Raw genomic sequence first — 56541 nt, 5'->3', positions numbered from 1 at the left:
GCCCAGCCGCGGCACCCGCACCGCACCCGACCGCACCACCAACTGCTCCTCGCCCCGAACCAGCAGCCCGGGAAGAACACCATCAACGCCGTCCAAGTCATCGGTGTCCACCAACACCAGACGCCCAGGGTTCTCCGACTGCGCGGACCGCACCAGACCCCATACCGCCGCCCCCGCCAAATCCCTCACACCAACGCCGTCACCCACGTCGACAGCGCCCCGGGTCACCACCACCAACCGCTCACCCGCACGGTCCTCATCCACCAACCACCCCTGCACCCGCTCCAAGACCTCAAGCACACGCCCGTACGCCTCACTCACCACATCCACACCATGGGAGACCACCCGCATCACCTCTGTCCGCGGCGTGGCCTCACCCCCCGCCACGACGGCCCCGGGCGCGTCCACCCACTCGACCCGGAACAGCGCCTCCCGCGCCGCCCCACCCGCCGCTTTCAGCTGATCCGCATCAACCGGACGCAACACCAGCGACTCGACCGACGCCACCACACGCCCGGACTCATCGCCCACCAGCACCGACACCGCATCCGACCCGGCACCCGCCGACGCCAGCCGTACCCGCAGCGATGTCGCACCCACCGCCTCCAGGGCGAACCCGCGCCACGAGAACGGCAGCCGACTGCCCGAACCACCCGTCAGGCTCTCGCTCACACCCATCGCGTGCAACGCCGCGTCGAACAGCGCCGGGTGCAAACCGAACTGACCCGCCCGGTCCCGCTCCCCGTCCGGGAGCTCGACCTCCGCGAACACCTCCCCGTCACGCCGCCACGCACGCTTCAGCCCCTGGAAGACCGGCCCGTACTCCAACCCGTACTCCGCGGCCCGCACATACTCACCCGACACATCGACCGGCTCGGCCCCCGCCGGAGGCCACACACCGAAGTCGAACTGTGTGCCGGAGGCGGGCGCGGCCGACCCGACCACACCATGGGCATGCCGCACCCATGCGGCGCCCTCGCCCTCCGCTTCCTCCCGCGAGAACACACTCACCTCACGGAAGCCGGAAGCATCCGCCTCCCCCACCTCGACCTGAAGGTGTACGCCACCCTTCTCGGGCACGATCAGCGGTGCTTCCAGGACCAGTTCCTCGACGCGACCGGCCCCGACCTGGTCGCCGGCCCTTACCACCAACTCGACGAAGGCCGTTCCCGGCAGCAACATCACCCCGTGTACGGCGTGATCCGCCAGCCACCCGTGCGTGGCCAACGACAGCCGCCCGCTCAGCAGCACCCCGCCGCCACTCGCCAACGACACCACCGCACCCAGCAACGGATGCCCCAGCGAGCCCAACCCCACCGAACCCACATCGCCCACGCCCGCGGGAGCGTCGAGCCAGAAGCGCTCGTGCTGGAAGGCGTAGGTCGGCAGTTCCACGCGGCGGGCGCCGTGTCCTTCGAACACCTTCCGCCAGTCAACCCTCGCTCCGCTGACATGCAGTTCGGCGGCGGAGGTCAGGAACCGCTCCGGACCACCCTCATCACGCCGCAGAGTCCCCAGGACCACCGCCCGCGCCTCAGCGGCCTCCACCGTCTGCTGCACCGGCAGGGTCAGCACCGGATGCGGGCTCACCTCGATGAACACGGTGTGGCCCTCATCGAGCAGCGTGCGAGTCGTGGACTCCAACTCGACCGTCTGCCGCAGATTCCGGTACCAGTACTCCGCGTCCAGCCCAGCGGTGTCCACCAGCTCACCGGAGACCGTCGAGTAGAACGGCACCTGCGAGGAACGCGGCGCGATATCCGCCAGGACCTTCAGCAGCTCCTCGCGGATCCCCTCCACATGCGCCGAGTGCGAGGCATAGTCCACCGGAACCCGGCGGACCCGCACCTCCTCACCCTCAAACTCCGCGACCATCTCATCCAGCGCGCCCGGATCACCGGACACCACAACCGACCCCGGGCCATTCACCGCCGCAACCGAGATCGCGCCACCCCACCGGGCGAGACGCTCCTTGACCTGGTCGACCGGCAGCCCGACCGACACCATGCCACCACGACCGGCCAGACCCACAGCGATCGCCTGCGACCGCAACGCCACCACCTTCGCGGCATCCTCCAGCGACAGCGCACCCGCCACACACGCCGCAGCAATCTCACCCTGGCTATGACCCATCACCGCATCCGGCTCCACACCCACCGAACGCCACAACTTCGCCAGCGACACCATCACCGCGAACAGCACCGGCTGAACCACATCCACCCGGTCGAAACCAGGAGCGCCCCCGGCACCGCGCAGCACATCCGTCAGCGACCAGTCCACATGAGCCGACAGCGCCGCCTCACACTCACCGATCGCCACCGCGAACACCGGCGAGGACTCCAGCAGCCCCACCGCCATACCCGCCCACTGCGCACCCTGACCCGGGAACACAAACACCGAACGACCAGGTGTTTCGGCGTCCTTTCCCCAGACCACACCGGGGAGCTTCGCGCCCTCGGCCACCGCCTCCAGGCGCTCGAGGAGCTCCTCACGGCTGGTCCCGGTCACCACCGCGCGCTGCTCGAAGGCAAACCTGGTCGTCGCCAGCGAGAGCGCCACATCGGCGGGGCCCAGCTCCGGGCGCTCGGCCACGAACTCCCGCAGCCGCCCGGCCTGAACCCGCAACGCGGTGTCGGTCTTGCCCGACACCACCCACGCCACCGGACCCGCGACGCCACCGTCAGCAGGCTCCTCGGCAGCCTCCGCCTCGGTCTCGACCTCCGGGGCCTGCTCCAGGATCACATGCGCGTTGGTCCCGCTCACGCCGAACGAGGACACACCTACCCTGCGCGGCTCCCCGGTCTCCGGCCACGGCCTCGCCTCGGTCAACAGCTCGACCTGGCCCTCGGACCAGTCCACATGGCTCGACGGAGCGTCGACATGCAGCGTCTTCGGCAGGACGCCGTGCCGCATCGCCATCACCATCTTGATGACGCCGGCCACACCGGCGGCGGCCTGCGTATGACCGAGGTTCGACTTCAGCGAGCCCAGCCACAACGGCCGGCCCTCGGGCCGGTCCTGTCCATACGTCGCCAGCAGCGCCTGCGCCTCGATCGGGTCGCCCAGCGTCGTACCCGTACCGTGCGCCTCGACCACGTCGATCTGGCTGGGTGTCAGCTCGCAGTTTTCCAGGGCCTGTCGGATCACGCGGCGCTGTGACGGGCCGTTGGGGGCCGTCAGCCCGTTGCTCGCGCCGTCCTGGTTCACGGCGGAGCCGCGTACCACCGCGAGTATCTGGTGCCCGTTGCGCCGCGCGTCGGACAGCCGCTCCACCAGCAGCACACCGATGCCCTCGGACCATGTGGTGCCGTCGGCTCCGTCGGCGAACGCCTTGCACCGGCCGTCGGCGGCCAGTCCGCGCTGCCGGCTGAAGGTGACGAAGCCCTTGGGGCTCACCATGACCGTCGCACCGCCGACCAGCGCCATGGAGCACTCGCCCTGACGCAGCGCCTGCGCCGCCAGGTGCAGGGCGACCAGCGCCGATGAGCAGGCGGTGTCCACGGTCAGCGCGGGACCTTCGAAGCCGAAGGTGTAGGAGACACGGCCCGAGGCGATGCTGGTGGTGGCGCCGTTGTGGAGGTACGGCTCGATCTCGTCCGGTATCTGCGCGGCCTCGGATGCGTAAGTGGTATGCATGGCACCGGTGAAGACGCCCGTCTGGCTGCCACGCAGTGACGCGGGGTCGATGCCCGCCCGTTCGAACACCTCCCAGGAGGTCTCCAGCAGCAGCCGCTGCTGGGGGTCCATGGCGAGGGCCTCGCGGGGTGAGATGCCGAAAAACGCGGAGTCGAATTGGTCCGCGTCGTGGAGGAAGCCGCCTTCGCGTACGTAACTGGTGCCCGGACGCTCCGGGTCCGGATCGTAGATCCCTTCCACGTCCCAGCCGCGGTTTGTCGGGAAGGGCGAGATCGCATCCGCTCCATCGGCGACCAGACGCCACAGTGCCTCGGGGGAATTCACTCCACCCGGAAATCGGCAGGCCATACCGATGATGGCAAGGGGCTCGGTTGCCGAACTGATCAGCTGGCGGTTCTGACGCTTGAGCCGCTCGATTTCCTTGAACGACTTGCGCAGCGCTTCAACGGCTTTGTTCTGGTTGGATGCAGCAGGCATCGGAAACTCCACACTTAACGCGTCGTTCGCTGGAGAGCGCAACGGCCCTGAGATTTTTCAAAACACGCCTTGCCAGACGGACACCGGCCACACTAGCCCCGCACCCGTAAGGGAAACCCTAGAAACCCGCGCAAGCTCGGTTAACGCTCCCGGGCATGTTCGCGGGATTTGATTTCACCAATGTTTCACCGGCCGTGTGTCGCGTGCCACCGTGCGTTCTCCGCCGCTGTTCGCGCTCCGGTTCGACCCGCCGTTTTCACGCGCCAGGGTCTTCTTCGATGCGGATCGCACCGGTTGGGCAACGGGATACGACCTCGCGCAGGGTGTCCAGCCGTCCGGTGCCGGGCTGTGCTTCGAGCAGAACGACGGTGCCGTCCTCGTCGCTCTGGTCGAACAGGTCAGGCGCGATCAGCGCGCACTGGCCCGCCGCACAGCACACCTCACGGTCGGCGGTGATCCTCATCGGGTCTCAGTCCTACCTTGTTGTTCGGGATGATGAGCCGGCCACTCGCAAAGTGGCCGGCTCAGGAATCCGGGCTCGTTCAGTCGTCCCAGGTGACGGGAAGCGACCTGGGGCCGTAGTGCACGAAGTCATCACGCATGGGGATCTCATCGGCCGGCACCGTCAGCCGCAGCGTGGGGAACCTGTCGAACAGGGCCTCGTAGCCGACGCGCAGGATCGTGCGGGCGAGGTGCTGACCGAGACACTGGTGCACACCGTGGCCGAGCGCCAGGTGCCCGTGGTCCGTACGGCCGATGTCGAGCTGGTCAGGGTTGTTGTAGCGCTCGGGGTCCCGGTTGACGGCGGGGAGGGCGACGGTGACCACTTCGCCCTTCTTGATGGCCTGGCCGGCGAACTCGACATCTTCGAGCGCCCACCGGCTGGCCCCGAGGTGGGAGATGGTGAGGAAGCGGAGGAGCTCCTCGACGGCACCCGCCATGAGCTCCGGGTCCTCACGGAGCTTGGCCAGCTGATCGGGGTGCTCGAGCAGGGTGAAGACGCCCATGGCCAGCATGTTGCCCGTGGTGTCGAAAGCCCCGGTGATCAGCGTGGCGGCCATGCCCATGAGCTCCTGCTCGTTGAGCTGCCCGCCGCGGATCAGGTCACCGAGGAGGTCGTCCCGGGGATCGTCCATCCTGGTCGGCACGAAGCGGGAGAGGAATCCACTCATCCCGGACACGGCGGCGAGCGCCTCGGGGACGGTGCAGGAGAGGCGTCCGAGTGTCTCCACGTGCCGCTGGAGGGTCTTCCGCTCCGATTCGGGGACGCCGATCATCTCGCACATCACCCGGGAGGGAACGGATTCGGTGAATACCTCGACCAGATCGGCACCCGGCCCGGCCTTTTCCAGATCGTCGAGTTGTTCGTGCACGATTCGCTCGATCATGGGGGCGAGCTGACGCGTACGACGGACCGTGAAAAAGCCGGTGACCAGCTTGCGATACTGGCTGTGGATCGGGTCGTCCGTCTTCGCGAAGGCGCCGGGGTCGGCCGGGCGGCCGTCGTACTGCAGTTCCGTCGGGACGGGAGAGATTATCCCTTCCTGGCGCGCGCTGAAGCTTTTATGGGTGAGGAGTTCCTTCGCTTCGGCGTGACGCGTGATGAGCCACCCGGGCGACCCATCGGGGTAACTCATGCGCGTTATCCGCTCCTGCTCGCGCAGGGGGGTGTAGCCGTCCGGAGGATCGAAGGGGCAGCTCCGCTGGGTGGGCATTGACACAGTGGGGTGCGGGGCGTCGACCAAGACTCCTCCATCGATTTCACATCCATGTATCGAGGTCGTCGGCGGCTACACCGGCTGGCTCGATGTCGATGCTAGCTTCGCCGTCGACCCGACAGCGCGCCGAAAGGCCCCCGCAGACAACGTCTGCAAATTTCCTTAGACAAAGGCGGAAGTTGTTGACCCCGTCCGGGTCGGTGAACTCACCGCGCCGGCCGCCACGTCTGAGCGTGCGGCCCGACCACCCTCTACCCCTCTTCCCCGGGTGTGCTCGGTCCAACCCCAACCGCCCCGGGTCGAATGTCGGCCATCCCGCCTAAGGCGATTGTCTTAATAAGACGACCGCCTTACGGTGATCACAGGTCCCCGACACCGGAGGAGTCCCCCCATGACGGAAGCCATCCCCGACTACCCTTTTGAGCAGCCGAATGTGCTGGAGCCCCCGCGGGAGTGGGCCGAGACGCGGGCCACGTGCCCCGTGGCACACGTACGGATGCCCAGTGGGGACGTGGTCGGCCTGCTGACCGGGTACGAGGAGGTCCGTGGGCTGCTGACCGACCCGCGATTCAGCCGCAATCTGGACCGCAAGGGCGCCGCCCGCATGTCGACCACCGAGGACGGCGGGATGTTCAGCCGGCCCTCCCAGGGTGACGCGGACATCAAGGAGGGTCCGGGGCACCGGAGGTGGCGGCGGCTGCTCAGCCGCGCGTTCACGGTGAAGAAGATGGAAGGGTGGCGCCCGCGTATCCAGGAGATGGCGGATGAGTTGGTGGACGCCATGGTGGCCAAGGGGTCACCCGCGGATCTCCGCGCGGCGGTGGCACTCCCCCTTCCCGTGCGGGTCATCTGCGCCCTGCTGGGCGCGCCGAGCGAGGACCAGGACAAGTTCGCGCGCTGGTCGGAAACGCTGCTGACGTTGACGCGTTATACCCAGGCCGAAGTGGACGAGGCGCAGGCGGAGTTCCGCGCCTACGCGTCGGACCTCGTGGCGCGCAAGCGGGCGCGGCCGGGTGATGACCTGCTCAGTGAGCTGACCCAGATCTCCGACAGCGAGGACGGCCGGCTCAGCCACGACGAACTCATCGCCACGGCGGTCGGTCTCCTGCTCGCAGGGCACGAGACCACCTCGAACATGATCCTCAAGATGACGGCGATGCTGCTGTCGGAACGGGAGCGCTACGAAACCCTGCTCGCCGATCCCGGGCTGGTGCCGGGAGTGGTGGAGGAGGCCCTGCGGCTGGACGCCCTCGGCGGGGTGGGCATCCCCCGGTTCATCACCGAGGACACGGAGGTCAACGGGGTGCCGGTCGGCGCCGGGAGCACCTTGTTCGTCAATCTGCACGCGGCCAACCGGGACGAGCGCAAGTTCCCCGACCCCGACCGGTTCGATCCGCGCCGGGAGAACAGCGCCCAGCACGTCGCCTTCGGTGCCGGACCGCATTTCTGCGTCGGTCAGACGCTGGCCCGGGTGGAGCTCCAGGTGTGCCTGGCCACCTTCGTCAGGTGCCTGCCCGGGCTGCGGCTGCGGGACGCCCCGCACGACCTCCGGGTGCGCGAGGGGGTCTCGGCGGGCGGGTTCGAGGATCTGTGGGTCACCTGGTGACGGCCGACAGCGCGCTGAGCGAGGGCGCCGTGCGTACGGCCGGGGCATGCCTGACCGGTGCCGTTAGCCTGACGGCATGACTCCTCCGGGCCCGGTTGCCCCGCCCTCTCCGCGCTCCGCGCTCGCGCGGGACAAGCTGATGCGCACCGCCGAACGGCTCTACGCCGAGCGCGGATTCGCGAACGTCTCGGTCCGGCAGATCAGCGAGGCGGCCGGCCAGCGCAACAACTCAGCGGTGCAGTACCACTTCGAGAGCCGGGACGGGCTCATCGAGACGATTCTGTCGAGCCACACCCGCCTCGTCGAGAAACACCGCATCGTGAGGGTGGAGGCGCTGCGCGAGCGGGAGACCGTGTCCCTGGAGGAGCACTACAGCTGCCTGATCCTGCCGAACGTCGAGAACCACATCGAAGCGGGCACTCCCACGTGGTGTGCCCGCTTTCTCGCGCAGGCGCTCGTCGAGCCCGCGCTGCGCGACTACGTCCTTCAGGACCATCTGGACACTCCGTCGCTGCGCCTGCTGGACGAGATAGGTGCCATCCGCCGGGACGGCATCCGCCCCGAACTCCTCGCCCGGCACGGCACCATGGTGCGCCAGCTCTCCGTGCACGCCTTCGCCGAGCTGGAGTACGACCTGGCGAACGGGCGCATCGACCCCGCCACGGCGGAGGAATCCTGGCGGGTGCTCGGCCAGGATCTGATCAAGGCGCTGTGCGGACTCACCACCGGCCTGCTCGGCCCCCGGTGACGGCGGGGCTTTCCCCCAGGCCCTTGGAGACGCCGTGAAAACACGGGGGTGACGGCCTCGTCACGCCCGTGCTGCCACCCTTCGTGCGGGAGTGTCAGCGGGACGCCACGTTCCTGTCGGCACCGACATGCGTGGGAGGTTCCGTCCGATGCCACCGCCGAAGGCTCTCGCGCAGCGGCCCCGGGTGTCGAAGACGGTGCCTGTGCCCACACAGGATCGGCCGGAAGTACACGGCCCCGCACGGCCCCAGTTCCCTCCGTCCAACGCGGCGGTGACGGCCGCCTTGTCCGGTGGACGCGGACCGGCGGCGCTGCCACCATCCTCCGCCCGGTTGCCGCCTGCCGGGCAGGACATGGTCGGCAATGGCGCGGTCGCGGCGGCTCGCCGTACCGAGCCCGGCCCTCGGCAGCCGCCCACAGCCGAACCGGCGCCACCGGTGGAGGTGGCGGAGGCGACTCCCGCGGCCGCCGTCTCAGGCGCCGCGCCGGAGACGAAGGCACGGCCCGGCCCGGGCGCGGATCCGAAGTTCGCGACGCTGAAGAAGGACGTACGGCGCAAGAAGCGCTCGGTCGCGAGCTCGCACCCACCCCCGAGGACGGAGGCCGGGGCCGCGCAGGAGGCCGCCCGGCCGCCCAAGGACGACGAAGAGGCACAGGGCAAGACCGCCAACGCCGAGAAGATGAACGAGGCCAAGCCGAAGGACTTCGACAAGGACGCGTTCATCAGGGCGGTCGAGAAGGCGATCGCCGAGAAGGCACCGAAGAACCTCGACGAGGCCGACAAGTTCGCTGACTCCGGCAAGGCCGATGAGGTCCGCGCGGAGGTGCACGGCAAGGTCGGCGACGGCAAGGCGGACTCGGCTGAACAGATCGCCACCACGACCGCCGCGCCACCGGACACCTCGGCGGCCGTGCCCAAGAAGGTCGTACCGCTGACGCCGGACCGGCCTCCCGGGGCCCCGGGCACGCCGAATCCGGCGCACGCCGTACCGGACAAGCTGCCACCGTCGGCCACCGATATGTCCGCGGGCCCCGCCAAGCTCAAGCAACGGATGGCGGGCGCGCAGGTCACCGAGGCACAGTTGCAGAAGTCCAACGAGCCCACGTTCAAGAAGGCGCTGGACGAGAAGAAGGCCGCCGAGCGCCACTCCGAGGCGGCTCCCGGCCGGATGCGGGGGCACGAGAAGAAGGAGCTGAACGCGGCCACCGCGACGGCGCGGCGGCTGGGCGCGGCGGCCATGGGCTCGATGGGCGCCCAGCGGGCGCGGACCGGGCAGCAGGTCGGTGCCGGCAAGTCCGGTGCCAAGGGGCGGGACGAAGAGAAGCGGGCGCAGGTCACGACGCTTCTGCAAGGGGTCTTCGACACGATGAAGAAGGACGTCGAGGCGATCCTCGACGGCCTCGACAAGCTGGTCGACGACCAGTTCGGCAGGGGTGAGAAGGCAGCGCGGGACGCGTTCACCGCCGAGCACCAGCGGAAGATGGACGAGTACAAGGACCGCCGGTACTCGGGTGTGACGGGCAAACTGCGCTGGGTGCGGGACAAGTTCGCCGGGCTGCCCGCCGAAGCCGACAAGATCTTCGAGGAGGCCCGCGACAATTACGTCCGCCGGATGCGGCAGGTGATCTCGGACGTCGCCGACACCATCGGCGCGGAGCTGAACCGGGCCAAGCACCGTATCGCGCAGGGCCGGGCCGAGTTGCAGACCGCGGTCCGCAAACTCCCGGCCGACCTGCGGGCCATCGGGCAGCAGGCGGCCGCCGAATTCGCCGACAAGTTCGACGAACTCACCCAGTCCGTGGACGACAAGGGCACCCAGCTCGTCGACACGCTGGCTACCAAGTACACCGACGCGCTCAAGTCCGTCGACGACGAGATCGACGCGGAGAAGGAGAAGAACAAGGGCCTGGTGGCCAAGGCCGTGGACGCGGTCAAGTCCGTGATCAACACCATCCTGGAGCTGAAGCGGCTGCTGCTGTCGGTCCTCGCCAAGGCCGCGTCGGCGGTCATGCTGATCCTCAAGGACCCGATCGGCTTCCTGCGCAACCTGGTCTCGGCCGTCGGAGCCGGCCTGCGGCAGTTCCTGCGGAACATCGGCCGCCATCTGCAGCAGGGCATCCTGTCCTGGCTGCTCGGCAAGACGGCCGAGGCGGGCATCGAACTGCCGTCGAAGTTCGACACCCAGGGCGTCCTGAAGATGCTCGGCTCCCTGCTCGGGCTGACCTGGCAGTCCATCCGCGCCCGGATCGTCCGCAAGGTCCCGAAGATGGAACCGGCGGTCTCGGCGGCCGAGACCGCGGTGCCGCTGGTCGCGGAGGTCCGCAAGCGAGGCGTCGCCGGGATGTGGCACGACCTCAAGGCGCGCGTGGGCGATCTGCGCAAGGACCTGCTGGACAAGGTCATCGCCTATGTCACGCCGACGATCGTCGTCGCCGGGATCATGTGGGTGATCTCGCTGCTCAACCCCGCGTCCGCGTTCGTCCGCGCGGTGAAGCTGATCATCGACATCGTGCGGTTCATCGTCACCCAGGCCCGCCAGATCTTCGAGTTCGTGAACGCCGTGCTCGACGCGGTCATCGCGATCGCCAGAGGCGGCAGCGGCGGCGTCCCGAGCCTGATCGAACAGGCCCTGGCCCGCTCGATCCCGGTCCTGCTGGGCGTGCTCGCGGCGATCCTGGGCGTGGGCGGGATCGCCTCCCGCGTCAAGGGGATCGTCCAGGCGATGTCCAAGCCGGTGGGGCGGGCGGTGGACTGGGTGATCGACAAGATCGTGGGCCTGGTGAAGAAGCTGTGGGCCAAGATCAAGTCGAGGTTCGACAAGAAGAAGCCCAAACCGGGACCGAAGCGCCGGCCGGACCGGAAGCGGCCGGGCAGCCCGCGCCGGCGGAAGCGTCCGGACCAGCGGCGCCGTCCCGACCGGCGGCGGCCGAAGCGCAGGGGCGACCCGAAGAAGAGTCGGCCGGACAAGCGATCCGAGAAGGACATGCTGCGGGCTCTGGACGCCGCCGTACGCGAAGCGACGGGCCTGCTCAATGCGGAAGGCGCCACGGAGGAGTCGATCCGCGAAGGGCTCCCGGCCATCAAGAGGCGCCACCGCCTCACCCGGATCGACCTGAAGAAGAAGGGTTCCGACACCTACGCCGTGTTGGTGGCCATCAACCCCTCGAAGAGCACCTCGTACAAGGAGCTCTTCCCGTACCGGATCGACCGGGCGCAGGGGAAGTTCCCCATCAAGCGCCACCCGCACGCGGTCGTGCAGCTCCAGCCGATCGACCAGCCCATCGAGGGGAACGACCGCTGGCTCGGCTTCGTCGTCAACATGGCCGCCATCCCCGCCGAGATCACGAAGAACCCCACGGTCGCGATCCGCTACCTGGACAAGGCGTGGCAGGGCACGGGGGCCCTGCACGCCCAGGACATGGCGGCGGCGCGGACCGCCGTCGTCATCGGCATCAACTCCTTCGAGCGGCTCAACCCGCAGGAGGGCGACGCCATCGCGGGCGCCATCAACAGCGTCGGCCGCAAGCCCGAACTCCTGATGGCGGTGTTCGGCTTCGTCTGGACCCCCAGGTGGGTCAAGGGCAAGCGCAATCGCAAGGTCGGCATCGAGGAGGTACGCGCGGCCTACCAGCAGCTCGAAGGCTCCAACAAGCGGCGGGCCGAGGCCAACGAGAAGGGTCTGCGCGACAAGGGCGCGCTCCCCTACGGCATCTTCCGCGACGAGGTGATCCGCTCCGAGTACACCAAGTCGGCGGTGAACATCCTCAAGGACGTGAACCAGCAGGTCCACATCGTGAGCCAGGACGCCGATACCGGCGTCGCCGCCATCAGCGGCGTGGGGGTCCTCAGAGCGTACGAGAAGGTGCTCACCGAGATGGGGGCTCATCCGCTGCTCACGATCGGCGGCTATCACTTCGACGACTTCGACTGGGGCAGAAAGGCCGACCGCCGCGCGAAGCAGCTGACGCGGCTGGCCAACGAACTGGACCGGGCCATTCGGGTCGGCATCGCCAAGAAGTATCCGCAGATGCTCTACCCGACGGAGCCGAACCTGCTCATCAAGGCGTGGGACGGTCAGGAGGGCCGCGTCAGCGGGATCTTCCAGGACGCCCGGGGCCTCGCCCTGCTGGAGGTCCAGGGCCTGCTCTTCGGCGCACGCGGCGCCGAGGGCCGGGCGATGCGCAACGCGCTCATGAAGGCATTCGGCACCGACTTCTCCGTGGCGTACGCGCCCGACGCGAGCACCGGCACGAGCCCGCTCCCCGGCGACGAGGCCCGGGGCCTCACCGTCACCCCGCTTGCCGTCCGCCGGGCCGCCCAGGGCAGGATGCGCGTGCGCGGCGGCGAGGAGACGCTGCGCACCGCGCACCGGATGTACGCGCTCATCATCCAGTCGCAGTCGAACGCCAGCGCCCGTACCCTGGCCAGGGAGTTCACCCGCGCCACCCCGGGACTGGACGAGACGGCCCAGCGCCTGATGCAGAACAAGATTTTCTCCTATGTCGAGGACACCGCCATGCTCATGGCCGACAACCCGAGCCTGACCGGCAGAAGCCCCGCCGTCAGAGCGCTCAAGAAGCGGCTCGACGCCGATGTCGAGGCCCTGAACAGGCTCCAGGCGGTGAGCGAGGACCCCGCGGTCAAGCAGGCCGTCGACACGGCGCATGAGACGACCCAGGAGATCATCTCGGCGATGACCGCTCCCCAGCTCGCCAAGGTCTGGAAGAACATCAGCCTGGCCTTGGACGCCGTCACGAAGAAGCCGTCCGAAGGCAGGGGCCGCCGAGGAGACCGGCGATGACCTCGGACGCCGTCGACCGGCTGCGCGCCGAAGCGGCACGCGACGACTACGCGTCGATGGCCCGCCTGGCGCGAGCGCTGTACGGGACGGGGCTCGGCCCGCGCGAGGTGCTGCGCGAGTGCTACGGCGTCGCGTTCCCCGAAGAGGTCTTCGTCATCGCGGAAGGGGGGCTGTGGCGGCTGCATCTGCTGGCGCTCTTCACCAACCAGCCCTGGCAGCTGGCCGTACCGCCCGACCGGGGCGGCGGCCCGGCGGCCGAGCCCGACGGCCTGATCGGCACCGAACTGCGGCTCCTGGCCGGGGACCTCGACCTGATGCCGCTCGTCCGCGTGCCCGCCGCCGATCCCGGCAGGGAGGACCGGATCGTCTGCTACCGGCTCAGCGAGCTGCGGGCCGGCCGCTCAACGGTCTTCCGCCTCTTCGAGTCCTCCGCCGCCGAGTCCGCCCTGGCCTGCGGTACCTCCCTGCTGGAGATCCTGCACGCCGAGCACACCGCGTCCGTCCGCCGGTTGGAGAAGGAACTCCGCTCCCCGTCGAACTGGGGCGCCGGTTCGGTGGACGACGACGAGGTGGACCGGGCGTACGCCTCCCTGGAGCGCGTCGAGGAGTTGCAGCGGCAGGTCACCGAGCGCCTCGCCGAGGGTCAGGGGGACGCGGGGGGCTGAGCGGCCTTCGGCTTCAGTACCACCACCGTGCCCGCCACCGGGGGCACGACAGGACTCGTCCGGGCCGCCGCGCCCGCCACCGCCGCGTTGCCCAGCTGGTCCTGCCCAGCGAGCAGACGTTCGACGACGGTCGGCGGTTTCGCCGCGGGCGGGGCGGGGGCCGCGGCCGGGACCTGGTGGGTGGCCACTGCCGTCTCCTGGGGGCGGGCCGGTGGGACCGGGGCCACCAGGCGGTGGAGGGAGAGCGGGGGTTCGGTGGGCAGCATCGGCTTCACCCCGGGGTTCCGTCGTCGAGCAGATGGGCGTGCGGGCCCAGTTCGGCCGGGCGGAGCAGGCGGGCCTCGCGTTGGAACTGGCGTGCCACACCACGTACGACATGGCGCATGGCAATCGTATCGCCGCTTCCGTCCGCCGCCGCCAGTGCCGCCGTGCGGGCCGCCGCGGCGATGGCGGCGCCCGTCATGTCCAGGCGAGCCAGGGCCTCCAGGTCCACGTCGGGCGCGAGCGGGGCCTCCTCGGGGAAGGCGAGGCGCCACAGTCTGCGGCGTTCGGCGGCGGCCGGGCGGGGGAAGTGGACGACGAAGTGGAAGCGCCGGGTGAAGGCCGGGTCGATGTTGTCCTTCAGGTTGCTGGTCAGGATGACCAGGCCGTCGCTGGCCTCCAGGCGTTGCAGCAGATAGCCGACTTCCAGATTGGCGTAGCGGTCGGTGCCGTGCTTCACCTCGCCGCGCTTGCCGAACAGGGCGTCGGCCTCGTCGAAGAGCAGTACGGCGTGGCTCTCCTCGGCCTGCCGGAACGCGATCTCCATGTTCTTCTCCGTCTCCCCCACCCATTTGGAGACGACCTGGGCGAGATCCACCTTGAGCAGTTCCAGGCCGAGCATGCCGGTGACGATCTCGGCGGACATGGTCTTGCCGGTTCCGGGCTCCCCGGTGAAGAGCGCCTTGACCCCGCCGTGCCCCGAGCGGCGGGCGAACCCCCAGCTCTCGGCGATCCGGGGCCAGGCGCGGAAGGCCGACGCGATCTCCAGGATCTGGCGGAACTGGACATCGGGCAGGACCAGGTCGCCGACGGTGCGCCGGGGCGTGAGCGCGTGGACGGCGCTGCCGCTGCGGCCGCGGGTGACGGTGGCGATGGCGGGCTCGACATGGTCGGCGACCGGCTCCGGGTGTCCGTTGCCGGCCAGGCGTGCCCCGGCGTCCGCGACCGAGGCGACGGCGCGCAGTTCGCCGCCGCTCATCCGGTAGCGGACGGCGAGGTCTTCGAGGAGGGTTCCGTTAAGGTCCGGGAGCGCTGCCGACCACATCGCCCGGCGTTCGGTATACCCCGGTACGGGCACGGTGAGTTCGGCGTACCCGCGCGCGGCGAGCAGGCCCGCCGGGCGCCAGGGCTTCAGACCGGTCAGGCACACCGGCACGCGCGAGCGCAGCAGCGCGGCGGACACCGCGTCGGCGGCGGGCCGGTGCGCCTCGCCGTGCAGGTCGTCGGTGGGGATCCACAGCACGGCGCCCAGCACGGCGGCCGTCCGCAGATCGGCCTCGGGGTCGGCGGTCAGGGTACGCAGCGGCGCCCCGGCGGCCCGGGCCAGCGCCTGTACGGCGTCGAGCTGGCCGTCGGGCGGGCAGCCCCACAGCCCGGCCAGGTCGAGGTCGCCGGAGCCCAGCGCCCGGCCCAGCCGGATGAGCCGGTCCGAGGAGAGGTACGGGGACAGCACGCGGGGCTCCGGCGGTGCGACCTCGCCGGGGTCGTGGCCGAGCAGTCCCACGTCGCCGCCCCAGCCCAGCAGGAAGTCCAGCACCCCGGGGCCGGGGACCAGTTCCTGGGCGAGTTCGACGGCGGCCTCGCCGTGCGCGCGCAGCAGCCCGTACCGGCGCAGCGGCCCGGCCGGGCCGAGGGAGCGGCGCAGGGCGAGGCGGGCCGCGGCGGTGTCCGCGCCCACGGCCACCAGCAGTTCCACGCTCGGCAGCCGCCGGTTCAGGTTGTCCACGACGTAGGCGTAGATCCGCTCATAGCCGCGGTCCAGTTCGGGCGCGGCGGCCAGGAGCAGGGCGTCCTGCTCGGCCCGGGTCAGGCCGAACCGGGTGGCGAGGGCGTCCAGCGGCAGGGTCGTGCCCTCGGCGGACGCGCGCCGCCTCAGGTCCCGTTCGGCTTCCGGCTCCGGCTGCCGGGGGGCGTACGGCTCGGCCATGGCGTCGGTAAAGGCGTGCACTTCGCCGAGCAGCACGTCGACCTGTTCGTCGGTCACGCAGTACGGGGTGAGGTCGGGCCTGGTGAGCCGGGCGGCGAGCCCAGCCTGGCGCTCGACGGCGGCCCTGAGCACCCGGTGCAGGCCCGCCAGCCGGATCCGCAGATGCTCCAGCGCTGGTTCACCCATGGGCCTCACCCGGCCGAGAAGGTCAGGGTCCGGCCTCCCAGCCAGGCCACGTCGGGCACATCGGCGAGCAGCCCGCCGCGCAGGAGGTCCGCGTGGCGCCGTCCCATCGGGACGCGCACCCGGACGGCCGCGGCCTCGAACCGCACCGTGGCCTCCAGATCGGCGAAGCGGTCCAGGGCCAGGAGCGGATCCGGTGCCTCGCGCTCGCGCCAGAGCGTCCAGGCGATCGTGGACAGGCCGAGCGCGGCGGCCAGGGTGACGGTGCGCTCCAGACCGCCGTCCTGGGCGAGCGGCACCGACCGGCGCTCGGTGACCAGGGCGGTCACCAGGTCCGCGCACCGCCGGGCGTGGGCGGGCAGTTCCGCGGCGAGGCGCATGTCCGGTGCGGCGCCCGGCGCGCTCCACAGCGGCGTGCGCCAGGGCAGCCGCGCCACCGGGTCGCCGCGCAGCGGCCGTACGCCGGTGAGGAACGGCACGCCCGCGGAGACGAGGTCGCGCAGGGTGCCCGGGGGCAGGGGCCCGTCGCAGAGCAGCACGGGCGGCCGCCCGCAGGACCGCCAGTGCGGCAGCAGCCCGGCGGCCTCCGCGACCCAGGCGATTGGGAACATGCCGTGGGCGTCGATCAGCAGCAGCCCATCGTCGGCCTCCGTGAGCAGCAGCGGGTCGGCGGGGTCGTGGCCGCGGCATACGGACAGCGCCAGGACGCCGTCGAGGACCGGGAGCGCGGGGCGCGCCTGGCGGGCGAAGGCAGTCAGCCGCTCTTCGTCGAGGGGTGGGGAGAGACCGGCGAAGGCGGCCGCGGCCTCGCTGTCCCGTTCAGCACGCCGCCAGCCCCGTGCGGTGGCGCCCAGCACCTTGTACGCCAGGGCCGCCGCGAACAGCGGTGCGTCCTGCACCAGTTCGACGCCGGACAGGGCGGGCCCGATCGCGTCGAGGTACCCGATGCGGGCCAGTGGCCCGGCGAGCAGGAAGGGCAGGGCGGACCAGACCTGCACCTCGCCGGTGGTGCGCACCCCGGCGGCGGTGCTCGACCCGGCGGAGGTACCACTCACCGCGCCGGTGCCGCCCGCCGCGCCGGACGCCTCCTCGGCGCCCGGGTCGTACGGTCCGGCCGGGGGCCGGGCCGGCCGTACCGCCTCCTCGCGGTCCGCCGGCGCCAGGAAGTCGGCGAGCAGCCGCGGGAGGTCCGCCGCGTCGGCGCCCGCGACCGCCGCGCGCAGCCGCTCGGGCAGCGGCTCGGCGGGCCCGGGGCGGGCGGCCTCGCCGTGCGGGCCGGCGGGCGGAGGGTCTGCCGCGACAGCGCGCCCGACGAGTTCGGCGAGCAGCCGTGCGGCCGCCGTGTCGTCGACGCCGAGCAGGGCGAGCAGATACGCCCGTACCGACGCGTCCGGCAACAGGGCGAGCAGCGCGTCCAGTTCGCCGCGCTCGGCGAGTTCGGCGAAGAGCGCGGCGGGACTCGGGGCGGTCCACGGATCCGGCGCCACCGCGAAGGATTCCTCGAAGGACACGGCGTCGGCGGCGGGCGCCTCGACGGGGACCTCCACCATCGGCACCGGCGCGAAGTGGACCTCGACGGGCCGCCCGCCGCCCGCCGGCCGGCCGGACCAGCCGTGACGGCCCGGCCGGACGGTGACGGTCAGCGGTTCGGTGATCTCCACGTCCGGCCCGTCGGCCGCCAGCCGCTCGGCGAAGTGGTCCGCCAGCAACTCCGGCAGGGCCTCGACCACCTGGCGGACCAGGCCGCGCGGCTCGGGCCCCCAGCTCCACCCACCGCGCCGGACCACCGTCACGGTGCACCGGTGCACCGTGATCTCGCCGGGCTCACCGTCGTCGCCGACCTCGCCGGTCCCGCCGACGGCCGGCGCGGTGGGCGCGCTCACGTCACCTTCACCTTCCCCAGGTGGCCCGCCCAGCCGGTGGCGAGCACCAGCACACCGTGCACGCTGCCCGCCACGAGGGTCACCGGCAGTTTCACCTGGGTCTGCTGGGCGGGGATCTCCCCGGCCAGCACATGGGTGTCCTGCTCGTCGGAGACCAGGGCGACCACGGGGGTGGAGCGGGCCACGGCGACCTTCACGGTGACGGTGAGCCCGTCCGTAGCGAGCGCGATGCCCTCGGTCCACGACGCGAGCCGCACCAGCGCCGGTTTGGGTTTGCCCTCGGGCGTCACCTCGACCCCGAAGGCCAACGGCTCGGCGAGGGCGGCCGGTTCGTCGTCCACGGCCGCCACGGCGAGGTCCCGGGCGCTCAGCGGAAGGGCCGCGACGCGGCCTCCGTCCAGGGATACGCGCAACGGCAGCGCGCGGCCGACGAGTGCGGCCACCTCGTCCGGGGCACCGGTGCCGGTCAGGGCCAGCGCGCCCACGACGTGGCCGGTGTCGACGGCGTACACCACGGAAAGCGCCATCGTCAGCCACCTCCGTTCGTCGGCGCGACCGTCGCCAGGACGAGGAAGTCGACCGCACCGGGCTGTTCGACGACCTCGGCCGCGGCCTTCAGGGGGTCGTACAGACGCACCCGGCAGCGGACCCGCCGGTCTGCGTCCACGCTGGCCTCCACCGGGCTGTACAGCGTCGTGTCCCCGAGGGGCGGTGTGCGCGGGGTGAGATGGACATGAATCACGACCCGGCCGTCGGCGACCTGTTCCGGGGTGATGCCGGACGGCAGCGGCAGCAGCATTCCGTCGGTGGCGGTCCCGGAGGTCACCAGCGTGCTGCCGGCCGGCATCCGGCCGCTGAAGCTGCCCTCGATCGTCAGGTTGCCGTTGGCCGCCAGGGTCATCAGCGGAGCGACCGCGCCGCCCTGGTAGAGGCCGAAGACCAGGGTGGGCTGGTCGCCGCCGGACAGGACGAGGGCGGGCTTGCCCTCCTCGGCCTCCGGGCCGGTCCGCAGGGTCAGCGCGCCCGACCGGGCCGCGACGGTGTCCGCGCGCACTCCGGCGAACCGCGCAGCGACGCCGCGTGCCGTGGTCTCGACGCCGCTGAAGTGGCCGTCCGCCCAGTGGACATAGCCCAGCAGGACGAGCCAGCGGGCGGGCGGATCGGCCGGTGGGGCGCCGATCGCGGGCGGCTGCTGCTCCGCGGCCAGCCGCTCGTCGCCGAGGCGCCCGAAGAGGATCTGGTACGACTCCTCCACCCGGGTCTTCGCGGTGCTCCCGGAGCAGGAGACCGGACCGGGGAGCTGGGCCGGTTCCCGGTCGGCCGCGGTGAGGAAGACCGGGTAGGGCTCGTCCGTCGGCTGGTCCGCGCCGTTGACCTCGTCGAAGTCGCTCTCGCGCAGCACGACCGGCTCGGTGAGGACCACTTCGCGGCCCGTCCCGTCGACGGCGATCCCGGCCGAGACGCTCACCTCGACATGGCGGACGCCCGTCAGCGGGTCGGTACGGGGCTCGGTGGCGAGGCCGAGCCCTTCGACGATGCCCCACTCGTGCAGATGCCGCGCGTGCCGCGCGGCCCCGGCGCGGGCGTACTCCACGGTGGCCGACAGGTCCGCGGCGGCCAGCACGTGGCCCTCGTGGAAGGCGGGGCGCATCGGGCCCGTCATGGCGTCTCACCCGGCTTCCGGGTGCGGGGCGAGCGGCTTCGCTTGGCCGGGGGCCTGGCGGGTTCGGCCCCCTTCTCCGGCCCCTGGCCAGGTTGGTCGGGCTGATCCGGCTGGTCCGGTCCCTGGTCCGCCGCTCGGTCCGATGTGCCTTCGAGGTCCGCGAGGCGGGGCCCGAGCCGTTCCGGCACCTGCTCCTCCAGGTGGGTCATCTGCGTACGGGCGCTGCCCAGTTGGGCGCGCAGCCCCTCCACGGCGGCGGTGAGGTCCGAGACCTGGGTCCTGAGCCGGGCGAGCTCCTGCATGCTGTCGGTGACTTCACTGGGGGTCGTGTAGACCTGTTCGTGCAGCGCTTTGGGTGGTGTCTCGCCGGGTGCGGGGGTCAGCAGCAGGGACAGCATCTCCTCCAGGTCCCCGGTGCGCGGCCAGTCGCCGAGCAGGTCGTCCGCGTACGGGCGCGCCACCGGGCCCTCGGACGGGAGCGTCGGCTTCTGGTGGTGCGGCACGGGCAGGCAGCACACGCGCTCGGCGAGTTCCCGCAGCCGGTAGAGCTTGGGCAGCCACTCGCCGTACGCCGATCCGCCCGGCAGCACCTGCTCCCGGGTGGCCGAGCAGACCCGTACGACATCGCAGCCGTCCAACTCCAGGCGCGCGAGCAGGACGTCGGTGTCGGTGCAGTCGCCGCACGGCGGGTTGAGCGTGGCGCATGCCGCGTCGGTCAGGAACCGGCGCAGCGCGGTGCCCAGGGCCGCGGCCGCCTCCGCGATCTGCTGCACCTCGGCGACGGTCGCCTTCTCGGTGCTGTCCGGCGGCGGGGGCGGCAGCAGCGGGGGTACGTCGGCGGCGGCGACGTCCGTGCGCAGCGCGCAGTCGGCGAGGTCGGCGGCCTGGTCCAGCCGGCACAGCAGCCACTCCCGGATCAGGCCGAGGTCCGCGCGGAACTCCACCCGCAGCGCATGGGCGAGCGGCATGCCCTGGGCCAGCATGCGTACTTCCAGCGGCGCGTCCGGGTCGCCCCGCTCCGGTACGACGCGGGCCGCGGCCTCGGTGACGACGGCGTGGGCGATCGTGCGGCGCAGCGGGTCCGGCCACGAGGCTTCCATGTCGGCGCCCCTGAGCCGCTCGCAGGCCGTGCCCAGGACGCCGCGGGCCTCGCGCACGGTGGCGAGGTCCGGATAGTCCCTCCCGAGCTGCTGCTGCCCGGCCGGGTCGTAGGTGTCGTACCGGGCGATGGCGGCGGCCAGCGCGCGGACGTGCTCGGTCATCTCGCGGGCCGTCGGCGGGGAGGGCGGGCCCTCCCCGCCCGCGTTCTCGCGCAGCCAGCCGAGGGCGGTGGCGTACCGCCCCGCGTCGGCGGCGTCGAAGCGGAAGGCCCGGCCCGTGGCGAGCGACGCGACGGTCAGGGCATCGGTGTAGTGGCCGAGCCGCCGGTCGCGGGTGCGGGCCCGGTCGGCCCGTGCGAGGTCGCCGAGGCTCATGAGGAGCCGGGTGCCGGGGTTGTGGCGGTGGTCCTCGAAGTCGTCGCACTTGACGACGAATTGGAACCCCTCCTGGATTCTGGAGGGCACGCATCCCGGTGACGGACAGGGCTCCTCCGTGGCGTACGGGGCCACCGGCTCGACGGGCAGCTCCCGGTAGCGCACGTAGAGCCCGTAACGGCGCCCGCCCTCATCGGCGTTGTCGGCGCAGTTTTCCCCACAGTCCACACCGAGCGCGCTGATGCGCCGCTCCCGCACCAGTGCCTGGACGTCGACCCGCTCGGTGCAGGGCACCACGATGTCGTTTCCGGCGCAGTCCAGCGCGTGTCCGGGGTGCACCGCCACGGTTCCGCCGCCGCACGGGTCGCAGGTGACGCCGAGGCCGCAGATGACGCCCGGCCCGTACAGGGAACGATTGTGCAGTCTGGTCTTCGCCGTCGTGTACTCGACCAGCAGGCTGAGATCGTCCTCGGTCAGCAGTTGCCCTGCGAAGAAGCGAGGACGTACGAAGGCGGAGGTCCGGGTGGCGTCGCCACCGCAGCCGCATCCGCAGTCTGTTCGCATGATCAGCGCTCCTTCACGAAGAACCAGCTCTCGAAGACGTCCCCGCCCGCGCCGGTGCCGGACGTCCAGGGCCCGATGCCCGAGGGCGGGAGGTCGCAGCACTCGCCGCCGTGGTCGGCCGACAAGGTCGCACCGGTGTGGATGACCGGGACGCGTCCGCCGACGTGGGTGCCGTCGACCGGGCGGCAGCAGCGATCCAGGAGGAACGCGGCGCGGACGGTGATCAGTACGCGGTCGCCGTCCTGCAGCGTCTCGCGGGTGGTCTGGCGGTAGCGGAACTCCCGGGTGAACTCGTCGCACTCGTCGGCTTCCGGGTCCGGTTCGGTGAACGTGCCGCCCATGTACCAGGTGGAGGCGTTGCGGCCGCTGCCGCCCTCGATGACCTGGAGCTCCACCACGCCGGGCCGCAGCGAGTCGGACCGTACGTCGGCGGAGAACCGCACCACGAGCCCGCCGTCCTCGTTCTGGGTGCCGAGGAGCTCCTTGGCCTCGTCGATGGTGTAGGTGTGTCCGTGGATCCAGTTGATGCCGGTGATCACCGTGGGCAGATGGCGGCCGAACGGGCGGCGTACGTTCATATGGATCTGGTCGCGGCGCACCGGCTCGTACCAGTCGACGTAAGTGATCCTGGCCAGCCACAGCACCGTGTGCTCGCACGCCGAGCAGCAGGTGTCACAGCGCTCGTCCACCGGTGGCTCGCACCCGGTGACCCGCACCGTGTAGCACTCCTCGGTCCAGCCGAACTCGCAGTCGGAGGTATCCGCGCAGGCGTCGTTGTAGACGGCGCGGGTGGGCTCGACGGGCCGCTCGGCGTACTCGATGCCGACCCAGACGGTCTCGGTGTCCCGTTCCTGCGGGGGCAGCGCCTTCCACAGGTCGATCACGCAGCCGCCGCGCACCACGACCTCGTTGCCCTCGCAGTCCACGGCGAGACCGGGAGTGATCCGCACCTTGGCCCTGCGCCGGGTGCGTTCCGGCTCGGCACCGCCCTCCTCCGCGCTCTCCCCGGGCCGCGTGGGCTCCTCGGCGGCGTCGTCCGGCGGGCAGTCGTCCTCGTCCCGCGGCACCGGCTCCACATGCAGGCCGCACACCACGCCGTAGCCGAGCAGACAGCGCATGCGCAGTCTCAACTTCGCACGGTGGTACTCCTGTTCGCGCTGGAAGTCCCGCGCGCCCAGCATCTGGCCGTGGAAGTACCGCAGCCGGCGCAGTGGTGGCGCGTCGAACTCCTCGGTCCTCGGTGTTCCTGGCTCGGTCATCGCCCCGTCCTCTCACGACACTTGTGTCTGAATGCCGACGGCGGAGACGACTCCCACGCCCACCCCTCGGCGCAACCCTCTCGGTCCTGGCCTGAGCACCCCGTCGCGGTTCAGCCGCACGGGGTGCGCACCGCCCAGTACGGGCGCCGGGAGCGGGACGAACGCGGTGTCCACGCCGACCGTGGACCGCGAACCGACCACGAACCCCGCGCCGCCGGTGCGTACCGAGCCCACCGTGTGCGCGGGCGCCTGCCGCTCCACCAGCCGCCGCAGCGCCGCCGCGTCCGCCGATCCGGCGGGCAGGAGCAGCCGGAACCGGTGCGCGTGCGCGGTGAACGGGTCGCTGTCCGGTGTGCCGAACGCGCGCAGCGGCGCCGCCCCCAGCACCGTGCCACCGACCCGGAAGCGGCTCGCCGACCGGCCGAACAGCCGCACGGCGCCGAGCCCTTGGGCCGGTCCGCCTGCTCGCTGTGCCGCGCGCAGCCACGCCCAGCGGCGGTCCGTCGCCAGCTCGTCGACGACCGGGGTCACCCCGAACACGATGCGCACCGCCTCCCGCAGCGCCCACGGCGTGCCCCGGCGCCGGTACAGCTCCGGGGCCGCGGCCAGCAGCGCGCGCCGGGTGCGGGCGTCCCAGCCCGCCTCGAACGACAGGCCCAGCAGACCGGCCAGCCACGGCAGCGCCTGGTCAGGGACACCGGCCGGGTCCAGGAGCGACGGGTAGCGCTCGATCACCCGGTCGAGCTGGGCGAGCGTGGCGTCGAACAGCGACAGGAAGCGCTCGGTGAAGTCGTCGGCCGCGGGATCCTCGCGGAAGGCGGGTGGCAGCAGATCGGCGCTGGTGACCCGGGGGAAGTCCAGCCGGATCCGGCGGACAACCGGAGTCGAGCCCCCGTCGCCCGACAGCCGCAGCCGCAGCCGCAGGAAGCGGCCGGGCGGCTGGTCGACGAGGAAGTCCGTGGCACCGGGGGCCGACGCCTGCCAGTCGCTCTCCTCGTACCGCCCGTCCTCGCTCACCACGATCTCGACGGCGGCCGCCGTCCCGGCGGGCACGTCGGCGTCCACGCGCACCCGGTGCCAGCGGCACCGCGAGATGCCGCTGTCGATCAGGGTGGTGAGGTACGACCCGCTGGTGACATACGCGCCGGTGGCCGGTGGCGCGGGGTCCCGGGGCAGGCCCTGCCAGGTGAGGCAGATGGTCTCGGGGCCCTCCGGGCCCTTCTCGCTCAGGCAGAACCATTCCTCGCCCGCCGAGGTGAGCGTGGACGGCGGCAGGGCCGCGGCCAGTTCGTCCACGGTGACAGGGCGGAAGGGGCGGCCGTGGCCGCCCCGGTGGATCCCGAGCCGTCCGCCGTCGTCGGTGAGCAGCCACACGGTCCGCTCCGGTCCGGTGCGCAGGCCGATGATCTCGCCGGGCGCGCCGGTGCGCAGCATGCCGCGGAAGCCGCCGGTCGAGTCGTACCACCGCAGTTCCGTGCCGCCCTGGCAGGCCACCAGGATGTCGTCGCCGGGGCCGAGGGCGGCCCATCGGGGCCGCTCGGCCCGGATCACACCGGCGAGTTGCTCGCCCTCGCGGCGCCACACCAGGACCCGGTCGGACTCCACGACGGCCAGCCGGTGTCCGCGCGCGGCGACGGAGACCGGCTCGCGCAGCGGGCCAGGATCGCAGTCGGACGGCCAGACGGGGGTGAAGGCACCGCTGCACCTGTCGCGGCGCAGCAGCCGCCGCTCGCCGGGGACGAGCAGGTACCAGCCGCACGGCCCGCATCCGGGCGCGAGGCGGGGGTCGGGGAACCACGGCAGCAGCTGGTCCCTGGTGGGGCCCTCCGGGTCGGCGCCGCGGTGGGCGAGCCGGAGACCGGCCGGGTCGTCGAAGCCGACGATGCCGTCCACGCCCGGTTCGCCGCCGGCCGGCTCGTCCCAGCCGACGTAGGCGTCGAGCAGCCGGAAGGTCGCGGGGTGCGGTGTGCACGTCATGGCCGGTCTCCTACCGGGATCAGCAGCGGGCGCTCCGGCCAGATCAGGGTGTGGGGCGGGAGGGTGTGGTCGGTGCAGGGCGGGCGGCGCACCCCGTCGACGGTGAGCGCGAGCCGGGTCACGGCCAGCACCCCGTCGACCGCCAGGAGCCGCCGGACCAGTGCCGTGTGGCGCAGCGCGCCGCCGAACGGCCAGCCCGCGCCGTCCTCCCCGCCGCGCAGCGGATCCAGGTAGGTGCGCACCGCGTCCCCGGCCCGGGCCAGGACCGCGGCCCGGTCGAGGCCGGGGTCGAGGGAGACCCAGGACTCCACGGCGACGCGGCGGTACGGCGCGGGGGCGGCGACCACCGTGACTCCGGCGGGGGCGGCTTCACGGATGAGAAAGTCGGCGACGGCCCGCAGGGTCGCGGCGGTGGGGACCGGCGGTTCGCTCGCGTCGTCGCCCGGCGGTAGGGGTGGTACGACGAGGACTCCCACCACGCCCGGGATCGGCACCCCGGCGAAGTCGGGGTGCAGGCCGGGCACGCCCCGGGCGCGGGCCACCGAGGCACCGGGCGCGCGGGTGGCGAGCTGCCCGTAGTCGGCCGGGGCCACGGCGCGGCCGCGGGCCCGCAGTTCACCGGCGCCGCGGCGCATGGCGTCGGCGTCGGGCTCGGCATCCGTTCCGCCGGAGGCCGGGAAGGGGTTGCCCACGCCGGTGACGAACGGCAGCGCGGTCACCACCCCGTTCACCGCGCCCGCCGCTACGGCGCCGGCGCTGCCGCCGCCCACGCGGTAGCGCACGGCGCGCACGTTGCGGAAGCCGGGCGGGACGGCCGCGCCGCTGACGCCGTCCCCGAAGGTCACCTCGCCGCTCTCGTGGTCCACGGTGAACACCCGGTCGTCGGCGCCGTACCCGGCCAGGCTCTCCACCTCACGCCACCGGGACGCGGTGCCGACCGTGGTGCCGAACACGTCGCCGCCCGTGTCGTCGTCGACCTCGATGACCACCGATCCGGCGAGGATGGGCACCTGACTGAGCTTCATGCGCCGCCGCCCGGTCGCCGCGAGGTCCTGGACGGGCTGCAGCGGCTCGTCCCGGATGGTGCGGGCGGCGGTGGCGGCGACCACGTTCAGCCGCAGTCCGGACAGCACGGGCGCGGGCCCGGCGAAGGCGCCGTGCGCGATCCGCAGGCGCAGCCAGCGCAGCCGGGGCCGGGTGCCGGACGGGCTGCCCGGCTCCCAGGAGCGCGGGACCCTCAGCTCGACGGTTCCGCCGGCGCCGAGCCCGGCCGTGGAGTCCCGCATCACCTCGGCCGGTACGAGCCGGTTGCCGTCCAGCACATCCCAGCGCAGCAGCGGCGCGGGCGGCAGCGGCAGGGGCGCCGCGCCGCCGGCGGCCGCGGGGGCGGGGGGAGCGGCGACGACCACGAAGCCCAGCGACAGCCGCGGGTAGGGTCCGGCCGGCCCGGCGAGTCCGATCCACAGCGCGTTGCCGGGCTCCGGGTCGCGGCCGAAGGGCTCGAAGGGGCGGCTGGGTCCGGACGGCCCCAGCGGCAGGGCCTGTAGCGTTCCGGCCTCCTGGACGGCGAGGTCCGCGAGGGTGGCCGGGGTGGCGTACAGGTCCTGGTCCGTCTCGTAGACGACCTGCCCGGCAGGGGTCGAGGCGGCGCTCTGGAACCCGGCGGGGACGAGCACGGAGGCGCCGTCCGGCGGGTTGACGGTGAACTCCAGGAGCGCCGCCGCCGCGCCGGCCGGACGCCGGCGCACGCCCGCGGTCGCCAGATGCTCGGCCAGGACCTTCTCCGGCAACCGGTTGACGCGGCCGAGCACGGGTTCGGCCTGGGTGCCGAAGAGGCGGACGAGAGCGACACCGGCGTCCTGCCGGTCGGGGTCGGTCCAGTCCGGGGTGTAGCCCGCGATCCGGCCGCGTACGTCGGCGCGGACGGCCTCGCGCGTCGCGTCGACCAGTTCGGGCCGGCCGCCGGTCGGGCCGGGGCCGGGCACGATCCGCCCGTCCTCCCTCTCCCGTTCCCGCGCGTCCTTCTCCCACCACACCTCGCCGGTCATGCCAGCCCCTCCCCCGGTTCGGCGGCGGGCACGATCCGGGTGTGGACCGTCCGCAGGACGGGAAGCTCGCCCGGGCCGAGCGGCACCTCGTCGCACTCCTCGTCCGGTTCGGCCCCGTCGAGGCCGATCGCCACGGCGGCGACGTCCGCGAGGTCCCCCAGCGACCGCTGCGCGGCCCGCAGCAGGGCGGAGGGCCGTAGCGGCTGTCCGAACGGCCAGCCGTCCTGGTCCTCACCGCCCACGAGCGGGTCGAGGAAGCGGCGCAGCGCGGCGGTGAGCGCGGTGGACACGCGGGGGTGGTCGGCCGGGTCGCCGGACAGGGTGACGCGCAGCGTCACCTCGCGGTAGCGGGGCGCGCGGACGAAGACCTCGGAGGTGAGCAGCCGCGTCTGGTCGAGGCGGGCGGCGGCCGCGCGCAGCATGCCGGGGTCGGGAAGCGGCGCGGCGACGAAGTCCTCGCGGGTGAGGTCGTCGCGGGGCGCGGCCGGGACGATATGGACGGTCACCGCGCCGGGCACCGTGGCGCACGGGAAGCCGGGGTGCTCGCCGACGGCCGGGTGGGCGCGGGCGATGGCGACGCCCGGTGTCGTACGGACCAGGGTGACGTAGTCGTCGGCGGTGACCGCGCGGGTCACCTCCCCCAGGGACGCGGCGGCGCGTTGGCGCGCCTCGGTGATCGTCTCCGGGTCCGTGCCGCCTTCGGCCCGGACGAGGTTGGCGGCCGAGAGCGCTGCCTGCGGGGCCGGAAGGTCGTCGGCCGGCCGCCAGTTGCCGGTCATGCCGCCATTGCCGCCCCGGCCGCCGCCGGTCACGTAGGCGATGTGCGCGTCCGGGTCCGGGCGGGGGATACGCCCGGTGAGTCCGTCGCCGAACACCAGCGCGCCCTCGGCCCGGTCGAGGACGAAGATCTGGTCGGCCGGTGCGCCGAAGGTGAAGTCGGGCACCGGCAGCCACTCCTGGCCGGCCAGCCGCAGGGTGGCCTCCAGGAGGCGGCCTGCGGCGTCCGGCAGGACGAGATGCTGGCCGGGCAGTCTGAGCCAGGCGTCGATCTGCTCGCGGAGGTCGGGGCCGCTCACGGTGCGGTCCGTACGGTGGTGCGCGGCGGAGACGTTGACGGCGAGCTGGAGGAGCCGAGGCGGGGCCGTATACGTGGCGGCCGGGGTCGAGACCAGGAGCCCGGTGTCCCGAGTGGTCCAGCCGGCCGGGGGATGCAGCCGGACGACACCGGACCGTCTGAGCCCGGCCGTGCCGTCCTCGACCTTCTCGAACCCGCCGGAGACCTCCGTGCCCGGCCGGAACCAGGACCAGGTCAGCTCCGCCGGAGGCGGTACGTCGACGACCGCCCCGGGCAGCCACGAGGGCGCGGACGCGGCGGGCGCGTCCAGCTCGACGAGCAGGCCGATCGGGCCGGGCGCGGGATGCGCCCCGGCGAGCGGCAGGGTGAACCGCACCTGTGCCGGAGCGCCGTCGCTCGCCAGCAGCGCGATGCCGCGGCGGGCCCGCAGGTCGGCCGTGCGGTCGCGGTCGGTCCACACGGTGACCTCACCGCCCTCGGCGAGCGGGAGGACGGCCACGTCGTCGTCGAGGGTGAAGACCACCTGCCCGGTGGGGTCCCGGGTCAGCGCCGTCCCGGCGGGGACCACGGGTACGTCAGTGCCCTCCTGCCGGGCGGCGAGCCGCAGCACGGTGGCGGCGGGCCGGGCGGGACGCGGCGGTTCGAGGCCGAGCAGCCGCAGTATGGCGACCACGAGCGCGTCCGGCACCTGGTCGAGCCAGTACAGCCGCTGTTCGAGGAGGTAGGCGAAGAGTTCGAGGAGGGTGACGCCGGGGTCGACGGGCGCGTGCAGCGTCCAGGTGCCGTCGGACTCGGCGGGGATCCGGCGGCGGATGGCCGCCATCATGTCGGCCCAGGTGAGGTCGTCCAGCTTCGGCGCGGGCAGGGTCATGAGATGCCCCCGGTGAAGCCGGTGAGGCCGGTGTAGAACGGGAACACCAGGTTCGCCTTGGTGTTGCTGCGCCGGATGCGGTAGACGACCGAGACGGTGATCCGCGACTCATCGGCCGGGTCGGCCTCCGCGCGGACCTCCTCCAGTTCCACCCGCGGCTCATGGTCACGGACGGCGGCGGCGATCGACTGCTCAAGGTCGCGCAGGTTCTGCACACTGCCGGGTGCGAACACCAACTCGTGGGCCCGGGTGCCCAGTTCGGGCCGCATCACCCGCTCGCCGGTGCCGGTGAGCAGCAGCGCCCGCAGACAGTGCTCGATGCTCTCCTCCCCGACGGCGTACCCGAGCCGCCCGGACGCGTCGGGCAGGATCGGGAAACGCCAGCCGGTCCCGAGGAACTCCTCGCTCATGCCGTCCTCGCCTTCTTGGCCAGTACGGCGGGAGTGAGCGGCGGGGCCGGCGGGCCGGTCGGCCCGGCGGCGGAGGGGTGGGTGTGGGTGTTGAACGCCTGGAGCAGCGCGTTGCCGAGCACCAGCGGTTCGGTGGCGCCGCCGCCGAGGTCGATGGAGGAGGAGTCGACCGTCACCTTCGGCGCCTTGAGGGTGATCTCACCTTGTGCGGTCACGGTGACGCTGCCGCCCTCGGCCGCGGTGATCCGCAGCGCCTTGCCCTGGTCGTCCAGTTCCACCACGTGTCCGGCGGCCGAGGTGATGCGTACGGCCGCCTTGGACTCGGTGTCGTCGAAGAGCACTTCATGGCCGTGCCGGGTCCGGATCATCTTCTGGTCGCGGCCCTCGGCGCGGGCGGTCGGCGGCTTGTCCTCGCCGTTGTAGAGGCCACCGAGCACGATCGGGTACCGCATGTCCCCGTGGACGAAGGCGACAAGCACCTCATCGCCCTTCTCGGGGACGAACACCGAACCGTAGCCGCCGCCCGCGTACAGCTGGCCGACCCGGACCCAGTCGGTGACCGTGGTGTCGTCGAACCAGGGGAACTTCAGCTTGACCTGGCCTTCGTCATCGCCCTCGTTCTCCACGACGAGCGCTTCGACGACGCCGTAGTAGCGCTTGTCGGTGGAGCGGGCGCGTGGCGTGCTCCTCATGGTCACTGGTCCCCCTGATGGATCCGCCGAGCGGTGAACTGGGTGAAGAAACCACTGGTGTTGAGGGTGTGCTCGACCCGCTTGACGAAGTAGGTGCCCGAGAAGCGGCGGCCGAGGCCGTAGATCTCCAGGTTGTCGCCGGGCCGCAGCTCGGGCAGGCCCGCCACCTTGCCGGTCGCGGTGATGAACTCGTACGCACGCTCGCGCAACAGGCTGATCGCCAGTTCGCGGGCCTCCTGGTCGCTGCCGACGGGCGCGTCGACGACGACCTCCTGGCGGCCCTGCAGCGTGGACTCGGCGGCCTGCGGCCCGCTCTGCCCGTCGGCCGTGTTCTGCCCGGCGGGAAGGTTGTCGGCGGTCGCGGTGAACGCGATCGGCGCTTTGGTACGGGGGTCCCAGCCGCGCACGGTGACCTTGCTGACCTGCTGGGAGACGGTCAGGGTGGGGGTGAACTCGATCAGGTTGGGGATCAGCCCCGCGGGCCGGCCGGTGGGGCCGGTGCTCAGCCCCGGCGCGTACGCCAGCCGGTACAGCCGGATCGGGCGTCCGTCGCGGCCGTCGGTCGGCTTGATGAAGTACAGCGTGTCCTCGCCGGTCGTCGCGTCGGGGAGGATGTAGCAGTCGAAGTCGAGCCGTTTGGCCCGCTCCAGCAGAAACGTCGCGTCGTCCTGGTTCTTCTGCACCACCCGGTCGTGGGTGGGCCCTTCCCTGGTGACCTCGATGCGCAGATGGTTGCGCTGGGCGATCTGCTCGGCGATCCGCCAGTCGGGCAGATTGCGGTAGATCTTGGTCTCGTTCTCGGTGGGCTTGCGGTCCTTGAGCCGCAGCAGCCCGTCCACCCCGCTGACCTGGACGGTGGGCGACGCGCCGTCGGTGAACTTCGGGCTGAGCGTGGAGATGGTGCCGGTGGCGACGGTGAGCAGTTTGTCGGCGTAGCCGAGCCGCACCGAGACCCGGCCGCCGAGCCGGAAGCGCGGCGAATCGCTGTGCTTGAACCGCAGATTGGCGTCGTCCCAGTTGTTCAGGGTGAGGTCGAACCCTGACAACTCGTCGATGTCCCGGTTCACCTTGATGTCGATGATGTCGTTCTTGGTGGACGGGTCCATCTCCAGGCCCTCGATGCGCACGTCGAACTCGGGCGCGTACCGGTCGGGCGACGCAACCTCGGGTGTGGGGGTGCTCATCGGGCGCTCCTCACGGCAGCCGGGGCACGGTCAGCACACGGCCCGGCCGCAGCTCCCGCGGGTCGCTGATGCCATTGGCACGGGCCAGCTCCCGCCAGGCGTCGGGCCGCCGGTAGAGCGCGGCGGAGATGGAGCTGAGCGTGTCGCCGCGGCGCACCACATAGCTCTTCTCCACCGTGGGCGACGAGCGCGGTGTCTCGGCGACCTGCACGGCGGCCGTGCGGAACTCCTTGAGCGAGAGGTCCAGCATGGCCCGCAGCGGCACACCGTCCGGCCGGAACAGCTGGTAGTTGACGTCCAGCTTCTCCACGACGCCGGTGAAGACCTCTTCGTCCCAGACGAACCGGACGACCGGCGGGGCGTGTTCGCGGCTGTCGGGCCGCAGGAGGTTGCGCACCGCGTTGACGTAGAGCTTCCGTACGTTCTCCAAGGTGTCGGAGGTGTCCACCAGCGCCTGCACGGTGAGGGTCTCCGTGCCGCCGCGGACGTATTGCAGGGGCGGTGTCTCCAGGCCGGGGATGGTGATCTCGGCGAAGGTGTTGCTCTTGCTCAGCTTGTAGTCGGTGGGGTTGAACCGCAGCGGGATACGCCGCTGCCGCTCGTCGGCGATCACCGGCCGTACGATCTCCAGCCGGGCCTTGGCGGCGCCCTGGCGGGCGAAGGACACGGGCGTCACGCTCACGCTGCCTCCTTGTTCGCCCCGCCGCGGCAGCGGCTGATGTCACTGTCGCCCGCGCGGCGCAGAGGTGCGGCTTTCATCACTGTCTGCCGCCCGGCGGCCGCGTGTGCGACGTTCACAGGTGGCCCTCCCCGTCGCCGAAGCTCCGCTCGGTCTCGGTGCGTCGGGCGCGCGCGCACTGGTCCTCGTACAACTTCGCCCACGCCTGGATGTGCTTGTTGAACAGGCGGGTGAACACGGCGCCGTCGTCGCCGTCCACCTGGAACCGGACCTCGAGATGGTGAATGGTCACCTTCGGCACCTCGGTCACCTCCCCTGGATCAGGCGCGGCAAGGCGCTCGCCGCTGCGTCCTGCAGGACCTTCGTCAGCCCCTCGTGCGCGATCTCCAGCGACTCGATGGCGATCGCGTTCTGCTCCGCGTGCAGGTCCGGGCCGGTCCACTTGGCGGCGAGACCGCCGTGGAAGGCCCACGCCGCGCCGGGCACCCCGTCCGGGCCGAGCACGATCACCGCCCCGTCGCGGCGGGCGCCCAGCGAGTCGGCGAGCCCGGCCTGGTACCAGGACCACAGCCCCGGGTCGCGCACCACCCCGCGCTTGAGCGTGATCCGGTTCCATGAGTGGCGCAGCGGCAGTTGGTGGACCGAGTCGTTGCGGCCGCCCTCCGCGTAGCTCGTCACCTCGAGCTGTGCGCCGAGCCCGGTGACCTCCTGGAACGCGCCGGAGGCGGCCAGGGGCAGCAGCAGCGCCTGCGCGGCCGGCAGATACGCGTCACCGGGGTCGAGGGTGACCAGGAAGCGGTATTTCGGCAGTGGATCCAGGCTCATGCCTCGATCACCTCCAGACCTCGGTCCTGGCCGAGTACGAGACGCAGCCGGATGAACTCCATGGGTACGGCCGGGGCGACCGCGATCTCACAGACCAGCTGCCCCGGGTCCTGCTCGGGCGGGTTGTTCGTGTCGTCGCACACCACTCGGAACGCCTGCTCGGGCCGGGCGCCGGCGAGCGCCCCGGCCCGGTAGGCGGCGAGGAGCACGGAGGTCAGCGCGCGCACCAACGTCAGCCGCAGCTCGGCCGAGTTGACGTCGAACACCAGCGGGCTCGCCGCCCGCCGGATCGCGCGCACCAGCAGATGCACCAGCCGGCGGTGGGCGATGTAGCGGGTGCTCGGGTCGGCGGACAGGGTGCGCCCGCCCCACACCACCAGCCCCCGCCCGCGGGTGCAGCGGATCAGGTCGAGACCCGCTTCGAACAGCCGGACCTGCTGCGGCTCGGGGTATTCGGCGGCGAGGTCGACCGCCTCCAGGATCACGGCGCCCGCGGGCGTGTGGTGCGCCCCGCGCTCGCCGTCGAGGCGGGCGATGACGCCCAGGACGTGCCCGGACGCCGGGACGGTGCGCACATCCTGCCCGTCGGGGGTGCGCAGCGGCGGGTGGTAGACGGCGGCGCAGCCGAGCAGCCCGCTGTCGCCGGTGGCCGCGAGGGCGCCCACCCAGTCCACCGCCTGGTCCACGGAGGACAGCCGGGGCGGCACGTCCAGCACGGCGAGGCGGTCGTGCAACGGCTGTACGCTCCGCAGCAGTTCGAGCACCACGTCGGTGTGCGCGGCGCCGGACAGGTCCGCGCCCAGGTCCGGCAGCGCCACCAGCGCCGGTTCCGGCAGTTCGGCCTGTACGGCCACGGCGTCCGTGTACGCGCCGGGGGTGGGCGCAGCGTCGGCGCCGCCCGCGAGCGTCAGGTCCCAGGACATCGAGATCGGGCCGGGCCGCCCCGGTGGTGGTGGCCCGTCCGGGACCAGCCGGATATAGCGGGACGCGATCAGCCGGTCGGCCAGGGCGCCCGGCGGCAGACCGGGAAAAGTCTCGGGCGGCTCGCCGGGCATCATGACCCGTACGCCCACGGTGGGCGGCCCGGCGACGGTGCTGGCCTGGTAACGGATGGCGACGCGCCCGCCGTTGGCCCAGGCGCCCGGGCTGGTGGCGATCACCTGGTAGCGCGTGGTGTCCCAGCCGCTCAGCGGCCCGACCGTCCACACTGTCCGGGCCGTGGTGGCCGGTCCGGACACGCGGAGCACCCAGGCGGTGCGGCCGCCGTTCTCGAAGAAGCCGCGCAGTGCGTACGGGGTGGCGAAGGCGCCCTCCGGCGGCCCGAAGGTGCCCACGACGTCGTTCCAGCTCTCCACGCGGACCGGAGTGGAGACCGGGCCGCGGCGGAGCCGGCCCAGGAACGCCGCCACATCGGTGCGCAGCGGCTCCGTGTCGGAGCCGCGCGGCGCGAACGCGAGGGATACGCCGGGGAGCGCTTCGCCTGCCATGTCAGACTTCGATCTCCAGCTTCTCGACCGCCAGGACGAGCGTTTCCATGGCGATCTCGTTCTTGGTGGCGCTGAGCGTCGGGCCGGTGTACTTGGTGGGCCAACCACGGTCGAAGTTCCAGCGCATCACGTCGTTGCGGTTCTCGTCGCACAGCACGATCGAGCCGTGGGTACGCTTCACCGTGCCGTTGAGCGCGTCGGCCACCCACTTCCAGAAGGCGGCATGCCCGGTGATGCCGCGCTTGAAGGTGAGGTTGGTGAACTTCTTCAGTCCCGGGATCTTGCGGACGGTGATGTCCTCGCTCCCGTTGCGGTACTCGATCGGCGGGATCTCCAGCTCCAGCCCGCTCGCCTCGGTGAAGGACCCGCTCACCGCGAGCCCGTCGTCGCTGACGTTGAACACGAAGATCTTGAAGTTATAGGACGCGTACGGATCGTCCCTGGTCACAGGCGGCATGGTGGACTCTCCTCGGGCACTCAGGCGAGTTGGGTCTCGCGGGTCTTCTGCTGGATCCGGAAGATCACGAACTCCGCCGGGAAGACCGGCGCGACGCCGATGGCGCAGATCAGACGGCCGTTGGCCAGATCGTCCTCGGTCATCGTGGTGCGGTCACAGGCGACGAAGAACGCCTCGTCGGCGGTGGTGCCGGCGAGCGCGCCGCTGCGCCAGACCGTGGTGAGGAAGTTCGTGACCGTCTGGCGGACCAGGGACCACAGCGCCTCGTCGTTCGGCTCGAACACCACCCACTGAGTGCCCTCTTCGATCGACTCCTCCAGGTAGAGGAACAGCCGCCGGACGTTGACGTACTTCCACGAGCTGTCCGAGGAGAGCGTGCGCGCGCCCCAGACCCGGTGGCCGAGCCCGGGGAAGAACCGCAGCGCGTTGATGCCCTTGGGATTGAGCACGTCCTGATGGCGCTTGGTGATGTCCTGGGCGATGCCGTCGGTCAGCCGGATACCCCGGATGACCGCGTTGGCGGGCGCCTTGTGCACCCCCCGCTCCACGTCCACGCGGGCGTAGATCCCGGCCATATGGCCCGAGGGCGGCACCTCGACGTCGCGGCCCGCCGACAGGTCGCGGGTGACCAGCCACGGGTGGTAGAGCGCGGCGTACTTGGTGTCGAACCGCTCGCGGAACGCCTGGACGCCCTCGATGTCCAGGCCGTCCTGCGGATCGAGGATCGCGAACCGGTCCCTGAGCAGCTCGCAGTGGGTGACCAGGGCCGATTCGACCGTCCCCGACCACATGCCCGGCACCGCGCAGACCGCGACCTCGTCGATGTCCTCCAGCGCGGTGATCCCGGTCCGCTTGCCGCTGCCGCCGTCCTCGCCGACGAAGTCGGCCACGCTCAGGCTCCCGTAGGCGTCGTCCCCGCCTCCCAGCGTCAGCCAGGAACCGACCGCGGGCAGGGGGAACTTCGTCGGGTCGGTGGACAGGGCGCCCAGAGCCGTCGCCCGCACCAGCCGGGAGCGGACGGCCAGGGTGGTCACCAGGTTCGCCGCGGTGTCACCGGTGAGCCGGAGGTTGCGGTGCGTCTCCGTCTCCACCACCCCGGACGGATCGGTGAACCGGGCGTCGACCTGCGCCTCGACCAGCTGCAGCCGGTCGGTTTCGAACAGCGTCCCGGGCACGTTCCCATCCAGGGTGACGACATCCGCGGCGATCGACTCGACGGTGCGGATGGTCAGATGGGTGCCGTCGTCGAGCTGGACGACGGCACCCTCGTACAGCCGACTGGCTCCGCCGATCCGCAGCGTCGGCCCCGCCGAGGTGGTGCCCCGGCGCACGCGGCGCACCAGCAGACCGCTCCGCCACGCCTCATGTGCCGCGCCGGACGGCAGGGTCAGCGTGACCTTCCCGTCCGCCGGCTGGCTCAGCTGGACCTTGAACCGGCTGGAGCCGATCTGCACCCAGACGTCGGGCGGCAGTTCGTCGGGGTCGAGCCCGGTCACCGCGGTGACCTCGACCGTCTCGCTGTCCGCGGCGGCGTCCGCGGCCAGCCGCGTGACGAACAGCGCGCCCTCCTGCGGATCCGGCAGCACCGGCAGCGCGGCCGAGGCCATCGGCTGGATCCGGACCTGCACCGCGTCGCCCCATGAGCCGGGGCTGACGGCGGCGAACTCCAGTGTCTCCTCCGCGTTGCGCGTCCCGATCTGCACGTAGTCGCCGCGGCCCGCCCTGACCTCCGCGGGCAGCTGGGCGTCCAGTTCGATCCGGCGGGCGGTGGCGTCGTAGGCGGCGACACCGGCGGTGTGGATCGACTGCTGGTCGTCGCCGCGGAAGATCTGGATCTGCTGCCCGACGCCGGAGAACCCGATCAGATGGCCGAGTTCCAGGCGGGTCGCGCCCTTGGCGGCGTCGCCCGCGACCGGGCTGACCAGGCCGTGGCCCAGCACGCCCGAGGACGGGCTCGCCTGCCTGCTGGCGACCCGCTTGATGTACAGCCGCTGGCCGCCGTTGTCGAAGAAGCCCTTGACCGCCAGCGGGAACAGCCACCAGCGGCCGCCTTCCGCCGGGTCGTTCGCCCAGGTGTCCCGGATCAGCGGGTCCGGCTCACGGAGAAATCCGCCGAAGGTGTTCTGGAACTCCAGGAAGTTGGTGACCAGCTTGGGCTTGCCGGTGTACAGACCGCGCACGGTGACCCCGGCCATGCCCGCCGTACTGGTGCTCACCCCCGCGATCGGCCGTGGGCCCGCATCGATCTCCTCGATGTAGACCCCGGGGCTCAGATACTCCGCCATGGACGGCTCCTTAACTCTCGCGGATCTCTATGACGTGCCGGCGCTCGATGTCCTGGGGCAGCCGCACGACCAGCGATCCGGTCCGGCCCGGCCGCTCGGTGGCCTGCAGGCGGAGTGTCTCCTCGACGGCGTGCTCATCGGCCTTCTCGCCCTCCCACCGCAGGGCCAGCCGGAAGGCGCCCGCGGCGTCGGACAGGGTGCGCTCGTGCCATGGCGTCAGGTCCCGGCTGGTCCGTCCCCTGGCCTCGACCAGCGCGCCCGCGATCGGCGCCCGGGTGGCCGCGTCGACCACGGCGCCGTGCACCGTGCGCAGACCCGGCGGGTAGGGGAAGGAGACGCTCGGCAGCAGCCGGACCAGCCGCGGCTCGGTCACCACCGCCGGCGGATGGGCGTCGTCATGCGGGTACACCATGAACTCGACGCCCACCAGGGCGGACGAGAACGGCTGGCCGTCGGCCGGGTACAGCGGCTGGTAGCCGGCGGCCGCGAAGCGAGCCCGGTGGCGCCGTGGCCCGGCCGCCCACGGCTCGGCGCACCGGCCGAGACCCGGATAGGCGAAGGCTGCGCTGGGGGTGCGCACCGCCATGTCGTCCAGCGGCAGCCAGTCGCCGTCCTCGTAGCGGTCCAGCTGGACCGTCACCCCGGCGCCGCGCACCCGCCGGGCGTAGTCGTCGAAGGGGATGAACCAGACCGGGCTGTGGAGCGTCGACCGCTCCAGCGGTACGAAGCGGCTCATGGCATCGCCGCCCCACTGATGATCCGGCTGTGCACCGGGCGGACCGGGGTCTCGATGGCGGAGTCCAGGTTGACGACGCGGACCTCGTAGTTCAACGACAGCCGGTAGGGCTTCTGAATCGCGTACCAGACCCAGGACTTCTGGTCCAAGGTGAGCGGGGTCAGGCTGAGGTGCAGCGAGTCGGTGCTCGCCGCCAGGCTGCCGGACAGCTGTACGCCGTCCAGGATCGCGTCGTCGTAGAAGGTCTGCAGGGCCCGTCCGAGCATCCGGTGCTGGGTGGCCTGGTCGCCGCCCCAGGGAGTGACCAGATAGCGCAGCAGCAGGGCCATCGGCGGCTTGCGGGTGGTCGGTGGGTCGGGTGGCTGGGAGCGCACCGGCGGCCGGTTGCGCGAGGTGGGGTCCTCGGCGATCTCGTAGAGGAACACCGTGAGCTTGGGCGGCGGTGTCTGTACCGTCTCGGAAAGGTCGTTGAGTTCCGCGATCGGCGGTTCCACCTGGCTGAGCCCGCGCAGGGATTGGGTCAGGCTCTCCACGATGACCGTCGAGACGTCGGCGATGACGCCGAAGTCCCCCATGCGAATCCCCCCTCTCCGCGCTCGAAAGCGTGCTCCGAGAGAATGCCGGTCCCGGCGTGGCCGGACCGCGATGCGCTCATCACACGAGCGTCACCGGTCCGTTTACGCGGCCGACGATGACGAATCCGGACACACACCGACAACGCCGAGGTGACACGGGGAGGCATATCTTCTTTTCATGGAAATCCCCTCAGAACGGACCGGTGTCCTGATCCTCCGGGTCTGGGTGGAAGGCGGCAGGCCGGACGGATTCCGTGCTCGCATCGTGCGGACGGAGGACCGGCACCAGGCGCCCCCCACCGCGGTGAGCGCGGTCGACGACGCCCTCACCGCCGTGCGCGCCTGGCTCGATCAGTTCATCGAGCCCGACAGGTGACGGTGCCGCGACGGCCCGGTGATGCCTGGCCATATAGCGTCCTTTAGCGGGAAGGCCGGACACACGATCATGATCTGCTCGTAACATGGCTTTAGGGCATCCCGATGGGACGCATGGGATGGGTCGCTGAAGCCAATATCGCCCCGGGGGGCTGATGAGCGCAGAAGGCCATGTCATGACGTTGAGACTGCTCAAGAGTTTCGCGTTGTCGGTCGATCACAAACGCGTTCCGATATCCTCCAGTGCCCAGCGCCTTCTTGCGTTCCTCGCCCTGCAGAACATGCCACGGAGCCGGACCTACGTGGCCGGAACGCTGTGGCCGGACGTCACCGCGTCCCGTGCCAACGCCAATCTCCGATCGTCGTTATGGCGCGCCGCGCGAACGGGACATCAGGTCATCGACGCGTCCGCACAGGAACTGGCGATCTGCAAGCACATCACCGTGGACATCCACGCGGCGGCGATGCGCGCCCACCGGCTGCTCGACATGTCACGCCCGTGCGACGACATCCTCACCACGCAGATGCGGGAGGACCTGTCGGCCGACCTCTTACCCGAGTGGTCGGAGAACGAGTGGGTGCTGGTCGAGCAGGAGCAGTACCACGAACTCCGGCTGTACGCCCTGGAGGCGATGACCGAGCGGCTGACGGCGGCGGGCCGCCATGGCGAGGCCGTCGCCGCCGGGCTCGCCGCCGTACGCGCGGAGCCTCTGCGGGAAAGTGCTCATCGCGTGCTCATGAACGCGCATCTCGCCGCCGGTAACAGAGGCGCGGCACTGCGGCAGTACGAGCAATGCCGCCGCGTCCTGCTCGACGAGCTGGGCCTGGAGCCCTCTCCGACGCTGAGAAACCTGGTGCCACCCGGGGGTGGCACCCCAGAGCCCCCGGCGCGTCGGATCGTCTCCCGCCCGGCGAGCGATGCCCCGGCACAGGGCACGGACACATCGGCCCCGGCAGGCACCGTGCCCGCGTGACGGGCGCGGTACGCGGACCAGCGGACTAGACGGCAGGGACCACCGGCGCCAGGTGGGTGTCGCGCCGCACCAGTGCGGCGTAGCGTCCGTCCTTGGCCAGCAGCTCCTCGTGGGTGCCCCGCTCGGCGACTCGGCCGCCGTCCAGGACGACGATCTGGTCGGCGTCGCGCACGGTGGAGAGCCGGTGGGCGATGGTGATCGTGGTGCGACCTGCCGAGAGGGCGTCGATGGCCTGCTGAACGGCCTGTTCCGTGCGGGTGTCCAGGGCGCTGGTGGCCTCGTCGAGGATGAGGACGGGCGGATCGCGCAGAATCGTGCGGGCTATGGCCAGACGCTGCTTCTCCCCACCGGAGAAGCGATAGCCGCGCTCTCCCACGAGGGTGTCATAGCCGTCCGGGAGGGAGGCGATGTGGTCGTGGATCTGGGCCGCCTCGGCCGCCGCCACGAGCTCCTCATCGGTCGCGTCGGGCTTGGCGAAGCGCAGGTTCTCGGCGACGGAGGCATGGAAGAGATAGGTCTCCTGGGAGACGACGCCGACGGCCCGGGCGAGGCTGTCGAAGTCGAGGTCGCGGACGTCCACCCCGTCGAGCAGCACCCGGCCGCCGGTCACGTCGTAGAGCCGGGGCACCAGATAGCTGAGGGTCGTCTTGCCGGAACCGGTCGGTCCGACGACTGCCAGACTGCCGCCCGCGGGAACGGTCAGATCGATGCCGCGCAGGGCGCCCTTCGATGAGCCACCCTTCGTGCTGTTCGACGGGTCGCCCTTCGATGCGCCCAGGGCCGTGCCCTCGTAGTCGAAGTCGACGCCGTCGAAGCGGACTTCGCCGCGCACCTTCTCCAGCCGCACCGGCTCGGCGGGCTCGGTGATGTCGATCGGCAGGTCGAGGTATTCGAAGATGCGGGCGAAGAGCGCGAGGGAGCTCTGCACCTGCACACCGGTGGACAGCAGGCTCACCGTGGGCCGGAGCAGCCCCTGCTGGAGCGAGACGAAGGCGACGAGCGTGCCGATGGAGACGGCCGGGCCACCGGCCTGGAGGGCGATTCCCGCGGCCCAGTAGATCAGCGCGGGCATGGCGGCCATGACGATGCCGATGGTGGACATCCGCCAGCGGCCGGCCATGTTGGAGCGCACTTCCAGGCCCACGAGGCGCTCGGACTCGTCGGCGAACTGCCGGGTGAGCGACTCGGAACGGCCCATGCTGCGGCCGAGCAGGATTCCGCTCACCGACAGCGACTCGGTGACCATCGCGGACATGGCCGCCATCTGCTTCTGGCGCTGCGAGGTGATCTTCTTGCGCTCGGCGCCGACACGACGGCTGATCCAGACGAACACCGGCAGCAGGAGCAGCGAGACGACGGTCAGCCGCCAGTCGAGCGCGAGCATCGCGACGACGGTGGCGACCACGCTGGTGAGGTTGGAGACCAGCGAGGTCGCAGTGGAGGTGACGGTGGCCTGCATACCGCCGATGTCATTGGCGATGCGGGACTGCACCTCGCCGGTGCGGGTGCGGGTGAAGAAGGCGAGCGGCATGCGCTGCAGCCGGTCGTAGACGGCGGTGCGCAGATCGTGCATGACGCGCTGGCCGACGGTGGTGGAGATCAGAGTCTGCAGAACGCCGAAGACGCTGTTGACGACGGCCGCGGCGATCATGCCGAGGGCGAGCAGGGTGAGCAGCCCGGTGCGGCCGTCGGGGATGGCGGTGTCGAGGATCTCCCGAAGCAGGAACGGGGTGGCGACCGAGACCAGCGCGGAGGCGGCGACCAGCAGGCCGACCACGGTGAGGCGGCCGCGGTAGGGACGGAAGAGCCGGAGGATGCGCCGCACTTGGGCGGGCCGCTCGGGCTCCTGGGCGGACGGGGTCCATGACGGTGGTGTGTCGGGGTGCATGGGCTCCTTCTGGAGTCAGGGAGGCCGCCGCGCGTGACGGCATGGTCGAGCCGTGATCGCGGCGGCGCGGGCTTTGAGAGCATAGCTCATTGTTACCTATACTCACAATGAACCGGGTCCTGATAAACTGCGATCATGCCCACCCCCGAGACATCCGGCCTCCTCGCGGAGCAGTTGCTGCGCCTGACCCGCAGACTGCATCGCGCCCAGAAGCGCCATATGGAGCCACTGGGCATCACCCCCGCCCAGTCCCGCCTGCTGCGCACCGTGTCCCACAGCGACCAGCCGCCGCGGATGGCGGACCTGGCGCAGCACCTCGAGGTGGTCCCGCGCGCCGTGACGACGCTGGTGGACGCCCTGGAGGCGCATGGCTCGGTGCGCCGCGTACCGGATCCGTCCAACCGCCGGGTGGTGCGCATCGAGCTCACCGACACCGGGCGGGCGACCCTGCGCGCGCTGCGCGAGGCGCGCCGAGCCGCCGCGGAGGACATCCTGGCACCGCTCAGCGATCAGCAGCGCGACGCGCTGGGCGATCTGCTGAACACCCTCTCCGGCACCCCGGACCACCGCTGCTGAGGTCGCGGCGCAAGAGCGGCTGCTGTGGTGAAAGGGCAGCTGGGCGCGGGGGAAGAGCGGCGCGACGCCGTATCACAGCGCGACCGGCTTCCCCTACGCCCACACGGCCTTCAAGCCGTACTCCCCGACGAGTTGGGCCATGACCCCGAAGACCGCGGGCGGCGCGAGCCGTACGAAGGTCGCCCACACGGCCGCCGCCGCACTCAGGCGGCCAGATGCGCCTTGTCCCCCATGACCACCACCGGGTGCAGCTTGGGGTCGAGGTTCTTCAGCAGATACTCCATACCGGACTTGGAGAGGCTGACACAGGCCGAGGTGCCGCTGCCGTGATCCATGTGCAGCCAGATGCTGCCGCCCTTGCTCTGCCCTTCGGGCCGGGTCTGGTCGAGCGGCGAGGCGCCCTTGACGCGGTTGTAGTCAATGGCGATGACGTAGTTGAAGTCCGTCCAGTGGGACTTGGGCCAGTAGTGGGGGGCCGCGAAGGAGCCGGAGGCGGTGTACGGCAGCCGGGCGCCGGGGTCGGGCAGCACCCCGCCCGCGTCGCTGAGCGTGTAGACCCCGACCGGGCTGCGCTTGTCGCCCTCATGATGGCTCGTCGTCCAGCCGCGCTTGCCGTTGTGCGCCGTCCAACTGCGTGTCCGCTCCCATGCCTTGCCCTGCTTGGTATAGAGGACCACGGTCGCGTCCGCGGAGTTCACCCCTTTGCCGTAGACCGCCACGACTTGACGGGACTGGTCGGGGATCCGGGACTGAAGCTTGTCCCCCACATCCGGGATACGCGTGGGATCCGGCGTGGGCGCCCCGCCGCGCAGCGCTTGTTTGCCCGGGTTTCCGCCCTTGTCACCGCTGCTGTCCCCGCCCCCATCGCCGCAGGCCGTGAGAAGGACGAGGGCCGCGGCGGCCGCGGCCGCCGCGCGCATGGACATCGTGCCGGAGATTCGCATGTCCCCATGGTCCCACCTGCGGAGGACAGTGCCGTATGCGGGATTGGCGTGTTCCGGCCGCTCCGGGGAAAACCAGTTGAATTCCGCACCGTAGGAACGTCAACCTTTCACGTCTCCTACCAGCCCTCCTCAGCCCGCCCGACCTTGGGACGCCATGCACATTCGCGATCTTCCGTATCCCGACCCCGGCCGACCCGACGTACGGTCAGGTCCGCGGTTTCTCTTCTGGCTGGGCAGGAATCAGTTGGGCGGGCAGGTCAAGGCGGCCCTCTGGGGTCTGGTGCACATGGCTGCGCTGGTGTCCTTCCCCATCGCCATCGGCTTCGGTGTGCAGGCGGTCGTGGACCGCTCCGGCTCCCGGCTGGCGATGGCCGGAGCGCTGATGGTGGGGCTCACCGTGCTCACCGCGCTGGGGGACGCCATGCTGCACCGCGCGGCGGTCACCAACTGGATCACGGCGGCGGCACGGGTGCAGCAGCTGCTGGCCCGCAAGGCGGTGGAGCTGGGGTCCGCCCTCACCCGGAAGGTGGCGGCCGGTGAGGTCGTCGCCGTCTCCACGGGCGATGTCGAGAAGATCGGCTGGTTTGTGGAGGCCCTGTCCCGCTTCACGGCGGCCGCGATCACCACCGTCGCGGTCTGTGTGGCCCTGGTTCTCTACCAGCCGGCGCTGGGAGTGGTGGTGGCGGTCGGGGTGCCCGCGCTGGCGCTGGCCGTGCTGCCGATGCTGCCCCGCGCGGCACGCAGGGCCGATGAACAGCGGGAGAAGGCGGGCCGGGCGACCGAGCTGGCCTCGGACACCGTGGCCGGGCTGCGGGTGCTGCGGGGCATCGGCGGGGAGGAGCTGTTCCTGGGCCGCTACCGGCGTGCCTCGCAGGAGGTGCGGGTCGCGGCGGTGCGCAGCGCGCGAATGTGGGCGCTGATCGCGGCCGTGCAGGTCGCGCTGCCGGGGCTGCTGCTGATCGGTGTCGTCTGGTACGGGGCGTCGCTGGCCCGCGACGGACGGATCGAAGTGGGCGAGCTGGTCACCGTCTACAGCGCGGTGACCTTTCTGCTCTTCCCGCTGCGGCACTTCGAGGAGATCGCCATGGCGTACTCCTTCTCCCGGCCCTCCGCGCGGCGCGCGGCCCGGGTGCTGGCGCTGCGGCGCTCCTCTCCGGGCAGTGAGGGCGCGGCCGCCGTGGACGGCGGTGAGCGCGGGGAGGGGCAGGAGGCCACCGCGCCGCTCGGCGGGGATCTGTACGACCCGGCGAGCGGGATGCTGGCGCCCAGCGGGCTGCTGACCGCGGTGGTGTGCGGCGACCCGGACGCTGCGGGGCGGCTGGCCGACCGGCTCGGCGGACATCCCACGCACGACGGGGACCACGACGGGGCACCGTCGGCGCTGCTGGGCGGGGTCGCCCTGGACGAGGTGCCGCTGACCACGGCGCGCGCGGCGGTGCTGGTGCAGGACAAGGACCCGGTGCTGCTGTCGGGGGCGCTCGCCGAGCTGCTGGATGTGCCGAGGTCCGGCGAGGTCTCGGCGGGGAAGGCGCTCGAGGCGGCCCAGTGCGGCGATGTGCTGGACGCGCTGGCGCAGGCGTCGGCGGCCGAGGCGGATGACGCCGGCCCCATGCGCACCCGGATCACCGAGCGTGGCCGCTCGCTGTCGGGTGGCCAGCGGCAGCGGCTGGCACTGGCCCGCTCGCTGGTGACCGATCCGGAGGTGCTGGTGCTGGACGAGCCGACCTCCGCGGTGGACTCGCACACCGAGGCGCGGATCGCCGACGGGGTGCGGCGGCTGCGGGCGGGCCGGACGACCATCGTGCTCACCTCCAGCCCGCTGCTGCTGGACCGGGCCGACCGGGTGGTGTTCGTGCCCGACGGCGAGGCGGCGGGGGTGGGCACCCATCGTGAGCTGCTGGGCACCGATCCCGCGTATCGCGCGGTCGTCACCCGCGAGACGGAGGACGAGGCCGCCGTGCGGCAGACCGGGCGGGGCACCGGGCCGGCCGGACACGGCCTGAAGGACATCGGGCGGATCGAGGAACAGATCGAGGAGTCGGCATGATCGGCGTGGCACCGCCCGGCTATGACCCGGCCGCACCGGAGTCGGCGACAACCCTGCCGGTCGGCACACCCACCACCGTGCGGGCCTATGTGCGTGAGCTGCTGCGGCGGCATCGGGCCGCGTTCACCGTGCTGATGGTCGTGAACGCGACCGCGGTAATCGCCTCCATGGTCGGCCCCCAGCTGTTGGGGGGCCTGGTCGAGGACCTCTCCCAGGGCGAGGAGGACCTCCACATCGGCCGCATCGTGGCGCTGTTCACGGTGGCGCTGGTGGTGCAGACCGTGTTCGTCCGGATGGTGCGGCTGCGCGGGGCGGTGCTGGGCGAGCAGATGCTGGCGGACCTGCGGGAGGACTTTCTCGTACGGTCGGTGGGTCTGCCCCCGGGGGTGCTGGAGCGGGCCGGCACCGGGGATCTGCTGTCCCGGATCACCACCGATATCGACCGGCTGGCGAACGCGATGCGCGAGGCCGTGCCGCAGCTGGCCATCGGCGTGGTCTGGACCGGGCTGCTGCTCGGCGCGCTGACCCTGACCGCTCCCCCACTGGGGCTCGCGGTGCTGGTGGCGCTTCCGGTGCTAATGGTCGGCTGTCGGTGGTACTACCGCCGCGCGCCGCGCGCCTACCGCTCGGAGGCGGCCGGCTATGCGGCGGTGTCCGCGTCCCTCACCGAGAGCGTGGACGCCGGGCGGACCATCGAGGCCCACCGGCTGGGCGACCGGCGGATCGCCCAGTCCGAGCTGCGTATCAAGCAGTGGACGGCGTGGGAGCGCTACACGCTCTGGCTGCGCTCGGTGCTCTTCCCGGTGATCAATGTGAGCTACACGCTGATCACCGGTTCGGTGCTGATGATCGGCGGCGTGTGCGTGATGCGGGGCTGGATGTCGATCGGCGATCTGACCACCGGGGCGCTGCTGTCGCAGATGCTGGTCGAGCCGATCGGGCTGATCCTGCGCTGGTACGACGAGCTGCAGGTCGCGCAGGTGTCGCTGGCCCGGCTGGTGGGGGTGCGGGAGATCGAGGAGGGCCCCGCCGACGAGGGGGTGGTCCCCGGCGGCCGGGAGGTGCGGGCCGACGAGGTGCGGTTCGGGTACCACGAGGGCAGCGATGTGCTGCACGAGGTGTCCATGAAGGTGCCCCCGGGGACGCGGCTGGCGCTGGTGGGCCCCTCCGGGGCGGGTAAGTCCACCCTGGGGCGGCTGCTGGCCGGGATCTATTCCCCGCGCACCGGCCGGGTGACGCTGGGCGGGGCGGAGCTGGCACGGATGCCCGCCGAGCGGGTCCGTGAGCATGTGGCCCTGGTCAACCAGGAGCACCATGTCTTCGTGGGCTCGCTGCGCGACAATCTGCTGCTGGCCCGCGCCGTCGCCAAGGACGCCGAGCTGTGGGCGGCGCTGGGCGCGGTGGACGCCGACGGCTGGGCCCGCGCGCTGGACGAGGGCCTGGACACCGAGGTCGGATCGGGCGGTCTCGCGCTCACCCCCGCACAGGCGCAGCAGATCGCGCTGGCCCGGCTGGTGCTCGCCGATCCGCACACGCTGGTGCTGGACGAGGCCACCTCGCTGCTGGACCCGCGGGCGGCGCGCCATCTGGAGCGGTCGCTGGGCCGGGTGCTGGAGGGCAGGACCGTGGTGGCGATCGCCCACCGGCTGCACACCGCGCATGACGCGGATGTGATCGCCGTGGTCGAGAGCGGCCGGATCACCGAGCTGGGCAGCCATGACGAACTCGTCGCGGCGGACGGGGCCTACGCCGCGCTGTGGCGCTCCTGGCATCAGTGATGCGGGTGGCCACGCCCCGGCGCGGCCACCGCGCTCCCGTCCGGGGTTCAGATGATGCCGAGGGCGGCGAGCCCACCCATGCCGCCGAGCAGCATGAAGACCGGCATCAGCACCTTCAACTCGACCCAGCTGCCGGCCCGGAAACGCATGCCCTTGGGCGGTCCGAGCGCGTACCAGCGCTTGCGGCCGATCGGGATGGGCCACAGGATCGGGCAGCCGGAGACGGTGAGCGCGTCCCCGATGTCGTGGACCAGGGCACCGAGCACGATCGGCAGGCCGAGCCAGAGGTACTCCTGGCCCGGTGCGCTGAACAGCCAGTCCGAGCCGTTGCCCGGCTGGTGCAGTACATCGGCGAGGATCCAGGCGCTGGCCGCGCCGAGCAGCCATACCAGGACATCGCTGGAGACCCGGGCCGCGCGCCACAGCAGCCCCTCGACGGCCAGCACCATATGCACGAAGAGGATGCCCAGCACCGCCCAGCGCCCGCCGACCATGGCGAGCGCCGAGGCTCCGGCGCCGATCAGCACCGCCCATACCCAGGTGTGGGTGAGGGTGCGGTGGCCGCCCGAGCGGCGCGGGTCGCCCTGCTTCCTGGTCGCCTTGTAGACGGAGTACGAGAGCTTGTCGATCACCTCGCACAGTCCCTTTGAGATGGGCCCGAAGGCGCGCGATATGGTCGCCGCCTTGTGGTCGAGGTCGGGGGCGAGCGCCGCTCCCGCGCAGATCAGCGCGCCGGCGACCAGCACCGGCCAGGGCATCGAGTGGCCGGCCGCCGCGGCCGCCGCCCCCACCCCCAACCAGGCCGCCGCTCCGGACAGCGAATGCGCCGGTCCCATCATGGTCGTACCCCGCCCCTGTTCTTTCCCGCTTCCGAGCGGGAGTTGACTGCTTCGGCCCGGCACAGCCTAGCGGCGGGCGATCTTCGTCCGCACAGCCGGTTCCCGTCCCGGCGGGGAAACCAGGCAGTATAGGTGCGTGACTCTTATCGATCAGCTGCCGAGCGACGCCGACCCCGACGCGCTTTTCGAGGCGTTCTCCACCTGGGTCGAGGAGCGGGGCATCTCGCTGTACCCCGCCCAGGAGGAAGCGCTGATCGAGGTGGTGTCCGGGGCGAATGTCATCCTGTCCACCCCCACCGGATCGGGCAAGAGCCTGGTGGCGGCGGGCGCCCACTTCGCCGCGCTCGCCCGGGACCAGGTCACCTTCTACACCGCGCCGATCAAGGCCCTGGTATCGGAGAAGTTCTTCGAGCTGTGCAAGCTCTTCGGCACCGAGAACGTCGGGATGCTGACCGGGGACGCGTCGGTCAACGCGGACGCGCCGGTCATCTGCTGTACGGCCGAGGTGCTGGCGTCCATCGCCCTGCGGGACGGCAAGGACGCCGATATCGGCCAGGTGGTGATGGACGAGTTCCACTTCTATGCGGAGCCGGACCGGGGCTGGGCGTGGCAGATCCCTCTGCTGGAGCTGCCGCAGGCACAGTTCATCCTGATGTCCGCGACGCTCGGCGATATGAGCCGGTTCGAGGGGGATCTGACCCGGCGCACCGGGCGGCCCACCGCGGTCGTGCGGTCCGCGACCCGGCCGGTGCCGCTGAGCTACGAATACCGGACGACGCCGCTGACCGAAACGCTGACCGAGCTGCTGGAGACCCAGCAGGCGCCGGTCTACATCGTGCACTTCACACAGGCGGCGGCGGTCGAGCGGGCCCAGGCGCTGATGAGCATCAACATGTGCTCGCGCGCCGAGAAGGACGAGATCGCCTCGCTGATCGGCAATTTCCGGTTCACCACCAAGTTCGGCCGGAATCTGTCCCGTTACGTCCGGCACGGGATCGGCGTGCACCATGCGGGGATGCTGCCCAAGTACCGGCGGCTGGTGGAGAAGCTGGCGCAGGCCGGGCTGCTCAAGGTCATCTGCGGTACGGACACCCTCGGCGTCGGCGTCAATGTGCCCATCCGCACCGTCCTGTTCACCGCGCTGACCAAGTACGACGGTCAGCGGGTGCGGACGCTGCGGGCCCGGGAGTTCCACCAGATCGCGGGCCGGGCCGGCCGGGCCGGCTTCGACACCGCGGGCTTTGTGGTGGCTCAGGCGCCCGAGCATGTCGTCGAGAACGAGAAGGCGCTCGCGAAGGCCGGGGACGATCCGAAGAAGCGCCGCAAGGTGGTCCGCAAGAAGGCGCCGGAGGGCTTCGTCAACTGGGGCCAGAACACCTTCGAGAAGCTCATCGCCTCCGAACCCGAGCCGCTCACCTCCCGGTTCCGGGTCACCCACGCGATGCTGCTGTCGGTCATCGCCCGGCCCGGCAACGCCTTCGAGGGGATGCGCCGCCTGCTGGAGGACAACCATGAGCCGCGCAAGAACCAGCTGCGGCACATCCGCCGGGCGATCGCGATCTACCGGTCGCTGCTGGACGGCGGGGTGGTCGAGCGGGTGGAGCCACAGGGCGCCGACGGTGCGGACGGGGGCGCCCCGATCGTCCGGCTGACGGTGGATCTGCAGCAGGACTTCGCGCTCAACCAGCCGCTGTCCACCTTCGCGCTGGCCGCGTTCGAGCTGCTGGACCCCGAATCGCCCTCCTACGCCCTGGACATGGTCTCGGTCGTCGAGTCGACGCTGGACGATCCCCGGCAGATCCTGGCGGCGCAGCAGAACAAGGCGCGCGGTGAGGCGGTCGCCGCGATGAAGGCGGACGGCGTCGAGTACGAGGAGCGCATGGAGCGGCTCCAGGACATCTCCTACCCCAAGCCGCTGGAGGAGCTGCTCTTCCACGCGTACGGGCTCTACCGCAAGAGCCATCCCTGGGTCGGTGACCATCCGCTGTCGCCCAAGTCGGTGATCCGCGACATGTACGAGCGGGCGATGACCTTCACCGAGTTCACCTCGTTCTACGACCTGGCGCGGACCGAGGGCATTGTGCTGCGCTACCTGGCCAGCTCCTACAAGGCCCTGGACCACACTGTGCCGGACGACCTGAAGTCCGACGACTTCCAGGACATCGTCGCCTGGCTCGGCGAGATGGTGCGGCAGGTCGACTCCAGTCTCCTCGACGAGTGGGAGCAGCTGGCCAACCCGGAGGACGAGTCGGCGGAGGAGGCCCAGGAGCGCGCCGACCAGGTCAGGCCGGTCACCGCGAACGCCCGCGCCTTCCGCGTGCTGGTGCGCAACGCGATGTTCCGCCGGGTGGAGTTGGCCGCTTTGGACAAGGTCACCGAGCTCGGGGAGATGGACGCGGACTCCGGCTGGGACGAGGACGCCTGGGCGGAGGCGATGGACGGGTACTGGGAGGAGTACGAGGAGCTCGGCACCGGGCCGCAGGCCCGCGGGCCGAAGCTGCTGCTGATCGAGGAGGACCCCGAGCACGGCCTGTGGCGGGTGCGGCAGACCTTCGACGACCCGAACGGCGACCACGACTGGGGCATCTCGGCGGAGGTCGATCTCACCGCCTCCGACGAGGAGGGCCGGGCGGTGGTCCGGGTCACCGACGTGGGCCAACTGTAGCCTCCTGGACGCGGTCCACGCCGAGGACCGGCCCGGCCCCCTCATTGAAGGAGCACCACCGATGACCAATCCTGCCGAGCGCCTGGTTGATCTGCTCGATCTGGAACGGATCGAGCAGGACATCTTCCGCGGCCTCAGCCCCGATGAGTCGCTGCAGCGGGTGTTCGGCGGGCAAGTGGCGGGCCAGGCGCTGGTGGCCGCCGGGCGGACCACCGACGGGCTGCGTCCGGTGCATTCGCTGCACGCGTACTTCCTGCGGCCGGGGCGGCCGGGCGTGCCCATCGTGTACCAGGTGGAGCGGATCCGGGACGGGCGCTCCTTCACCACCCGCCGGGTCGTCGCCATCCAGCAGGGTCGCACGATCTTCAATCTGACGGCCTCCTTTCATTCTCCTGAGCCGGGTATCGAGCAGCAGCTGCCGATGCCCGAGGTGCCCGGGCCGGAAGGTCTGCCGACCCTCGCCGACGAGGTCCGCTCTCATCTGGGAGCGCTCCCCGAGGCGTTCGCCCGCATGGAGCGCCGGCAGCCCTTCGACGTCCGCTATGTGGAGCGGCTGCGCTGGACGGACGAGGAGCTCAAGGGCGTGGAGCCGCGCAGCGCCGTGTGGATGCGCGCGGTGGGGCCGCTCGGGGACGACCCGCTGGTGCACACCTGCGCGCTCACCTATGCGAGCGACATGATGCTGCTGGACGCGGTGCGGATGCCGGTCGAGCCGCTGTGGGGCCCACGGGGCTTCGATATGGCCTCGCTGGATCACGCCATGTGGTTCCACCGGCCGTTCCGCACGGATGAGTGGTTTCTCTACGACCAGGAGTCGCCCGTGGCCACGGGCGGCCGGGGACTGGCACGCGGCCGGATCTACGACCGTGCGGGCCGACTGCTGGTCTCGGTGGTGCAAGAGGGGTTGTTCCGCCCGCTGCGGCCCGCCGAAGGAGCCGCCGGAGGAGCCGCAGACGGCGGCTGAGCTCCCCTGGGGGTGTGTACCGCGTCATGGCTCATCGCCTGCCGACCAGCTTCTGCCACAGGCTCCGCGGGCGGCCCGGAGCCCGGGTGCGGTCCTCGATCGGTCGCTCCGCCCCGGCGTCCGGGCGCGGCGCCGGCCGGGCCCGGCGGGCGTCGCCCAGTGAGCAGGCGAGGGCGGCCCGATAGCGCCGGATCTCCCGTGCGTCGTCGGCCGTGACCACCGCGTCGATGACATCCCGGACCGCACCGGCCTCGGGGCGCATCCGGACGAGCGCGGGGCGGAGCTGCCGCAGATGTGCCCGCTCGTACGGATCGGCCACGGCCGAGGCCAGTTCGACGGAGCCCAGGACCGAGGCCAGGACCGCGGCCCGCTCCCAGGGGTCCTCGGTCTGGTCGAGCAACTGGCCGATCCTGCGGCCGCGCCATTTCGCGGCCCGCCAGTCCTCCCCGGCGGCCAACGCGGCGCTCAGCCCCGGCGGGGTGCGGCCGCTCAGCAACTCCGGCTGCCTGATGGCGAACTCGGTCAGATCCGACGCCAGATAGAGCCATACTACGGCCCGATAGCGATTGACATAAAACCGGACGGGGGCGAAGAAACCCCCGCGCGCGAGACGGGCGAGCCGTCCCTGGCTGATGCCGAGCAGCTCCGCGCCCTCCGCCGTGCCGACCACGCGCAGGCGGACGATGAGCGCCTCCGGGAAGCCCTCGGCGGCGGTCACCCGCCTCAACTCCTCGCACGCCACCCGCCGGCCCAGGCCGGTGGTGACGGTGCGCACCTCTCCCAGCTGCACGGCCAGCTCGAACTCCCGCGATTTGAGCCCCAGCTCCCGGGCCGCCGCGCCGAACGCGACGCTCTCGCCCGCTCCGCCCGGCTGCGCCGGCCCGCCAGGGTCTCCCGGCCCGCTCGCCTGCCCCGGTACGCTCGGCTCCCCGAGCCACTCCAGGCTCCACGGCCCCTGGCTCTCCCGCAGCTCCTGATCCATCCGCACTGCCATGGCGACGTCCTCCCCCCCGCACTGCCTCAATCACTGACAGTGACGACGATAGCCGCGAAGCAAGACGGTCGGTCAGCCCTGTGGATAACTTCCGCGCGACATCAGCCGGGCGTGCCGGTCTCCTGCCTGGCCTCGACTCCCAGGTGCTCCCCCACCCGGTTGACCAGCAGCGCCATCTCGTAGGCGACCTGCCCCACATCGGAGTCCGGCCCGGTGAGCACACACAGACAGCTGCCGTCCCCGGCCGCAGTGACGAAGAGGACGCCCTCGTCGAATTCGACCATCGTCTGCCGCACCCGGCCCGTCCGGAAGTGGTGCCCGGACCCCTTGGCGAGGCTGTGCAGTCCCGAGGCCACCGCGGCCAGATGCTCGGCGTCCTGGCGCACCAGTGTGGAACTCGCCCCCGTCACCAGCCCGTCGTTGGACAGCACCAGCGCATGCCGTATCTCCGCGATCCGCTCGGTCAGGTCGTCCAGTAACCAGTCGAGCCCCTTGTTCACTGCCATATCCGATTCCTCCCCGATTCCCCTTCAGCTGCGTGCCAGCCTTTCTCACTGCCGCCGTCTGGGCAACCCGCCCCGCCCGGCACCCACGGTTGTGCGCTGATTGACGCAGGATGGGGACATGGCACAGAACATGACCAAGGATCAGTGGCAGAAGTTCCTCATGGAGGGCACCCGCACCGCGAAGCTGTCGACCGTGCGGGCCGACGGAAGCGCCCACATCGCCCCCGTGTGGTTCCTGCTGGACGGTGACGACCTTCTCTTCAACACAGGTCAGGAGACGGTCAAGGGACGCAACTTGGCCCGGGACGGCCGGGTCGCCATCTGCGTGGACGACGACAGGCCGCCGTTCGCCTTCGTCACGCTGCGGGGCCAGGCCGAACTCATCGACGATCTGGAGCAGGTCCGCGACTGGGCGACCCGGATCGCCGCCCGTTACATGGGCGAGGACCGGGCGAAGGAGTTCGGCGACCGCAACGGCGTGCCGGGCGAGCTGCTGGTCAGGGTGCGCATCGACAAGGTACTCGCGCTCGCCGGAGTCACCGACTAGCGAGATTCGACCGAAATCCATTCCTTCATGACGCACCCCCGCCCATCCGACGTTTACGGGCGCATGAGGATCTTTACCGCACCGTCCTCCTTGTGCTGGAACATCTCATAGGCGCGGGGTGCCTCCTCCAGCGGCATGCGATGGGTGGCGAACCCGTCGACGCCCAGCGGGTCGTCGTCCGTCAGCAGCGGGAAGATGTCGTCGGCCCAGCGCCGCACGTTCGCCTGGCCCATCCGCAGCTGGATCTGCTTGTCGAACATGGTCATCAGCGGCAGCGGATCGGCCATGCCTCCGTACACCCCGCTGAGGGAGATCGTTCCACCGCGCCGTACCAGCGCGATGGCCAGCCGCAGCGCCGCCAGCCGGTCGACCCCGGCCTTCTCCGTGAGCTTGGCGGCCCAGTCCCGCGGAAGGAAGCCCGTGACCCGCTGGGCGGTCCGGCCGAGCGGACTGCCGTGGGCCTCCGCTCCCACCGCGTCGATGACCGCGTCCGGTCCGCGGCCGCCGGTGGTCGAGAGGATGGCCTCGACCAGGTCCTCCTGTCGGGAGAAGTCATTGAGGTCATGGACCTCGACGCCGTCGGCGCGCGCTCGGCGCAGCCGTTCGGGGACGAGGTCCACTCCGATGACCCGGTCGGCCATGCCCCGCACCTTCGCCACCCGGCAGGCCATGATTCCGATGGGGCCCAGTCCCAGGACCGCGAGCGTGCCGCCGCGCGGGATCTCGGCGTACTCGACGGCCTGCCATGCCGTGGGCAGCACGTCGGACAGATAGACGTAGCGGTCGTCCTGGACTCCTTCGGGCACCTTGATCGGGCCGTACTGGGCCTGCGGCACCCGCAGATACTCCGCCTGGCCGCCGGCCACCGCGCCGTAGAGCTTGGTGAAGCCGAAGAGCTCCGCCCCCATGCCGTGCTCGGCGACCTGGGTGGTCTCGCACTGCGTCGGCAGACCGGAGCGGCACATCCAGCAGTGTCCGCAGGCGATCTGGAACGGGACCACCACGCGGTCGCCGGGGCTGATGTGTGTCACCTTTGGACCGGTCTCCTCCACGATGCCCATCGGCTCGTGGCCGAGGATGTCGCCGGGGGTCATGAAGGGCGTGAGCACCTCGTACAGATGCAGGTCGGAGCCGCACAGCCCGGTGGTGGTGATCCGGACGACCGCGTCCGTCGGCTCCTTGATGATGGGGTCCGGCACCGTCTCGACCCGCACATCATGTCGGCCCTGCCAGGTCACCGCTCGCATCGCCGCATCCCTTCGCCGTGGTCGTCGGCATGGTCTCCCGGGGGCCCTTCCGGGTACCCCGGCGAATCCGGCCGAAGCGCCGGCGGGACCACGGCCCGCGCCGCCGGTCCACCAGGTCCACGAGCCTGGATGTCTCCGCGGCGACCACGGACGGCTCGGCGCCCGCGGTGCTCAGAACGGCCAGACACGCGCCGTCCGCCAGCGCCGCGACGAAGAGGAGCCCCGCCGCCATCTCGATCATCGTCCGCGAGTGCGGGCCGCCGCGCCCCCGGCGCCCCGCGCTCGCGGCGACGCGATGGAATCCGGAGGCGACAGCCGCCAGGTGCTCGGCCTCCTGGCGGGAGAGCCCACGGGACGCGCTGACGGTCGCCCCGTCCCGGGAGAGCACCACGGCATGGCGTACGCCTCCGGCCCCGGCCACCAGATCGCCGAGGATCCGGTCGAGATCGGCCATGGAGCGTGCGGCGGCGCTGCGGGGCTTGGTCATGGGCGGTCTCCCTCGGTCGGGATGCGCCGCGCCGGGCGGCGCTCCAGGTGTCCCCTGGGCCAGGGACGCTAGACCCGGCGGGGGCGCACATTGGGGGCGCATTACGGAACCTGTTGAAATTTGACAGAGTCAGATGCCAGAGCGATCGGTCAGCGTCCGAATCTGCACTCGATGCGGGCGTAGGCTGCTTGTTCACCGCATCGCTTCACCGTTCGTATCCAAGGTGTCCCGAGGAGTTCCCCGTGCCACATGAGCCCTCCCACGGAAACAGCGCGGCCGACGTGAGGGACTTCTTCGGCCCCCGGGCGGCCGGCTGGGACAGCCGCTTCCCGGACGACGGCCCCGCCTACGCCGCCGCCGTCGCCGACCTCGGGCCGCGCCCCGGGGACGCGGTCCTCGACGCGGGGTGCGGGACGGGGCGCGCGCTGCCGGCGCTGCGCGCCGCGGTCGGCCCCGAGGGGACCGTCCTCGGCGTGGACCTCACGCCCGACATGCTGGACGCCGCCGTACGCGAGGGCCGGGACGGCTTCGCGGGCCTCGCCCTCGCCGATGTGGCGCGGCTGCCCCTGCTCGACGGCTGCCTCGACGCGGTGTTCGCCGCCGGACTGATCTCCCATCTCGCCGAGCCCGGGCCGGGCTTGCGCGAACTGGCCCGGGTAGTGCGCCCCGGCGGGCGGCTCGCGCTGTTCCATCCGGTGGGACGGGCCGCTCTCGCCGCCCGCCACGGCCGCCCCCTCACCCCCGACGACCTGCGGGCGGAGCCCCAACTGCGGCCGTTGCTGGCGGGCGTCGGCTGGCGCCTGGAGTCGTACGCCGACGAGGACACGCGCTTTCTGGCGCTCGCCGTCCGCGAAATCGACTAGACGGGGCGAAACGGCCGGCCGGATCGGGCCGGTCAGCCGGAGCGGTCAGCCGGATCGTTCCGGTCAGGGCTGACCCGCGACCGCCGCCGCGAAGCCGGGGGCGTTGTCGAACATCACGTTGTGCCCCGCTCCGGGCACGGTGCGGACCGTCACTCCGGCCGCGGTCAGCTCCTCGCGCCCGGTGAGCTCCTCGCCGTGCCCGCCGACGAGATACATGCGGGGGATCTCCAAGCCGAGGAGCATCTCGCGCATGGTCGGCCGGGTGCCGCGGATCAGCGCGCACGCGCTGCGGTGCAGGGCGGTCGGGTCGGCGAGCCGCATCGTCGCCCGCCACACCGGCCCGACCCGCTCCAGGGTCTCCTCGAATCCGCCGCCGCGCACGAACCCGTCCTCCGTGTACGTGGCGATCCGGCTGCTGCCCGCCGTCAGCGGCGGATCCGGATCCAGATTGGCCTCGGTGAGTACCAGACGGCACACCAGCTCCGGGCGGCGCACCGCCAGCACGATGGCTACCGATCCGCCCATGCTGTGCCCGATGATCTCGGCGCCCCGCACCCCGGCCGCGTCGAGGGCCGCGGCCAGCGCGTCGGCGTGGTCCTCCAACGTGTAGCCGAAATCGGCGGGGCGGTCACTGATCCCGTGGCCGGGCAGGTCCACGAAGAGCGACCGACGGCCCGCGA

Annotated in this window: 45 protein-coding genes (1 of these 45 running past the window's edge); 13 read left to right on the top strand and 32 right to left on the bottom strand. The window is 71.7% G+C overall.

Annotated features, from left to right (window positions below):
- From ACFYOY_RS30970 to ACFYOY_RS30960, 3 genes are all read right to left on the bottom strand, one after another.
- Nucleotides 1-4113 (bottom strand): type I polyketide synthase (locus tag ACFYOY_RS30970; RefSeq protein ID WP_388590798.1); only part of this gene is annotated, 4113 nt, incomplete at its 3' end.
- A 256-nt stretch (nucleotides 4114-4369) separates the two neighbouring features.
- On the bottom strand, nucleotides 4370-4576 hold the full coding sequence (locus tag ACFYOY_RS30965) for a (4Fe-4S)-binding protein (RefSeq protein ID WP_351892796.1): 207 nt from the start codon (nucleotides 4574-4576) through the stop codon (nucleotides 4370-4372).
- 79 nt (nucleotides 4577-4655) lie between these two features.
- Entirely contained in the window at nucleotides 4656-5750 is a 1095-nt protein-coding gene (locus ACFYOY_RS30960) for a cytochrome P450 (RefSeq protein WP_388590795.1), read from the bottom strand.
- A gap of 472 nt (nucleotides 5751-6222) precedes the next feature.
- On the opposite strand from ACFYOY_RS30960, the gene ACFYOY_RS30955 reads away from it, so the two are divergent.
- The 4 genes from ACFYOY_RS30955 (at nucleotide 6223) to ACFYOY_RS30940 (ending at nucleotide 13651) form a co-directional block, all read left to right on the top strand.
- On the top strand, nucleotides 6223-7437 hold the full coding sequence (locus ACFYOY_RS30955; protein WP_351892825.1) for a cytochrome P450: 1215 nt from the start codon (nucleotides 6223-6225) through the stop codon (nucleotides 7435-7437).
- A 76-nt stretch (nucleotides 7438-7513) separates the two neighbouring features.
- Nucleotides 7514-8185, top strand: coding sequence for a helix-turn-helix domain-containing protein (locus ACFYOY_RS30950; RefSeq protein WP_351892828.1), 672 nt, complete (start codon nucleotides 7514-7516; stop codon nucleotides 8183-8185).
- 271 nt (nucleotides 8186-8456) lie between these two features.
- The gene (locus ACFYOY_RS30945) at nucleotides 8457-12986 is read left to right on the top strand and encodes a hypothetical protein (RefSeq protein WP_388590792.1); all 4530 of its coding nucleotides are present in this window, start codon (nucleotides 8457-8459) and stop codon (nucleotides 12984-12986) included.
- Entirely contained in the window at nucleotides 12983-13651 is a 669-nt protein-coding gene (locus ACFYOY_RS30940) for a hypothetical protein (protein ID WP_351892834.1), read from the top strand. Before ACFYOY_RS30945 ends, ACFYOY_RS30940 begins: the two co-directional genes overlap by 4 nt.
- On the opposite strand, the gene ACFYOY_RS30935 is transcribed toward ACFYOY_RS30940, so the two are convergent.
- From ACFYOY_RS30935 to ACFYOY_RS30835, 21 genes are all read right to left on the bottom strand, one after another.
- Nucleotides 13630-13917, bottom strand: a complete 288-nt coding sequence (locus ACFYOY_RS30935; protein ID WP_351892837.1) for a hypothetical protein — start codon at nucleotides 13915-13917, stop codon at nucleotides 13630-13632. The genes ACFYOY_RS30940 and ACFYOY_RS30935 overlap by 22 nt on opposite strands.
- Before the next feature lie 5 nt (nucleotides 13918-13922).
- A complete protein-coding gene (locus ACFYOY_RS30930; RefSeq protein WP_388590790.1) occupies nucleotides 13923-16025 on the bottom strand; it encodes an ATP-binding protein in 2103 nt (700 codons plus the stop codon).
- 5 nt (nucleotides 16026-16030) lie between these two features.
- Nucleotides 16031-17905 carry a hypothetical protein gene (locus tag ACFYOY_RS30925; protein WP_388590788.1) on the bottom strand — a complete coding sequence of 625 codons (1875 nt, stop codon included), beginning with the start codon at nucleotides 17903-17905 and terminating at the stop codon, nucleotides 16031-16033.
- Nucleotides 17902-18432, bottom strand: coding sequence for a hypothetical protein (locus tag ACFYOY_RS30920; protein WP_351892856.1), 531 nt, complete (start codon nucleotides 18430-18432; stop codon nucleotides 17902-17904). The genes ACFYOY_RS30925 and ACFYOY_RS30920 overlap by 4 nt, the downstream gene beginning before the upstream one ends.
- A 2-nt stretch (nucleotides 18433-18434) precedes the next feature.
- The gene (locus ACFYOY_RS30915; protein ID WP_388590786.1) at nucleotides 18435-19568 is read right to left on the bottom strand and encodes a hypothetical protein; all 1134 of its coding nucleotides are present in this window, start codon (nucleotides 19566-19568) and stop codon (nucleotides 18435-18437) included.
- The gene (locus ACFYOY_RS30910) at nucleotides 19565-21607 is read right to left on the bottom strand and encodes a hypothetical protein (RefSeq protein ID WP_388590784.1); all 2043 of its coding nucleotides are present in this window, start codon (nucleotides 21605-21607) and stop codon (nucleotides 19565-19567) included. The genes ACFYOY_RS30915 and ACFYOY_RS30910 overlap by 4 nt, the downstream gene beginning before the upstream one ends.
- Before the next feature lie 2 nt (nucleotides 21608-21609).
- The gene (locus tag ACFYOY_RS30905; protein ID WP_388590782.1) at nucleotides 21610-22866 is read right to left on the bottom strand and encodes a hypothetical protein; all 1257 of its coding nucleotides are present in this window, start codon (nucleotides 22864-22866) and stop codon (nucleotides 21610-21612) included.
- Between the two features lie 12 nt (nucleotides 22867-22878).
- Nucleotides 22879-24843 (bottom strand): phage tail protein I, encoded by a 1965-nt coding sequence (locus ACFYOY_RS30900; protein WP_351892880.1) that lies wholly within the window; start codon nucleotides 24841-24843, stop codon nucleotides 22879-22881.
- Entirely contained in the window at nucleotides 24840-26891 is a 2052-nt protein-coding gene (locus ACFYOY_RS30895; protein ID WP_351892886.1) for a putative baseplate assembly protein, read from the bottom strand. Before ACFYOY_RS30895 ends, ACFYOY_RS30900 begins: the two co-directional genes overlap by 4 nt.
- Nucleotides 26888-28837: a putative baseplate assembly protein gene (locus ACFYOY_RS30890; protein ID WP_351892893.1), complete on the bottom strand. Its 1950-nt coding sequence runs from the start codon at nucleotides 28835-28837 to the stop codon at nucleotides 26888-26890. Before ACFYOY_RS30890 ends, ACFYOY_RS30895 begins: the two co-directional genes overlap by 4 nt.
- Nucleotides 28834-29247 carry a GPW/gp25 family protein gene (locus ACFYOY_RS30885; protein ID WP_119993565.1) on the bottom strand — a complete coding sequence of 138 codons (414 nt, stop codon included), beginning with the start codon at nucleotides 29245-29247 and terminating at the stop codon, nucleotides 28834-28836. The genes ACFYOY_RS30890 and ACFYOY_RS30885 overlap by 4 nt, the downstream gene beginning before the upstream one ends.
- Entirely contained in the window at nucleotides 29244-29939 is a 696-nt protein-coding gene (locus tag ACFYOY_RS30880; RefSeq protein ID WP_351892904.1) for a phage baseplate assembly protein V, read from the bottom strand. Before ACFYOY_RS30880 ends, ACFYOY_RS30885 begins: the two co-directional genes overlap by 4 nt.
- Before the next feature lie 2 nt (nucleotides 29940-29941).
- Nucleotides 29942-31123 carry a phage late control D family protein gene (locus ACFYOY_RS30875; protein ID WP_388590779.1) on the bottom strand — a complete coding sequence of 394 codons (1182 nt, stop codon included), beginning with the start codon at nucleotides 31121-31123 and terminating at the stop codon, nucleotides 29942-29944.
- 10 nt (nucleotides 31124-31133) lie between these two features.
- Nucleotides 31134-31805, bottom strand: coding sequence for a LysM peptidoglycan-binding domain-containing protein (locus ACFYOY_RS30870; RefSeq protein ID WP_014057289.1), 672 nt, complete (start codon nucleotides 31803-31805; stop codon nucleotides 31134-31136).
- Between the two features lie 112 nt (nucleotides 31806-31917).
- Nucleotides 31918-32094, bottom strand: a complete 177-nt coding sequence (locus ACFYOY_RS30865; protein ID WP_351892920.1) for a putative phage tail protein — start codon at nucleotides 32092-32094, stop codon at nucleotides 31918-31920.
- Between the two features lie 14 nt (nucleotides 32095-32108).
- Nucleotides 32109-32627 (bottom strand): phage tail protein, encoded by a 519-nt coding sequence (locus ACFYOY_RS30860; RefSeq protein ID WP_078646079.1) that lies wholly within the window; start codon nucleotides 32625-32627, stop codon nucleotides 32109-32111.
- On the bottom strand, nucleotides 32624-34114 hold the full coding sequence (locus ACFYOY_RS30855) for a phage tail sheath family protein (RefSeq protein WP_388590776.1): 1491 nt from the start codon (nucleotides 34112-34114) through the stop codon (nucleotides 32624-32626). The genes ACFYOY_RS30860 and ACFYOY_RS30855 overlap by 4 nt, the downstream gene beginning before the upstream one ends.
- A 1-nt stretch (nucleotide 34115) precedes the next feature.
- Nucleotides 34116-34571 carry a phage tail protein gene (locus tag ACFYOY_RS30850; protein WP_014057285.1) on the bottom strand — a complete coding sequence of 152 codons (456 nt, stop codon included), beginning with the start codon at nucleotides 34569-34571 and terminating at the stop codon, nucleotides 34116-34118.
- A gap of 20 nt (nucleotides 34572-34591) precedes the next feature.
- Nucleotides 34592-36856, bottom strand: a complete 2265-nt coding sequence (locus ACFYOY_RS30845) for a phage tail sheath family protein (protein ID WP_388590774.1) — start codon at nucleotides 36854-36856, stop codon at nucleotides 34592-34594.
- Between the two features lie 10 nt (nucleotides 36857-36866).
- On the bottom strand, nucleotides 36867-37592 hold the full coding sequence (locus ACFYOY_RS30840) for a carboxypeptidase-like regulatory domain-containing protein (RefSeq protein WP_388590772.1): 726 nt from the start codon (nucleotides 37590-37592) through the stop codon (nucleotides 36867-36869).
- The gene (locus ACFYOY_RS30835; protein ID WP_351892948.1) at nucleotides 37589-38167 is read right to left on the bottom strand and encodes a DUF4255 domain-containing protein; all 579 of its coding nucleotides are present in this window, start codon (nucleotides 38165-38167) and stop codon (nucleotides 37589-37591) included. The genes ACFYOY_RS30840 and ACFYOY_RS30835 overlap by 4 nt, the downstream gene beginning before the upstream one ends.
- Before the next feature lie 178 nt (nucleotides 38168-38345).
- Between ACFYOY_RS30835 and ACFYOY_RS30830 the strand changes: the two genes are divergently transcribed.
- Complete coding sequence (locus tag ACFYOY_RS30830) at nucleotides 38346-38543, top strand: hypothetical protein (RefSeq protein ID WP_014057281.1); 198 nt, start codon at nucleotides 38346-38348, stop codon at nucleotides 38541-38543.
- Between the two features lie 280 nt (nucleotides 38544-38823).
- Nucleotides 38824-39516 (top strand): BTAD domain-containing putative transcriptional regulator, encoded by a 693-nt coding sequence (locus ACFYOY_RS30825; protein WP_351892951.1) that lies wholly within the window; start codon nucleotides 38824-38826, stop codon nucleotides 39514-39516.
- A 25-nt stretch (nucleotides 39517-39541) separates the two neighbouring features.
- Here ACFYOY_RS30825 and ACFYOY_RS30820 read toward each other — a convergent pair whose 3' ends face one another.
- Nucleotides 39542-41404, bottom strand: a complete 1863-nt coding sequence (locus ACFYOY_RS30820) for an ABC transporter ATP-binding protein (RefSeq protein ID WP_351892956.1) — start codon at nucleotides 41402-41404, stop codon at nucleotides 39542-39544.
- A 135-nt stretch (nucleotides 41405-41539) separates the two neighbouring features.
- Here ACFYOY_RS30820 and ACFYOY_RS30815 point away from each other — a divergent pair, with 135 nt between their 5' ends.
- Nucleotides 41540-41980 carry a MarR family winged helix-turn-helix transcriptional regulator gene (locus ACFYOY_RS30815; protein ID WP_059142818.1) on the top strand — a complete coding sequence of 147 codons (441 nt, stop codon included), beginning with the start codon at nucleotides 41540-41542 and terminating at the stop codon, nucleotides 41978-41980.
- A 203-nt stretch (nucleotides 41981-42183) separates the two neighbouring features.
- Here ACFYOY_RS30815 and ACFYOY_RS30810 read toward each other — a convergent pair whose 3' ends face one another.
- On the bottom strand, nucleotides 42184-42924 hold the full coding sequence (locus ACFYOY_RS30810) for a L,D-transpeptidase family protein (protein WP_351892965.1): 741 nt from the start codon (nucleotides 42922-42924) through the stop codon (nucleotides 42184-42186).
- Between the two features lie 154 nt (nucleotides 42925-43078).
- Between ACFYOY_RS30810 and ACFYOY_RS30805 the strand changes: the two genes are divergently transcribed.
- Both ACFYOY_RS30805 and ACFYOY_RS30800 read left to right on the top strand, forming a co-directional pair.
- Complete coding sequence (locus tag ACFYOY_RS30805; RefSeq protein ID WP_388590768.1) at nucleotides 43079-44971, top strand: ABC transporter transmembrane domain-containing protein; 1893 nt, start codon at nucleotides 43079-43081, stop codon at nucleotides 44969-44971.
- Complete coding sequence (locus ACFYOY_RS30800; protein ID WP_351892977.1) at nucleotides 44968-46749, top strand: ABC transporter ATP-binding protein; 1782 nt, start codon at nucleotides 44968-44970, stop codon at nucleotides 46747-46749. Before ACFYOY_RS30805 ends, ACFYOY_RS30800 begins: the two co-directional genes overlap by 4 nt.
- A 47-nt stretch (nucleotides 46750-46796) precedes the next feature.
- Here the strand turns inward: ACFYOY_RS30800 and ACFYOY_RS30795 are convergent, their stop codons facing one another.
- Complete coding sequence (locus ACFYOY_RS30795; protein WP_351892982.1) at nucleotides 46797-47588, bottom strand: metal-dependent hydrolase; 792 nt, start codon at nucleotides 47586-47588, stop codon at nucleotides 46797-46799.
- A 136-nt stretch (nucleotides 47589-47724) separates the two neighbouring features.
- On the opposite strand from ACFYOY_RS30795, the gene ACFYOY_RS30790 reads away from it, so the two are divergent.
- Both ACFYOY_RS30790 and ACFYOY_RS30785 read left to right on the top strand, forming a co-directional pair.
- A complete protein-coding gene (locus tag ACFYOY_RS30790; RefSeq protein ID WP_351892988.1) occupies nucleotides 47725-50253 on the top strand; it encodes a DUF3516 domain-containing protein in 2529 nt (842 codons plus the stop codon).
- A 61-nt stretch (nucleotides 50254-50314) separates the two neighbouring features.
- Nucleotides 50315-51217, top strand: a complete 903-nt coding sequence (locus ACFYOY_RS30785; protein WP_351892994.1) for an acyl-CoA thioesterase II — start codon at nucleotides 50315-50317, stop codon at nucleotides 51215-51217.
- A 31-nt stretch (nucleotides 51218-51248) separates the two neighbouring features.
- Here the strand turns inward: ACFYOY_RS30785 and ACFYOY_RS30780 are convergent, their stop codons facing one another.
- Together ACFYOY_RS30780 and ACFYOY_RS30775 are read right to left on the bottom strand one after the other, a co-directional pair.
- Complete coding sequence (locus ACFYOY_RS30780) at nucleotides 51249-52211, bottom strand: DUF6397 family protein (RefSeq protein ID WP_351893000.1); 963 nt, start codon at nucleotides 52209-52211, stop codon at nucleotides 51249-51251.
- 101 nt (nucleotides 52212-52312) lie between these two features.
- Nucleotides 52313-52717 carry a roadblock/LC7 domain-containing protein gene (locus ACFYOY_RS30775; protein ID WP_014057270.1) on the bottom strand — a complete coding sequence of 135 codons (405 nt, stop codon included), beginning with the start codon at nucleotides 52715-52717 and terminating at the stop codon, nucleotides 52313-52315.
- Between the two features lie 118 nt (nucleotides 52718-52835).
- Between ACFYOY_RS30775 and ACFYOY_RS30770 the strand changes: the two genes are divergently transcribed.
- Nucleotides 52836-53264, top strand: coding sequence for a PPOX class F420-dependent oxidoreductase (locus ACFYOY_RS30770; RefSeq protein ID WP_351893009.1), 429 nt, complete (start codon nucleotides 52836-52838; stop codon nucleotides 53262-53264).
- A 53-nt stretch (nucleotides 53265-53317) separates the two neighbouring features.
- On the opposite strand, the gene ACFYOY_RS30765 is transcribed toward ACFYOY_RS30770, so the two are convergent.
- Both ACFYOY_RS30765 and ACFYOY_RS30760 read right to left on the bottom strand, forming a co-directional pair.
- Nucleotides 53318-54511, bottom strand: coding sequence for a zinc-dependent alcohol dehydrogenase (locus tag ACFYOY_RS30765; RefSeq protein WP_351893015.1), 1194 nt, complete (start codon nucleotides 54509-54511; stop codon nucleotides 53318-53320).
- The gene (locus tag ACFYOY_RS30760) at nucleotides 54480-54998 is read right to left on the bottom strand and encodes a roadblock/LC7 domain-containing protein (protein WP_388590764.1); all 519 of its coding nucleotides are present in this window, start codon (nucleotides 54996-54998) and stop codon (nucleotides 54480-54482) included. The genes ACFYOY_RS30765 and ACFYOY_RS30760 overlap by 32 nt, the downstream gene beginning before the upstream one ends.
- Before the next feature lie 242 nt (nucleotides 54999-55240).
- Here ACFYOY_RS30760 and ACFYOY_RS30755 point away from each other — a divergent pair, with 242 nt between their 5' ends.
- Nucleotides 55241-55861 carry a class I SAM-dependent methyltransferase gene (locus ACFYOY_RS30755; protein ID WP_388590762.1) on the top strand — a complete coding sequence of 207 codons (621 nt, stop codon included), beginning with the start codon at nucleotides 55241-55243 and terminating at the stop codon, nucleotides 55859-55861.
- A 63-nt stretch (nucleotides 55862-55924) separates the two neighbouring features.
- Here the strand turns inward: ACFYOY_RS30755 and ACFYOY_RS30750 are convergent, their stop codons facing one another.
- Nucleotides 55925-56541: the 3' portion of an alpha/beta fold hydrolase gene (locus ACFYOY_RS30750; RefSeq protein ID WP_388590760.1), read on the bottom strand. It continues 151 nt past the right edge of the window; only the last 617 of its 768 coding nucleotides appear in the window; its start codon lies off the right edge, out of view; the stop codon is at nucleotides 55925-55927.

It is taken from the genome of Streptomyces sp. NPDC007875, assembly GCF_042868035.1.
In the GTDB taxonomy this organism is placed as follows: domain Bacteria; phylum Actinomycetota; class Actinomycetes; order Streptomycetales; family Streptomycetaceae; genus Streptomyces; species Streptomyces antimycoticus.
Note: the sequence above shows the minus strand (reverse complement) of the source record. Positions and strands in the feature narration are given on the sequence as shown.

What these genes read in the sequence shown, in the direction of transcription:
- ACFYOY_RS30805 (WP_388590768.1), top strand. Translation starts at nt 43,079, where the DNA reads ATGCACATTCGCGATCTTCCGTATCCCGACCCCGGCCGACCCGACGTA.
- ACFYOY_RS30900 (WP_351892880.1), bottom strand. Translation starts at nt 24,843, where the DNA reads ATGACGTGCACACCGCACCCCGCGACCTTCCGGCTGCTCGACGCCTAC.
- ACFYOY_RS30920 (WP_351892856.1), bottom strand. Translation starts at nt 18,432, where the DNA reads ATGGCGCTTTCCGTGGTGTACGCCGTCGACACCGGCCACGTCGTGGGC.
- ACFYOY_RS30960 (WP_388590795.1), bottom strand. Translation starts at nt 5,750, where the DNA reads ATGAGTTACCCCGATGGGTCGCCCGGGTGGCTCATCACGCGTCACGCC.
- ACFYOY_RS30895 (WP_351892886.1), bottom strand. Translation starts at nt 26,891, where the DNA reads ATGACCGGCGAGGTGTGGTGGGAGAAGGACGCGCGGGAACGGGAGAGG.
- ACFYOY_RS30780 (WP_351893000.1), bottom strand. Translation starts at nt 52,211, where the DNA reads ATGGCAGTGCGGATGGATCAGGAGCTGCGGGAGAGCCAGGGGCCGTGG.
- ACFYOY_RS30855 (WP_388590776.1), bottom strand. Translation starts at nt 34,114, where the DNA reads ATGGCAGGCGAAGCGCTCCCCGGCGTATCCCTCGCGTTCGCGCCGCGC.
- ACFYOY_RS30915 (WP_388590786.1), bottom strand. Translation starts at nt 19,568, where the DNA reads ATGACGGGCCCGATGCGCCCCGCCTTCCACGAGGGCCACGTGCTGGCC.
- ACFYOY_RS30965 (WP_351892796.1), bottom strand. Translation starts at nt 4,576, where the DNA reads ATGAGGATCACCGCCGACCGTGAGGTGTGCTGTGCGGCGGGCCAGTGC.
- ACFYOY_RS30810 (WP_351892965.1), bottom strand. Translation starts at nt 42,924, where the DNA reads ATGCGAATCTCCGGCACGATGTCCATGCGCGCGGCGGCCGCGGCCGCC.
- ACFYOY_RS30910 (WP_388590784.1), bottom strand. Translation starts at nt 21,607, where the DNA reads ATGCGAACAGACTGCGGATGCGGCTGCGGTGGCGACGCCACCCGGACC.
- ACFYOY_RS30760 (WP_388590764.1), bottom strand. Translation starts at nt 54,998, where the DNA reads ATGACCAAGCCCCGCAGCGCCGCCGCACGCTCCATGGCCGATCTCGAC.
- ACFYOY_RS30875 (WP_388590779.1), bottom strand. Translation starts at nt 31,123, where the DNA reads ATGAGCACCCCCACACCCGAGGTTGCGTCGCCCGACCGGTACGCGCCC.
- ACFYOY_RS30950 (WP_351892828.1), top strand. Translation starts at nt 7,514, where the DNA reads ATGACTCCTCCGGGCCCGGTTGCCCCGCCCTCTCCGCGCTCCGCGCTC.
- ACFYOY_RS30935 (WP_351892837.1), bottom strand. Translation starts at nt 13,917, where the DNA reads ATGCTGCCCACCGAACCCCCGCTCTCCCTCCACCGCCTGGTGGCCCCG.
- ACFYOY_RS30860 (WP_078646079.1), bottom strand. Translation starts at nt 32,627, where the DNA reads ATGAGCCTGGATCCACTGCCGAAATACCGCTTCCTGGTCACCCTCGAC.
- ACFYOY_RS30765 (WP_351893015.1), bottom strand. Translation starts at nt 54,511, where the DNA reads ATGCGAGCGGTGACCTGGCAGGGCCGACATGATGTGCGGGTCGAGACG.
- ACFYOY_RS30820 (WP_351892956.1), bottom strand. Translation starts at nt 41,404, where the DNA reads ATGCACCCCGACACACCACCGTCATGGACCCCGTCCGCCCAGGAGCCC.
- ACFYOY_RS30845 (WP_388590774.1), bottom strand. Translation starts at nt 36,856, where the DNA reads ATGGCGGAGTATCTGAGCCCCGGGGTCTACATCGAGGAGATCGATGCG.
- ACFYOY_RS30930 (WP_388590790.1), bottom strand. Translation starts at nt 16,025, where the DNA reads ATGGGTGAACCAGCGCTGGAGCATCTGCGGATCCGGCTGGCGGGCCTG.
- ACFYOY_RS30775 (WP_014057270.1), bottom strand. Translation starts at nt 52,717, where the DNA reads ATGGCAGTGAACAAGGGGCTCGACTGGTTACTGGACGACCTGACCGAG.
- ACFYOY_RS30835 (WP_351892948.1), bottom strand. Translation starts at nt 38,167, where the DNA reads ATGGGGGACTTCGGCGTCATCGCCGACGTCTCGACGGTCATCGTGGAG.
- ACFYOY_RS30770 (WP_351893009.1), top strand. Translation starts at nt 52,836, where the DNA reads ATGGCACAGAACATGACCAAGGATCAGTGGCAGAAGTTCCTCATGGAG.
- ACFYOY_RS30815 (WP_059142818.1), top strand. Translation starts at nt 41,540, where the DNA reads ATGCCCACCCCCGAGACATCCGGCCTCCTCGCGGAGCAGTTGCTGCGC.
- ACFYOY_RS30800 (WP_351892977.1), top strand. Translation starts at nt 44,968, where the DNA reads ATGATCGGCGTGGCACCGCCCGGCTATGACCCGGCCGCACCGGAGTCG.
- ACFYOY_RS30885 (WP_119993565.1), bottom strand. Translation starts at nt 29,247, where the DNA reads ATGAGCGAGGAGTTCCTCGGGACCGGCTGGCGTTTCCCGATCCTGCCC.
- ACFYOY_RS30890 (WP_351892893.1), bottom strand. Translation starts at nt 28,837, where the DNA reads ATGACCCTGCCCGCGCCGAAGCTGGACGACCTCACCTGGGCCGACATG.
- ACFYOY_RS30785 (WP_351892994.1), top strand. Translation starts at nt 50,315, where the DNA reads ATGACCAATCCTGCCGAGCGCCTGGTTGATCTGCTCGATCTGGAACGG.
- ACFYOY_RS30830 (WP_014057281.1), top strand. Translation starts at nt 38,346, where the DNA reads ATGGAAATCCCCTCAGAACGGACCGGTGTCCTGATCCTCCGGGTCTGG.
- ACFYOY_RS30850 (WP_014057285.1), bottom strand. Translation starts at nt 34,571, where the DNA reads ATGCCGCCTGTGACCAGGGACGATCCGTACGCGTCCTATAACTTCAAG.
- ACFYOY_RS30880 (WP_351892904.1), bottom strand. Translation starts at nt 29,939, where the DNA reads ATGAGGAGCACGCCACGCGCCCGCTCCACCGACAAGCGCTACTACGGC.
- ACFYOY_RS30905 (WP_388590782.1), bottom strand. Translation starts at nt 22,866, where the DNA reads ATGACCGAGCCAGGAACACCGAGGACCGAGGAGTTCGACGCGCCACCA.
- ACFYOY_RS30840 (WP_388590772.1), bottom strand. Translation starts at nt 37,592, where the DNA reads ATGAGCCGCTTCGTACCGCTGGAGCGGTCGACGCTCCACAGCCCGGTC.
- ACFYOY_RS30940 (WP_351892834.1), top strand. Translation starts at nt 12,983, where the DNA reads ATGACCTCGGACGCCGTCGACCGGCTGCGCGCCGAAGCGGCACGCGAC.
- ACFYOY_RS30825 (WP_351892951.1), top strand. Translation starts at nt 38,824, where the DNA reads ATGCCACGGAGCCGGACCTACGTGGCCGGAACGCTGTGGCCGGACGTC.
- ACFYOY_RS30795 (WP_351892982.1), bottom strand. Translation starts at nt 47,588, where the DNA reads ATGATGGGACCGGCGCATTCGCTGTCCGGAGCGGCGGCCTGGTTGGGG.
- ACFYOY_RS30955 (WP_351892825.1), top strand. Translation starts at nt 6,223, where the DNA reads ATGACGGAAGCCATCCCCGACTACCCTTTTGAGCAGCCGAATGTGCTG.